Source organism: Oliverpabstia intestinalis (assembly GCF_009696065.1).
Taxonomy (GTDB): Bacteria; Bacillota; Clostridia; order Lachnospirales; family Lachnospiraceae; genus Oliverpabstia; species Oliverpabstia intestinalis.
This window is the reverse complement of sequence record NZ_VUMS01000022.1, coordinates 1-46,211: the sequence shown is the minus strand read 5'-3', so window position 1 is coordinate 46,211 and position 46,211 is coordinate 1. Positions and strand designations below refer to the sequence as shown.

The window sequence follows — 46,211 nt, the reverse complement described above, 5'->3', positions numbered from 1 at the left end:
ATGTAATGACACGGCAATGTCTTTCAAGACGAATCAGTTCCATTGAACATCTTCAAAGAGAACTATCCGTTTGGGAAAACGAACGCAACAGTAATGAAGATGGCGTAAACTGGCAATTTAAAACAAATGATGCGCGTATAAAGCTCACATCTTTGTATCCTAAGTTGTAATTAGGATACAAAGATTAGTTTAAATATCAACGTGTCATTACACTAGTACATCGTTTTCAAAATAACTGTATTATTCACGAAACGATGTACTAGTGACTTCCTTTTTGTTACCGTACTTCTGAAGTTACCTGTCTGTACACATCTTCCACCTGTTCACGACCGGCCAGATATTCGGAAAATGCACTGGCGCTGCCGGTTGCAATTCCCATATGGAAAGCCTCACGGTAATCCTGACGTTTCAGCCATCCGGTCAGGAATCCGGCCACCATAGAATCTCCGGCTCCCACACCATTGACCAGTTTTCCTTTCGGTGCCGGTGCCAGGTAGACCTTTCCGTCAGCTGCAGCCAGAACCGCTCCTTCTCCTGCCATAGATACCAGAACGTTGGTGGCTCCCATCTCCTGCATCTTCTTCGCATAAGGAATCACAGATTCTCTGTCCTTTAATTCCACACCGAAGATTTCTCCCAGTTCGTGATTGTTCGGTTTTACCAGGAATGGATGATATTCCAGTACGTTCACCAGCAGATTCCCCGTGGCATCCACTGCGATCAGTATTCCTTTTCCATCCAGACGTTTCAGGATATTTCTGTAAATATCATCCGGCATCGATGTCGGGATGCTTCCTGCCAGTACCAGAACATCGCCTTCCTGTAACTGATCCAGCATCTCAAATAACTGCTGTGTCTTTTCCTTGCTGATCGCCGGTCCCTGTCCGTTGATCTCTGTTCCTTCAATGTTCTGCAACTTCAGGTTGATCCGGGAAATCCCTTCGTCCACCGGAATGAATCTTGCGTTCACTCCGATCTCTTCCACCTGTCTTTGAATCTCATCTCCGGTAAATCCTGCCACAAATCCCAGTGCGGTATTTTCCAGTCCCAGATTCTTCAATACGATAGAAACGTTGATTCCCTTTCCTCCCGGAAGCATCATTTCTGTGGCTGTCCGGTTGGTCATACCCAGCTGAAAGTTATTGACGGAAACGATGTAGTCCAGTGACGGATTAAACGTTACTGTATAAATCATGTTCTTCCCTGCCACTCAAAATGTGTTCAAATATACTCAAACACATCGAGAAATTAAAGTCCTTGCGGATACTTCTTACTGCTTCGATGTGTATGCTTTGGCGATTGTAAACAATACGCTACTCACAAGTTCGTGTACACTCCACAGTCGTAAATTCCTGCGATAGCCCGCAGTACATACTTACGTTTGCGTTTATTATGCAACTTCGTAAGTTAAAGCATCTCTTAGATTAAGAGCAGCATTGAAATCCCTATCCTCGACATAGCCACAATTACAACGGTATATTCTATCTGAAAGCTTCAAATCTTTCTTGATAGCACCACAGCAATGACATATTTTAGATGATGGATACCATCTGTCTACGACTCTTAATTCAATACCGTTTTCATCACATTTTGCTTTAAGCTTGGTTCTAAATTCATAAAACTTCTGTGACGCAACAGCTTTTGAAAGATGTCTGTTCTTCATCATTCCTGATACATTCAAATTTTCAATAGTTATATAAGATGGTTTGGTTTTCACTATCTCGGCTATTGATTTATTGATATAATCAGTACGAATATTATCTATTTTATGATGAAGTCTTTGTACTTTGAGCTTTTGCTTTTGTATATTCTTTTGAGTGGACTCTCCTTTCTTTAAGTTCTCATATTTTCGTGAGAGGCATCTTTGTTCTCTACGCAGTTTCTTTTCCAATTTTTTAATTCTTGCTGACTTATTGATATTTTTATAAGTTTTACCATTGGAAACAATCGCCAAGTCTTTTAAGCCCAAGTCAATTCCTATTCCACCATTGCTATTATTGGCAATCTTAGCGTCGGGAATTTCTACAAGAACTGACACATAGTATCTGCCTGCTTTGATGGATACTGTACCGCTTTTGATTTTCCATCCGTCTTTAGTTGTTGGTATATAACCTTTTTCTTTAATGCGTACCCAACCTAAAGTGGGTATGTTCAACCTATGTCTCTCACATCTACAGTCTTTAGTATTGTTCTTTACGAAATACATTTTTACATCAGATTTACCTTTCTTTTTGAAATTAGGAAAAGCACTTTGATGTTTAAAAAATCTTGTAAATGCAGTACATCCATCTTCAATAGACTTTTTTACAGCTTTTGAATATGCTTCTTTAATCCATATTTTATCAGGATTATTAGGAATATACTCATTATTAAGCCATACACTGAAACTCTTGCCAGTCATAAACTTTTCACCGTTATCGTGTAAAGTTTTGTTGTGATCGAGATAGAAGTTGTAGACATACCTACAAGTGCCAATAGTCTTGTTAATCTTGATTTTTTGCTCGACCGTCGGATTTATTTCCGTCTTGAAGCTCTTTAGCAATTTCCGCATCCCTTTCTATCTGTTTTTTATACTTACGAAGTCCATACAGCCTGCAAGAGAACACATGGAGTATTGAAACAATATCCTGTACGAGTTCTTCCTGTGGTGATAGTTCTTCATTATTCACTACCACTATGTTTGTATTAAACTTCATACAGAATTTTTCAAACCAATCGTAACCAAATCTGATAAATCTGTCTTTATGAGTTACTATTATGGTTTTTATTTTCTGTTCCATTACTTCATTTAATAATTCATTCCACTTTTTACGATTGTAATTAAGACCACTTCCATAATCCTCAATACACTGATCTATAATAATACCTTTAGCATCACAAAACTGTCGCAAAAATGCAACTTGATTCTGTAAATCATCTTTTTGATTTCTTGTAGACACTCTGGCATAAATAACTACCTGACGTTTATCATTTTCAATATTTATGCCTTTGAATTGAAGGTACTGGGCATAAGTATAATAACGCCTATCAGTTGGAGTTCGATTTGCCTTTAAAGTTCCTTCTCTGTCCCAGCGTTGCAATGTCTTAACAGACACACCTAACAGTTCAGCAAAATCTTTTGGCTTATAATTTGTGATATTTGATGTATTCATAATAATTTACTCCTTTGAGTATATTTAAACACATTTAATCACATTTGACAATATATTCAATTACTTATTTTTTCCTCCTGCTTTTCTCAGTTCTTTTCTATGTATGTATTATATAATCATATTCATTCAAATCCAAACAAAAAAGATGCCCGCTGTGGATTCTCTTCCACAGTTAGCATCTTTTATTTTTCTTATCTTATACTCGCTTTTGCGATTTTATCACCTTCGTCTACCGAATTCCACGCATGGACAGACCGATCCGTTTTTTGTTCAGATCCACGCTGATGACTTTTACATCCACAACATCTCCTACGCTGACAACTTCCAGCGGATGTTTGATATATTTGTCACTGATCTGGGAAATGTGTACCAGACCATCCTGGTGTACGCCGATATCTACAAATGCACCAAAATCGATCACATTTCTTACAGTTCCTTTTAAGATCATACCTTCTTTCAGATCTTTCATATCCAGTACATCGGAGCGAAGGATCGGTTTTGGCATATCTTCACGGGGGTCACGTCCCGGACGGCCGAGTTCTTTGATGATATCATGAAGGGTGATCTCGCCGATTCCCAGTTCTTCTGCCAGTTTCTTGTAATCTTTGATATAGATGGCAGTCGGTCCGTCACCGAAGTACTGTTCTTTCGTAAATCCCTGTTTGGCAAAGAGTTTTTCCACTGCTTCGTAGCTTTCCGGATGTACACTGGTCGCATCCAGCGGATTCTTTCCGCCCTGGATACGCATGAAACCGGCACACTGTTCAAAGGCTTTCGGCCCCAGTTTTGCCACTTTTAACAGTTCTCTTCGGTCGGTGAAACGGCCGTTTTCCTCACGGTAAGCCACGATATTTTTTGCAATCGCTTTGCTGATACCGGAAATATACTCAAGCAGAGACGCGGAAGCGGTATTCAGATCCACGCCGACTTTATTGACACAGTCTTCTACCACACCGTTCAGCGCTTCGCCCAGTTTCTTCTGGTTCATATCGTGCTGATACTGTCCGACACCGATGGCTTTCGGGTCAATCTTTACCAGTTCTGCCAGCGGATCCTGCAGACGTCTGGCGATGGAAGCGGCACTTCTTTGTCCCACATCGAAGTTCGGGAACTCTTCGGTCGCCAGTTTACTTGCAGAATATACAGATGCTCCTGCCTCGTTGGTGATCACATACTGTACCTTTGTCGGTACTTCTTTTAACATATCCACGATTACCTGCTCAGATTCCCGGCATGCAGTACCATTTCCTACAGAGATCAGATCGATATGATACTTTTCAATCATTTTCTTAACTGTTTCTTTGGCTGCTTTGATCTTGGCTTCTGTGGTCGGTGCGGTCGGATATACAACCGTTGTATCGAGCACTTTACCGGTCTCGTCAACAACTGCCAGCTTACAGCCGGTGCGGAATGCAGGATCCCATCCGAGAACAACTTTTCCCACGATTGGCGGCTGCATCAGCAGCTGTTCCAGGTTCTTTCCGAACACTTTAATAGAACCGTCTTCGGCTTTCTCTGTCAGATCGTTTCGAATCTCCCGCTCGATGGCCGGTGCGATCAGACGTTTATAGCTGTCCTCCACAACGGCTTCCAGAATCGGGGTGGTATTCGGATTGTCGGTACGGATCACCTGCCGTTTTAACCAGGAGAGTATCTCTTCTTCCGGTGCATTGATCTTGACAGTCAGAATCTTTTCTTTTTCCCCTCGGTTCAGTGCCAGTACACGGTGTCCTGCCAGTTTGGAAATCGGCTCCTCAAAATCATAATACATTTCATATACAGATTTCTCGTTTTCTTTCTTGGCACTCGATACGACAGAACCGGATTTTACAGTCAGGTTACGGATCCGGATACGGTAGTCTGCTTCATCGGCAACAGACTCTGCCAGAATGTCCGATGCACCTGCGATCGCTTCTTTTACATTTTTTACTTCTTTTTCCTCGGATACATAACTTTCCGCTTCCTCTTCGATGGACTTGTCTGTCATCTGAAGCAGGATCAGATTCGCCAGCGGTTCCAGACCTTTTTCTTTGGCGATCGTTGCTCTGGTTCTTCTCTTCGGACGATACGGGCGGTACAGATCTTCTACGACTACCAATGTCTGCGCTTCCAGAATCGATTTTTTCAGTTCTTCCGTCAATTTGCCCTGTTCTTCGATGCTTGAGAGTACCTGTTTTTTCTTATCTTCGAGGTTTCTCAGATACAGCAGTCTCTCATGCAGGTTACGCAGCACCTCATCGTTCAGGGAACCGGTTGCTTCTTTTCTATATCGGGAAATAAAAGGAATCGTGTTTCCCTCATCTATCAGTTTGACAGCGGCTTCCACCTGCCACTTTTCCACCTGTAATTCCTGTGTTAATGCCTGAATAATATCCATGTATAGTCTCCTTTTGTAACTGCCCACTACTTCACAGTTACGTTTTTCTTTCATTGTGTCCTGTACTACCTTACCAAAAGGCAGGTTTCCTTGTCAATGCCGATTTTTCCTGTGCCCCTGCGATCACTGCTATATTCCGTCAAATTCTGATTTTCCTGCTTTCGACTGCAGTACTTCTGTGGTATACTGAAAGATAACTGAAAAATTGAAACAAATCTGTTTTTCATAAATATTACCTATTTTAAAACAGGAGGTTATCATCATGTACAACGATCAACAGCCAAATCCCGGCTCCTGGCAGGAGGAGGAACAGCGGATGACTCCGCCGCCGAAACGTGGAAATGCTTTCAGTTCCGCTTCCATGACCGCCGGAACGCTTTCCCTGTTCTTTCTGGTCAGCGGACTTTCTTTTCCGGTAGGGGCACTCGGTATTTTATTTGCTCTCCTTTCCCGCAAAGGAGATAAGATGGATTCCCAGGCAAGACTGGGATGTATTCTTTCCAGTATCGGTCTTTGCCTTGGTATCGCCATCTTTATTTATGCAGCAGTCACCGTCTATCAGAATTTCCCGGAATTCATCCAGCAGTATCAGCAGTTTTATGAGATGTACCAGGGCGGTATGTGATTGTTTATGGAGGGTATTTAACTTATGAATATTTCATCAAAGGAACTGAAAAAAATGACCCGAAACCAGCTTTCGGGAAAATACGGAACATTTATCGGGATCAATGTGCTCTATATCCTGATCACACTGGTCGCTTCTAATCTGATGGACCTGGTGCTTGGAACCTCATCCATCCTGAACCCGCTGACTGCTACTTCAGCCACCGTAGAAACTCTTGGCATCAGCCATACTGTGGTTTATTATCTGTCGACCTTTATTCTCTCGCTGATCCTGTCGGTACTGAATATCGGTCTGTTAAAGACCGCTCTTGATACCGCCAGAGGCTATGACATCCGCTTTCAGGATCTTTTCTTCGGTTTCAAACACCATCCGGACCGTGCGATCCTGGCGCAGGGTGTGATCCTTCTTCTGACCTACCTGTGTATCCTCCCGGGAAGCACACTTTGTATCTGCGGCTACCGTCAGAAGTCCGTAACTCTTCTCCTTGCCGGCGCCGCTGTCCTGTGCGTGGGGCTTGTGATCTACCTGATCCTCTCCCTGATGTTCAGTCAGACCATGTTCTTCCTGACAGACTACATCGACATCGAAGCCATACAGGCACTCAAAGAAAGTGTGCGGATCATGAGAGGAAAGAAGGGAAAACTCTTTTATCTACAGCTTAGCTTCATCGGAATCTACCTGCTGGGCGCAATCGCATGCGGGATCGGACTTTTGTGGGTGATCCCTTATATGCAGGTTACGATGGCAAACTTCTACCGGAAGATCACCGGGGAGGTATAATCGTTCCCCGGACGCAAGAAGGCGGGTATCCATTACCTCTAAGTAAAAAAATCGCATGTTTTTTACATTCTATTCTCTCTTCTGATTTTCCCAAAATATACTACCAAAGACAGCAACTTTCACCACATTAGTTCCTGCCAAAACCAGTGGCGAGCCCCGGAGGGATCCAGGGTGAGACAACACTTTGTGGGCGCTTAGGGCAAGCTTTGAAATCCGACACTTACGGAGACTTTCGCTTGGGTCAGCTGACCCAAGTGAATATAGTCGTAGTTAGTGGCTAGTTCAAAGTTGCCCTGCCCACGTTGTCTCACCCTGGATCCCTCCGGGGCTCGCCACGTCCTCTTTAGCAACAAACCTATATCAAACTAATTATTTTACGCCTCAGCCAGCCCAAACGCATCATGCACCGCATTCATCGCCCGAACCGCATCCTCACTGTTCACCAGTACCGTGATCCGGATCTCGGAGGTCGCGATCATATTGATATTCACGTTCTCATTATACAGGCACTCAAACATCTTCGCAGCCACACCCGGGTTGGACATCATGCCCGCACCTACGATTGACAGCTTTGCAACCTCACAGTTATAGTCCACTCTCTCAAACCCAAGCACTTCCTGATACTCTTCGAGCAGTTCAATCGCCTCTTTCAGATTATCATGGGCAACCGTAAAGGAAATATCCTTCGTTCCCTCACGTCCCACAGACTGGATGATAATATCCACATTAATATTCTTCTTTGCCAGTGTATTAAATAATTTAAACGCACTACCCGGTGCATCCTTGATTCCGATTACGGAGATACGGTCTGCATCTTTGTCCAGGGCAACGCCGCTGATCAACATTCTTTCCATTTTCTTTACAACCTCCTTGACAACAGTACCTTCAGATTCATTCAGACTGGAACGTACCACCAGCGGTACGCCGTATTTTTTCGCCATCTCCACCGATCGGTTATGTAACACACCTGCTCCGAGAGTCGCCAGATCCAGCATCTCATCATAGGTGATCGCATTTAACTTTCTCGCTGTCGGCACCAGTCTCGGGTCAGCGGTGTAGACACCATCTACGTCCGTATAGATCTCGCAGGCATCCGCATGAAGCGCTGCTGCCAGAGCTACTGCCGTCGTGTCGGAACCACCCCTTCCAAGGGTTGTGTAATCGTTGTACTTGTTGATCCCCTGGAAACCTGTGACGATCACGATCTTACGGTCATCAAGCTCCCGGCGGATCCGCTCGGTATCGATCTTTTTAAGTCTTGCATTGCTGTAATTGCTTGTCGTGTGCATGGCTACCTGGAATGCATTCAGGGAAATGGCACGTACACCCAGTGCATCCATCGCCATGGCCATCAGAGACACCGACATCTGTTCCCCGATGGTAAACAGCATGTCCATCTCTCTCTTAGATGGATTTGGATTAATTTCTTTTGCTTTGGCAATCAGCTCGTCCGTGTATTTTCCCATGGCAGATAAAACCACTACCACATCGTTTCCGTTCTGATAATCACGGATGCATCGCTTTGCCACATTGAAAATGCGTTCTTTGTCCGCCACCGAAGTGCCGCCGAACTTTTTCACGATTAACATGTTTCTCCTCCTGTGTTTCTACGCAAACAGAAGCGGATCAGCCTGCTGTGGCGTAATCCGCTTCCTGCCTCTGCTGTATTTCCATTCGTGATACCCCCGTTTTCAGGCGCTCTCACATGGATATGCACTAAATGATAAACCCTTTTTTTCCATGCGTCAACCGCTTCCACAACGATTGTTTTCAAAGTTTTTATCCATTCTTTCCTGCACGGTCACATGTTTTTTCCACACGAATTTTCCCTGAAATCTTTGACTCGTTGTCCGCGTAAAAAATGACATGCCCGCAGTCCTTTTTCAGAACTGCACAGACATGTCATTTTCTCATTTTTCTTTCTTAGAAGCGAACCCGGATCATGCCGATAATGTTATCGAACTGTGCTGCTTTCGCTCTGTATTCTTCCTCTTTCATCTTAGAGGTAATAAATCCAAATTCTTTACCAACCTCTGCGACAACCTTCGCATCGATGGTTCCGAACACTTCTTCCACTTTTGCAAGGCTCTCTGTGTAGCTGCCTTTCATGCGGACGAAGAATCTGCTCTCTACCTGACTAACATCGATCATTTCCAGTTTCTCACTGCTCCATCCCGTCATGATAAAACGGTTCAGGTGTTTGGCTGCATCTACCACATCAGCTACAACCGCGCTGGCTGTCGGCAGTTTTCCTGCGCCGCTTCCGTAGAACATCGCATCCCCCAGCATATTGCCATGGATCACGATCGCATTAAATACATCGTTGACGCTGAACAGCGGGCTGTCACCGTTGATCATAACCGGGCATACCATCGCATAGTACTTGTCCCCGATCCGCTTGCTGCTGGCCAGAAGCTTGATGGTTGCGCCAAATGCCTTTGCATAACGGATATCCGCGGAAGTGATCTTCGTGATTCCCTCGGTATAGATCTCCTCAAAATCCACATGATGACCGTATGCCAGAGAAGAAAGAATCGCGATCTTTCTGCAGGCATCCCAGCCCTCGATATCAGCTGCCGGGTTGCGCTCCGCATAGCCGAGTTCCTGTGCATTCTTCAGCACATCCTCAAACTCGGAACCATCGCTTGTCATCTTGCTTAAAATATAGTTTGTTGTTCCGTTTAAGATACCGCTGATCTCGTCGACCTCATCTGCGGTCAGAGAACAGTTCAGCGGCCGGATGATCGGAATACCGCCACCGCAGCTTGCTTCAAATAAGAAGTTGCAGTTTTTCTCCTTTGCGATCCGGATCAGTTCCACACCGTGTTTCGCAACCAGTTCTTTATTGGAAGTACATACGGATTTGCCGCTCTCCAGCGCTCTCTTAACGAATGTGTACGCCGGATTGGTTCCGCCCATTACTTCCACTACGATCTTGATCTCCGGATCGTTGGCGATCACTTCGTAATCATGAACAATCTTTTCCTGTACCGGATCTCCCGGGAAATCTCTCAGGTCAAGTACATACTTGATGTTGATCTCTTCTCCTGCTTTTTTATTGATGCTTTCCTGGTTCCGGTTGATCACTTCCACCACACCGGATCCCACTGTGCCGTAGCCTAATACTGCAATCTGTATCATCTGTTTTTACTCCCTGCCTAATATTTTCAAATAATGTACACCTGTCTGCTGTTCCATCTGGCCGATCATATCTTCCGCGTCTCCGGCTTCCGGCAAAATCTCCACACTCAGCGTCAGCGTTGCGATTCCGTTAATTGGAATACTCTGATGAATGGTCAGGATATTTCCTCGAAATTCAGCAACGGTGCGCAGAATATCCGAAAGTATCCCCGGTTTATCATCCATCTGCAAAATAAAGGTAACTGTTCTTCCTTTTGCCTGATCATGAAAAGGAAAAATATCGTCTTTGTATTTGTAAAAAGAACTGCGGCTGATGCCTACCTGCTCGGTTGCCTCCTGCACCGTGGTTGCCCGCTCGGAATCCAGAATCCTCTTGGCTTCAACCACTTTTAAGAGTACCTCCGGCACTGCTTTCTCTCTTACCACATAATATTTTGTCTTTTTTTCCATGTCTTCTCTTTCTTTCCTGTGGCTCTGCATGTTCGTATCAGAAACACATTTGTAGTCACCCAAAAGATATTACCATACATTGTCATCCGGTGCAAGAATTTTTTCACAAATGAAACAAAACATCTTTAGCAAGTCTGAATCGTATAAAATATTACAGGCTCCGACCGCCACCACCGTGTGAGGTGCCACTGCCGGAAGTATGTACGGAACTCTGTCCGCCGCCACCTCCGCCACCTCCGGACGGTGGTTCCCGCGGGATTCTCCGCTGTGTAATGCTTCGATGGCGGAACTGATCATCCCTTCTCGTAAAATGCACCTTTGCCCGGCTCTCATACGGATACCGATACGTTTTTCTTTTTAACCGGTAAGATCCCAGAACAGCCGCTGCAAATCCTCCACCGCACAAAAGTGCGATCACAGCCGCTCCGATTGCTTCATAGACCGTAATACTGCGGTATCTTGATATCTTTCCCGTCTCTGTATCATAATTATACTGATCCGAAGGAATGCCGTCTTCCAGATAGCTCTCTGTCTCATTCAGCATCTCCAGAATACCATCTGCATAATTCTTTGCTTTCAGACTATCGTATCCGGCATCGATCACCACATCAATTCTCTCATCCGTCAGATACCGGATCATCTTTCCCGCCGTGGAGATCCACACCGAACCGTTGTCCAGGTCGATCAGATACAGGGCTCCGTCCTCCGCATATCCGTTATAGTCATAGTAATCATCCGCATACTCCTCGGAGGTCTTGCCTTCCGCATCTTCTGTCGTCACTACCACAAAATCCATGTTCCAGTCTGTCGTAAGTTCCACGATTCGATCGGTAAGTTCCTGTTCTTCCTCCTGTGAAAAAAGTCCTGCCTGATCGTCTACCGTGGTTTTATCCGCCCACACAGCCACCGGGACCAGCAACAACAGCAGAAGCATCAACAGAAGGTATCCCGTCTTTTTTCTCATTCTCATAACAACAATCCTCCTGCCAGTCCTAAAAGAAATACCACACCGGTGATCAATGTCGATACCAGACTCAGTTTCTTATAATCCACCGGAAGTTCTCCACACACCTTGCCGTTTTGTCCGTTAATGGTATAATAATAGATTTTTCCGTTTTTGCCCTTGTAGGTCATCACCCACACAGGAACCAGCGCATAACGCCACCGCTCCTGTCGGTTGCCCACCTGCTGATGAACCGGTCGTACCGTCGTGTAACCGCGCATATCATTTTCGAGTACTCTTTTTGCATATTGTTCCGTATCCCGTGCGATCTCCGCTCCGAACGCTTCTTTTTCAAGATCCCGGCGCTCCGCCTGAAAACCGGAGAGATAACCCATAGAAAATTGTTTTGCCGCCTTCCGGTCATACGGCTGCACACCTTCTACTAACTTCCGATTGGCTTTTTGCAGGGCGATCTTCGGCATATCGTCAAATTCCACATTTCCTTCCCGGTACACCCGGTAGAACTGTGTTTCCGTATATTCCGTATCACCGGTTCTCCAGGTGCGGACTTTGGTGGCTTCCGCCTCCATTGCGGCATCTCCCCGCCAGTCCACCATCCAGTATGGAAAGTACACACCGCTCATTTTTTCAATCTGTTTTGCGCTGAAGAATCCACGGGGAACAAATTTCTTCTTTTTCATATTCTGTAAAAAGATTTCCTCCGCTTTTTTCCGGTCTATCGCAAAGGGAATGATCTCCTGGGGCAGATACTCTCCGGAAACTCTTTCCGATAATACCACCGGGCTCTGACAATAATAACATTCTGTGGCCGCTGTTGTCGGATCTGTCACAATCTCGGCTCCACAGTTCGGGCACACATACACTGCCGCTTCTTCCTGTTCCTGCCCTTTTGCAGAATCAGCCGCCTCAGATTCCTGAGACGGCTGTTTTCCTTTCTGCATCGTATCGATCTGTTCCTGAGAAAACTCAGAATTACAATAAGGACAGGAGTAGTTTTGAGTATTTGGATCAAATACCAGTTCGCCCCCGCAATTGGGGCATTTGAAACTGACTACCTCCATGATTTTCTCCTCATCTTTCTGTACGGATATACTTTCTTTATCTTTTCTGCATCTCTTTCTGCAAAAGTCTTATGGTCTTGATTTTCCACATTCACTGCAGAACTTTCCTGTATTCTTCTGTCCGCAGCTGCAGATCCATGCTCCGGTCTGGCGGGGACGTCCACACTCACTGCAGAACTTTCCTGTATTCTTCTGTCCACAGCTGCAGATCCAGATATCCGGCTCATTCTGTGCATGATGTGCTGTCGCTGCCTCCTGCTGCATCTGCTGGTTCCGGATCATCTGCTGCTGATTGGCTGCTGACATGGAAGCTGCCATATTGCCGCCCATCTGTGCGCCCATCTGCATTCCCATGAAGCCCATGGTACTGCCGTTTGCATTGCTTCCTGCGGCTTCCATCCCTCTTGCAAAAGCTCCCTGCATATAACCTTCCCGAATGGACGGATCCTGGAGCATAGCTCCCTGATTTCTCATATTCAGAAGTTCCTGAGATTTGTCATCATAGGACAGGCTCGCGATAGCTACCGCCTGGATCTCCATACCTCTGGTCTGTTTCCAGTCTTCATCCAGTGTTTCCGCCATATATTTTGACAGTTCCCGGCTCTTTGACTGCACATAGGAGATCCGCATACCATCTGCTGACATCTGATTGATGGAAGACTGCAGTGCATCCAGAAATTCATACAGATACTGTTCGTTGATATCTGTGATCTCTACCTGATCTTTATTTTTCGGAATGGCTTCCACATAGAACTTGATCGGATCCGTGATTCGGATCGAATAAGTTCCGTGGGCTCTCAAAAATAATTCTGCATTATAAAAATTATCAAAATAGCTGATGGGGTTTCTGGTTCCGAAACGAATTCCTTTAATCTCCTGCAGGTTCAGATACAGCACTTTCTGTGAAGTGGGTGCTGTACCGCCAAAACGAAACCGGTCAAAAGAATTCTTCACCACATCGTCCAGGCTTCCACTGAACATGGATGGCATAGAAGAATTATCCACGGTAAAATATCCCGGTTCCGCACTGTAATCCACGATCCGTCCGCCGTCTAACAGCATCATGAACTGTCCCTCATATACATGAATCACTGATCCGTTAGAGATGCTGTCTTTTCCACCCTTTCGGTTCGCTCCTTTTCCGGTGCGGATACCTGCAGTCAGTACTGTCTGATCTCCCATATTTTCCGGCTCTATGACTTCCAGCCACTGATCAGCGAGTGTTCCGCCAATCGTCTGTCTGATAGCTCTGATAATACCCATACGCCATTCTCCTTTTTTGTGTACTCCCATCTTTCCGTTTTCTCAACAGTCATGGAAAGTGGAATCGTTATTCCATTTCTTCGGTTGCGTTCTCCGGCTGTTTTCCGCCAAGGGCAATCCACTTGAGATAGCCGTTGATAAACGGATCCAGATTACCATCCAGAATGCTGTCCACATTACCACTCTCCACGCCGGTTCTGTGATCTTTCACCATCGTATACGGCTGCAGTACATAAGAACGAATCTGATTTCCCCAGCCAATCTCTGTCACTTCGCCACGGATGCCGGAGAGTTTTTCCATATTTTCCTGCTGTTTTAACAGATATAGTTTGGCTTTCAGCATCTGCATAGCCTTGTCTTTATTCTGAAACTGAGAACGTTCATTCTGACACTGTACCACGATTCCGGTTGGAATATGTGTAATACGGATGGCAGAAGAGGTCTTGTTGATATGCTGACCACCGGCACCGCTGGATCGATACGTATCGATACGCAGATCATCTTCCTTAATATCCACATCCAGATCTTCATCAATATCCGGCATAACATCGCAGGATACAAACGAAGTCTGTCTCTTTCCTGCCGCATTAAACGGTGAGATGCGTACCAGACGATGTACCCCTTTTTCTGATTTCAGGTAGCCGTAGGCATTTTCTCCGTGTACCTCAAATGTTACAGATTTGATGCCTGCCTCATCGCCGTCCAGATAATCCAGAACTTCCAGGGTAAATCCTTTCTTTTCCGCCCATCTGGTGTACATACGGTAGAGCATTCCTGCCCAGTCACAGGACTCGGTTCCGCCGGCTCCGGCATTCAGCTTGATGATGGCATCTTTTTTATCGTATTCTCCGGATAACAGGGTTTTCATACGAATATTTTCAAAATCTGCCTCAAACTGATCCAGAATCTCCTGAATCTCCGGGATGACCGAAGCATCGTCTTCTTCATATCCCATCTCGATCAGAGTCTCCATATCGTCTCTCTGGCTTTCCAGATTTTCATAAATCTCCTTATCATCTTTCAGGCTTTTGAGTTCTTTCATCATTTCCTGGGAGCGTTCCGGATTATCCCAGAAATCCGGCTCTTCCATCTTTCTTTCCAGCTCTTCAATCCGCTTTTCCTTATTGGCCAGGTCAAGGGAATCCCTCACTTCCACTAAAGGTTTCGCATAGGAATTCAATATTGCTTTAAACTGATCTAATTCTACCAAAGGGGGCACCCTCTTTCTTCATACAATTTTTATATTCAGCAGCCGTTTTCCCTCTGCCGTATCGGTTCTGCACGCTTCCTTCTATACAGGCTTACGTCCACAGCACTGTTTGTATTTCTTACCGCTTCCGCATGGACACGGATCATTCGGGTATACTTTCTGCTGGGCACGGCGAACCGGACCTTTGACTTCTTCATCTTTGTTGGTTCCGGTTACTTCCGCTACCTGCTCACGTTCTACTTTCTGCTCGATTCTAACATGATACAACAGGCGAACAGTATCCTGCTGGATGCCTGCGATCATCTCGTCAAACATCTCGAATGCACTCATCTTGTACTCAACCTTCGGATCCCTCTGTCCGTAAGCCTGCAGGCCGATACCCTGACGCAACTGTTCCATATCATCGATATGATCCATCCATTTTCTGTCAATGACCTTCAGAAGTACCACACGTTCCAGTTCACGGATCTGCTCCGGCTCTGCAAACTCAGCTTCTTTTACTTCGTACAGTTTAATAGCTTCTTCTTTCAGGTTCTGTTTTAACTGATTCTTACGGATCTCTTTGACATCCTCTTTGGTGATTGTCTTCACCGGAATGATCGGCTGCAGAATCGTATTCAGTTCGATCAGATCCCATTCATCAGAATCCACCTCGTCACTGATACACATATCTACCGTATTTTCCACGGTATCGGTGATCATCTTACAGATTGCATCACGCATATTGTCTCCGTCGAGTACGCGACGTCTCTCTTTATAAATGATCTCTCTCTGTTCGTTGTTTACCTGGTCATACTCAAGCAGATTTTTACGGATACCGTAGTTATTACTTTCAATCTTCCTCTGTGCTTTCTCAATAGCGCTGGAAAGCATCTTATGCTCGATCTGTTCGTTTTCCGCAACACCGAGACTGCTGAATACGGACATCAGTTTTTCAGAACCGAACAGACGCATCAGATCATCTTCCAGTGAAATATAAAAGCGGGATTCTCCCGGATCTCCCTGACGACCGGAACGGCCACGCAACTGATTATCGATACGGCGGGACTCATGACGCTCCGTACCGATGATCTTCAGACCACCGGCTGCTCTCGCTTCCTCGTCCAGTTTGATATCGGTACCACGACCTGCCATATTGGTCGCGATGGTAACTGCACCTGCCACACCGGCCTGTGCAACGATCTCAGCTTCCAGCTCATGGAACTTCGCATTCAGTACCTGATGTGCGATTCCCTCTCTCCGAAGCATGTTGCTCAGCAGTTCGGAGGTCTCGATCGTGATCGTACCTACCAGTACCGGCTGATTCTTCGCATGTGCTTTTTTGATCTCTTCCACGACCGCACGGAATTTTTCTTTCTTGGTCATATATACCGCGTCATCCAGGTCGACACGCTGAACCGGACGGTTTGTCGGAATCTCGATAACGTCCATACCATAGATCTCACGGAACTCCTGTTCCTCTGTCAGAGCCGTACCGGTCATACCTGCTTTTTTCGCATATTTGTTAAAGAAGTTCTGGAATGTAATGGTGGCCAGTGTTTTGCTCTCACGGCGTACCTTTACATGCTCTTTCGCCTCAATCGCCTGATGCAGACCGTCGGAATATCTTCTTCCCGGCATGATACGTCCGGTAAATTCATCAACGATCAGTACCTGATCGTCCTTTACGACATAATCCTGGTCACGGAACATCAGGTTATGGGCACGCAGTGCAAGGATTATATTGTGCTGGATCTCCAGATTCTCCGGATCTGCCAGGTTTTCAATATGGAAGAACTTCTCTACTTTCTTCACACCTTCCTCGGTCAGGTTTACTACTTTATCTTTTTCATTGACGATAAAATCACCGGTCTCGATAATTTCCTCGCCCATGATAGCTGTCATCTTGGTCATCTCACCACTGGCTTCACCACGCTGCAGCTGTCTTGCCAGAATATCACAGACTTCATACAGCTTGGTGGACTTTCCGCTCTGTCCGGAAATGATCAGAGGCGTTCTCGCCTCATCGATCAATACAGAGTCAACCTCATCGATGATTGCATAATGCAACTCTCTTTGTACCAGCTGCTCTTTATAAATAACCATGTTGTCTCGCAGATAGTCAAAACCATCCTCATTATTGGTAACATACGTAATATCACATGCATACTGTTCCCGTCTCTCGTCATTTTTCATAGAGTTCAGGATCACACCGACTTTCAGTCCCAGAAACTCATGGACTTTACCCATCCACTCCGCATCTCGTTTGGCCAGGTAATCGTTGACGGTTACGATATGCACGCCTTTACCTTCCAGCGCGTTCAGATAAGCCGGACAGGTAGAAACCAAAGTCTTACCTTCACCTGTTCTCATCTCCGCGATACGTCCCTGATGCAGAATAATACCACCGATCAGCTGTACCCGGTAATGCTCCATATTCAGCACACGCTTGGAAGCCTCACGCACCGTAGCGAATGCCTCCGGAAGCAGATCATCCAGCGTCTCTCCCTCTGCCAGTCTCTCCTTGAACTTTCTGGTCTGATCCTTCAGCTCCTCGTCCGTCATCGCCTGCATAGTCGGCCGCAGCTCCTCAATCTTATCCACCAATGGCATAATTCTTTTCAACTCTCTGGAACTGTGCGTTCCAAAGATCTTTTCAGATAATTTCATCAATCTACTCCTATAAAATACAATTTATTTTTTTGGTAACTGTTCAACACCTTCACAGTTACATTTCTTGTTACTATTTTCACTCTCCATAAAATTTCCCGGTGCATCCACCCTGGCCTCTTTCCAGTCTAATGCACCATGCTATATTCTAACACTTTACCGAAGAATGCACAAGTAAATTGTGCATCCTCACCCCGCATCCCTCACTCACATATCCCCTGTGGGCAAATTTCCCAAATATCTCCCAAATATCGCACCTATTCCACTTACCTTCCCTTTCCGGGTCAGTTTTTTCCACCGTCAGCCCGTGGGAGTTGGATCGTGGGGCAGAGGCATTTTGCGGACGCTTAGGGTAAGCTTTGAAATCCGACGCTTACGGAGACTTTCGCGAGGGTCCGCTGACCCTCGTGAACTGTAGTCGGAGTTAGCGGCTAGTTCAAAGTTGCCCTGTCCGCTGCCTCCGCCCCACGATCCAACTCCCACGGGCGTCCGTCTTAACCCAACCCAAAAAGAGAGAGCCACCACCCAGTGACTCTCTCCCGTTTACGCTCTCAACAATTTTAACACTCCGGCTCAATCAACCCGTAAGTGTTCCCCTTTCTCTTATAAACCACATTCACCTCATCTGTCTCCGCATTCCGGAACACATAAAAATTATGTCCCAGCAATTCCATCTGCACGCATGCATCTTCCGGATACATCGGTTTAATACCAAACTTCTTGGTACGAATGATATTAACCTCTTCGTCCTCCAGGAACTCATCCTCCACAAACTCTTTCTGGAAGTTTCCTCCTGCCTGCTGCTGATTAACAATCTTGGTTTTATATTTGCGAAGCTGACGCTCAATAACTTCTTCCACCAGATCAATGGATACGTACATATCACTGCTCACCTGTTCGGAACGAATGATGTTTCCTTTTACCGGAATAGTAACTTCAATCTTCTGTCTGTCTTTTTCCACACTCAAGGTTACATGAATCTCTGTCTCCGGAGTAAAATACCGTTCCAGCTTGCCAAGCTTTTCCTGTACGGCTGATTTCAGTCCCTCTGTAATGTCAATATTTCTTCCAATGATAATAAATTTCATGCTGTCCAACCCCTTCGCACTTTATTTTACAAGTAACTGTTTCTGCTTTCACAGTTACGGAGTCAGAATCGATAAATACCACGGTCAGCGATCCTTTCCGGCTCCCTTGTAAGTGTTTTTATTATACCAATAATGCTTGAATTTTGCAACTATTTCGTGAAAATTCATATTTTTTACACATCTTTTTCTGTCAAATCCGGGGGCAATTTTCCAACTGTTCAGAATCTGTTATTTTTCGAAATAATTTTCACTCTTCTGACAAATATCCAGTACATCCTCCCACTTCATACTGCCACCGAAAAGATCCAGTGCGCTTCCCACTGTTACGTCCACACGATTTTTTCCCGCCATACGCAACGTCTCCAGATCCTGAAAACTGCCTACGCCGCCTGCATAGGTCACCGGGAGCTGATGATTCTTTGCCAGGAGCTTCACCAACTCCACTTCTATCCCGGAAGCCTTTCCCTCCACATCCACCGCATGAACCAGAAATTCATCACAGTGGGAAGAAAATTCTTCAATCGTCTGTTCCGATACGGGTACCTGTGTAAATTTCTGCCAGCGGTCTGTCACGATATAATATTGTCCGTCTTTTTTCCGACAGCTCAGATCCAGAACCAGATGTTTCCTTCCTACTGCACGCTCCAGTTTTTCCAGATTCTCCCAGTTGATCACTCCATTCTTAAATACATAAGAAGTAACGATCACATGACTGGCACCGGCATCCAGAAAGCTCTCTGCATTGTCCTCCCGGATCCCGCCACCGATCTGCATCCCACCCGGATAGGCTTTCAATGCTTCTACCGCCTGCTGTCTTGTGGCTTCATAATATGGAGAAGTTGCAGGATTTAACAGAATAATATGCCCTCCCCGAATCCCCCGGGACTGATAGAGCCGTGCAAAAAAGGGAGCATCCTGCTCAGCTACATAGTTTTCCTGAGCCTGATCTCCCTGATCCTGCAGGCTGCCGCCTACAATCTGTTTTACTTTTCCGTTGTGAATATCGATACATGGACGAAATCTCATAATCTTCCCCTCTCTTCTCCTGTTCTCTTTGTATGCTGTCACGTTGTAACGTGGTAAATTTCTATTATCATATCATGTTTCCATATACACGGCAACATGTCATCTCAACATCTCATCTTAAAATGTTATCGTTACTATTCACTCCGTTCTCAGTAACACGCTTCGCGATGCACAGAATTTATGCTGATCGCATAAATTCGCGCGATATGTCTCGGGTTTTCTGTGACCTCCGCTCACAAAAAACACCTCGCGGGATATTACCAATGAATAGTAACATATTATCTACCCTGACATACTATCTCAACATACATTTTCATGAACATAGGTGTAAAAAAGAGGGGAATTCCGTTTTTGCTCTCACCGGACAAACTGTGGTGAAACAACAATTGTCCATGTTTTTTCTATTTCTGCGATCTACCGTGCATTCTGTTGGTTCGCATCGCTGCTTCCGCCACCGGTCAGATCCTCCACGCCTTCTCCGATGCCATCCCCCACATCTTTGATTCCCTCACCGACATCCTCTCCGAGATCTTCGATAATATTTCCGTTCTCATCCACCGTACCTTCCCCGGAAGTGGCGCCGTTCATATTGTTGTTCGTGCCGTTGGTTCCGTCATTGTTCATATCCGTGCTGGTATCCGGTGAGGTTTCGTTGTTGTTTTTATTTTCATTGCCATCCAGCGTATTTTCATCCTGTGTGTTATTCTGGTTGTTGTTCGTATCCTCCGCAGCACTGCCACATCCTGCTGACAGTCCGAGTACAACGGTCATTGCGGTTACGATCAGATATCTCTTCCATACATGTTTCATATTCTGCATCTCCTTTTCTGCTGTGGCTGTAGCTTTCCACAGCATCCCTTTCCTTCATTTTTCAGGCATACAAAACATACACCTGTACAGTTGTAGAATGTGTCGGAAAATGCAAAAATATACGGCCGCTTTTTGAAAAAACGACCGTATCCCTGTTTTCTGTATTCTGTTTTCAATATTTAAAACAATGTAACTGTTCAGTACCTTCACAGTTAATATTACCTACTGAATAGTTACAAAACAATTTACATTTTAAACTTATCCGATCACATCGCTCATCTGATACCAGCCCGGTTCTTTTCCTTTCAGGAACTTGGCTGCCTGAATCGCACCTTTTGCAAACAGTTTCTTGGAGTAAGCTGTGTGCTGGAAAGTAATCACTTCGTCATCACCGGCAAAGATCACATCATGTTCTCCGACGATGGTTCCGCCACGGACAGCAGAGATTCCAATCTCTTTGTCATCTCTCTGTTCTCTTCTCTGACTTCTGTCGAAAGTATAATGATAAGCGTTGTCCAGTCCCTCGTTCAGGCTGTCTGCCAGAGCCAGGGCGGTTCCGCTTGGAGCGTCCACTTTCAGACGATGGTGTTTCTCCACGATCTCCATGTCAAATCCGGCCGCTGCCAATGTCTGGGCTGCTTCTTTAACCAGTTTCATCAGCAGATTGATACCCAGGGACATGTTTGCTGATTTTAATACTGCCACATGTTTGCTGGTCTCTTCCACTTTTTTAATCTGTTCATCTGTCAGACCTGTAGTACATAATACAACCGGGATCTGTCTTTTTTCACAGTATTCCAGCAGTGTGTCGGTCGCTTTCGCTGTACAGAAATCGATCACTGCATCTGCCTGCACATCGCAGGTCCAAATATCAGTAAATACCGGATATCCGTTATCTCTGCAGTCATTTAAATCAATACCTGCTACAATTTCAATTTCCGGATCTTTTTCCACTAACTGGGTGATCACCTGACCCATATGGCCGTTACAGCCATGCATAATTACTTTTACCATTTGCGTTCTCTCCTGTTTCTTCCTGCTGCCTTTATGCCAGTTTGATACCGAATTTTTTCATTTCTTCTGCCAGAACTTCCTGGTGTGCTGCTTCCATTTCGGTCAGTGGCAGACGAAGCGGCCCTACTTCTTTACCCATCAGATTCAGGGCTGCTTTTACCGGGATCGGGTTAACTTCACTGAACAGTGCGTGAACCAGCGGCAACGCTTTTAACTGCAGTTCACGGCTTTCTTTTATTTTTCCTTCCAGGAACAGAGCAACGATATCGTGCGTCTCTTTCGGTGCTACATTGGACAGTACAGAGATAACACCTTTTCCGCCCAGGGACAGGATCGGTACGATCTGGTCATCATTTCCGGAATACAGATCAATGGCTCCGTCGCAGGCATACATGATATCTGCCACATGGCTGATATCTCCGGATGCTTCTTTGATAGCGGTTACATATTCTGCATTTTTTGCAAGATAAGCAACCGTAGAAGCTGCCAGAGAACAGCCGGTACGGCTCGGTACGTTGTACAGGATCGCCGGTACTTTTGCTTCCTCTGTGATGGTTGTATAATGTTTGATCAGTCCGTTCTGTGTGCCTTTATTATAGTAAGGAGTTACCAGAAGAATACCATCTGCTCCTGCTTCTGCTGCCTCTTTGGACATCTGTGTTGCAGTTGCGGTGGAATTGGAGCCGGTACCTGCAACAACCGGAATTCGGTGGTTTACCTTGTCAATGGCAAATCTGATCGTTCTCATATGTTCTTCTTCGGTGAGTGTCGCAGATTCGCCTGTTGTTCCGCAGATCACAATGGCATCTGTGCCTCCTGCGATCTGTTCCTCCAGTAATTCTTCCAGCTTGTCATAGTTTACTTCCAGATTTTCGTTCATAGGTGTAACAAGCGCAACACCTGCTCCTTCAAAAATAGCCATATCTATCTTTACTCCTTTCTTTTGTCTGGATCAACTATTGATCCATCGGACCAATTATTGATATGTAATGTAAAACATATAAAGGTGCACCACCGTCCGGAGGTCCACCTTTTAAGAATCCGCTATGAAATCATCACATGTTTTCTTTGGATAGCACTCCATCTTTCGATGACAGTCATGCCGTTCTTCACAGACATGCCCAAGAACCAAGCTTCAGGTTTCTTCGCCCCTTCGGCACTTTTTCCTTTCCTTTGCCTTCTTCTGTTCCTGAAACATCCGACAAATTACTGATAAAAAATGCAACCTCTACCTAAATTTATAAAAAACATTTTAAATAAACATTTTATTTTTTCAATCATATCATTATTCATTTTTATTGTCAATCCGCATATTCCAGTTTGCTTACAGAAATCTCGTATGCGATCCGCTTCTGCGTCTCTTCTTCACTGATTTTTTTCACGTATTCCCGGCTCTGGATCCTGCCCCAGATCAGGACGTGACCGCCCACCTGAAAAGCAGATGCATATCTGGCATTTCTGCCCCAGCAGATACACGGAATGTAGTCCGATTTTCCATACGGCCGGTTGACGGCGATCAGAAGATCTGCGATTTCTCTGCCAAGTGGAGTTTTCCGGTACACCGGCGGTTTGCATATGTATCCGTCCAGGAAAATGGCATTGCTCTTCATATTTTCATCGTCATCTTCCACAAATTCCACCTCTCTGGCAAACACCGAGAGCACCAGCCGGTTTTTCTTTTCCTCATGGCGGTTGTAGGAGCGAAACTGCCCCATCACATGGATATACTCCCCTTCATAATCCTCGTTCACATCCACAAGACGCTCCGAGATCATGACCGGGATCCGGTCCTCGGAATCGCTGAGCCGTTTGACCAGCACATCTACCATATAAAAGCCTTCGCCGAATACCTGATGGCTGAATGTAAACCGGGATGCGATTTTTCCCATGATTTCCACCTGATTGTTTTCAATAATCTTATCTGTCATGATTGTAGTTCCCCTTCCTCTTTTTTGTATTTTGTATAATTTATTTCTATTCCGTTCCTTCCTTATTTAGAACCGGATTTTGAAAAAAAAAATTTTTTCCCTTGTAATCTGAAAAAAATGTGATAGACTTGTATCGTTGGAAATGCCCGTTTTACGGGCTCTTTATATGCATAGAAAGGAAATTGTTTATGAAAATCAAAAGAGAAGATATTCGTAACGTGGCGATCATCGCCCATGTAGACCATGGTAAAACCACTCTGGTAGACCAGTTACTGCGTCAGAGCGGTGTATTCCGTGCGAATCAGGAAGTCCAGGAACGTGTCATGGACTCCAACGATATCGAGCGGGAACGTGGTATCACGATTCTTTCCAAAAATACAGCTGTTTATTACAAAGATACCAAAATCAACATCATTGACACCCCAGGCCATGCGGACTTCGGCGGCGAGGTAGAACGTGTCCTGAAGATGGTAGACGGTGTTATCCTGGTGGTAGATGCGTTCGAGGGTGCTATGCCGCAGACCAAATTCGTTCTGAAAAAAGCACTGGAACTGGATCTGCACGTGATCGTATGTATCAATAAGATCGACCGTCCGGAAGCCCGTCCGGATGAAGTTATTGACGAAGTTCTGGAACTTCTGATGGATCTGGATGCTTCCGACGAACAGTTAGACTGTCCGTTCCTGTATGCTTCCGCAAAAGCAGGCCATGCTGTTCTGGATCTGAACGATACACCGGAAAATATGGAACCTCTGTTTGAGACCATCTTAAAATACATCCCGGCTCCGGAAGGTGATCCGGATGCAGGTACCCAGGTTCTGATCAGTACCATCGACTACAATGAATATGTAGGTCGTATCGGTGTCGGTAAAGTAGACAACGGTAAGATCGCTGTCAACCAGGAAGTGATGCTGATGAACCATCACGATCCTTCCAAGAAGAAAAAAGTAAAGATCAGTAAACTGTATGAATTTGAAGGTCTGAATAAAATAGAAGTACAGGAAGCAGGCATCGGTTCTATCGTTGCTATTTCCGGTATCCCGGAGATTCACATCGGTGATACCCTGTGTGACGTGGAAAATCCGGAACCGATCCCGTTCCAGAAGATCTCCGAGCCGACCATCGCCATGCATTTTATGGTAAATGACAGCCCGCTGGCAGGTCAGGAAGGTAAATTTGTAACTTCCCGTCACTTAAGAGAACGTCTGATGCGTGAGCTGAACACTGATGTCAGCCTGCGCGTGGAAGATACCGATTCTCCGGACTGTTTCAAGGTATCCGGTCGTGGAGAACTGCATCTGTCTGTCCTGATCGAGAATATGCGCCGTGAGGGTTATGAATTTGCAGTAAGTAAAGCGGAAGTTCTTTATAAAGAGGACGAACGCGGAAAACTGTTAGAGCCTATGGAACTGGCTTACGTGGATGTTCCGGAAGAGTTCTCCGGTACAGTCATCCAGAAAATGAGCGAACGTAAAGGTTCCCTGCAGGGTATGAGTACCGGAAGCGACGGTTCCACCCGTCTGGAATTCGAGATTCCGGCCCGTGGTCTGATCGGTTTCCGTGGAGACTTCATGACCTCCACCAAAGGTACCGGTATCCTGAACACCAGTTTTGATGACTACGCTCCGTACAAAGGAGATATCCAGTACAGAAAACAGGGTTCCCTGATCGCTTTCGAAGCCGGGGAGTCCGTTACTTACGGTCTGTTTGCTGCTCAGGAACGTGGTACACTGTTTATCGGACCTGGTGAAAAAGTTTACGCCGGTATGGTTATCGGACAGAACGGTAAAGCTGAAGATATCGAACTGAACGTATGTAAGACCAAGCATCTGACCAACACCCGTTCTTCTTCCGCCGATGATGCTCTGAAGCTGACAACACCGAAGGTTCTGAGCCTTGAAGAAGCACTGGAATTCATCGATAACGACGAACTTCTGGAAATCACTCCTACCAGCCTGCGTATCCGTAAGAAAATTCTGGATTCCAGACTGAGAAAGAGAGCAAATTTGAAGTAATTATAACGATATATACCCAAAAGAGGATGTATCTGTCAGACCGGCAGATACATCCTCTTTTTTCTTCCATTTAAGACAATGTTCAGTCCCTTCACAGTTACGAACCAAAATGCCCTGTCTCAAAACCGCCTCCCGTATTATCTGCTCACTTCTTCCAGAATCAAATCCCAACGGAGTCCTTCTTCTATCTGCTGCTGAACCTCCACCTGACACTCAGCTACGGTTGTCTCCGGATCATATTGCAGCGTGTTCAGGATCTGCATGACCTGTTTTTCATTTTCTTTCCACCATACAATCTCACCACATTGATTGATGATATGGATATCGCTCTTTTCTCCCAGAAAAACAATCTCTTCCCACAGGCCAGACTCAAAACCGTCTCTGGATTCTTCCAGGGCTTTTTCTCCTGCCAGCCGGATCTTCTTTTCTTCCAACCCTGTCCCACATTCTTCACCTGGATAATCCTTTTCGTACTTCACCAGAACTTTATTTTCTTTATCTTCACCCCGATAAAAGCTGATTCCATACACAGTATCCTGTTTTTCTGTCTGAATCTCATATGTCCATTCCTCCGGCAGCTGCAATGTAAGTGTTCCATAAGGACCTTTCAGTGAAACCTCTGTTGCCGGTACAAATGTTCCTGATTTCTTTTGAATTATCCAGATGCCCGCTCCTGCCAGGATCACCACAGCTGCCAGAAAGAATCTCCACCGATACATGCTTTTCTTCATGCTTCCTTCCCCTTCTTTCTGCTCTTTTCCTGCCTACTTTTCCACCGTTTCTATCATTGCCTGTAACTCTTCCAAGCTGATTCCGGTTTGCAGACTGATAGAATACGAATATCCGTCTTTTTTCCAGATTGCCAGTTCGTACGCATCACTTTCACCCTTGCAGGTAATCTCTGTATCCCCCACGGTGATGGTAGTTGTTTGACTGTATGTGTTGTATACGCCACTGTTATCTTCATCCTCCCCCTGTGATTTTCTGAAATACACTTCCTGATCATCCCCGGTATAGCGAATCTCAGCCAGTGTGTCATCATAGGTAAAATACAGGGTTTCTTTCACAGTAAATGGTAGCTCTCCGATCTCTCTGACGGTAAATCCCACTGCATCAGAAAGTTCCTCCGCGGAGCCGTATTCTTTCATCGGATTTGCAATCTGTGCCCCGTCATCAACCATATCCGCAGTGGTCATATCCTCTTCCTCACTGACTGTTTTGTCCGGATGTAACGTATGAATTCCATAAGCTGCTCCCACGACCAGCGCGCAACAGGCTGCAACGGAGATGTATTTTGTCCATTTTTTCATGTTTTGTACCTTTGCCTTTCTTTCTCTTTCCGAGACATGGCACAGGATCTGTTCTTTCGTTTCCGGTGTCAGGTAGATATTTTCCATGATTTCATTATATAATTTACTCAAAATCATACTCCTCTCTCAGGACTTCACGCAGTTTCTCTCTTCCCCTTCGAAGGTCAGACCGCACACTGCTCTCCTTTTTCCCCAGTATCTCTGCAATCTGCGCCGTTGGAAATCCTTCATAATAATGCAGATGAATCGCTTCCCGGTAACTTTCCGGAAGTCTCTTTACTGCATCCCACACAAAAGTCAGATCTTCCCGTTTCTGCACGATCAGCTGATTCTCCAGCTGGTCTGCCTGACGGATCTTATTGTAAGCGATCTTATTTTTACTCAGATTCGCCGCCACTCGAAAGATCCACGCCTTTTCATGATTTTCACCGGCAAATACCGGACGGTGTTCCAGATAACGGATCAGAGTTTCCTGCAGGATATCCTCTGCATCACTCATATTATGTACATACGTATAGGCAAGCCGCAGCACTGCATTCCCATAAGTATCCATGATTCTTTCTGCCAGCACCTCCATCTTCTGTTTCCCGACAATTTTTACCGTTTTCCCAAGATCCGCTTCTTTTCGAAACATGGAGAATTTCTGAAGGATCTGTATTTTCTTCTTTTCCACGAACAGATACCATTCAGTGATCCTGTTCCTGATCCCACTCTCCATCATCCACATTCCGCTACCCGGCAACGCTCTGGTCTGATAACCCATCATTATTTCCCGCTCCTGTCTCTTTTTGTTTTCGTTTTCACTTTCTATACAGTTCAGCCTGCAAAAATGTTGCAACTTTTTTCAATTTTTTCTTTTATATAACAGGAAACAATGATTCCCTTATAACAACCGCTTCTGAATCTCCCGGATTTTTTCCAGTTCTTCCCCTGTCATATCTGCAATTTCTTCCCTTTCGTAACATATTTGTTATAATACTTGCTGCTTTTCGTTGTTCACCTTGCTCTGCTCCAATAGCAATTCCTTCTTTTATTCCTTCTTTTCTTCCCTCTTTTCTTCCCACTTCTTTTAATTCCAGCATCTGTGAGTTATAATCGCGAATTGCTTTCTCCTTCGCTTCGTATTCTAATCTCTTTTTTTCATCCGCGCTCATATGTTTTAACATTTCATACGCTTCGTCTATATAAGTGTCTTCTTTTGCCATTTTCTCGAACTCCTTTCTGCTCTTCGCTCCCAAGAAACGCATCCATCGGATAATTCCGGACTAACGTATCCGTACATGTTTGCATTAACGTTTCAGTGTCAGCTTGCAAATCTTTCTCCATAAGTCTTGAGGTTTATAGATGCCTGGAAATCTCTGTCAATCCTATTCCCACACTCACATCTATAAATTCTGTCAGATAACTTCAGATCTTTTTTTATGTTTCCACAACAGCTGCAAAGCTTTGATGATGGATAAAACCGATCAGCCACTATAAGCTGGATTCCTTTATCACTGCACTTATATTCAAGCTGTTTTCTAAACCTGAAAAATCCCTGTTCCTGAACTGCTTTGGATAAATGTCTGTTTTTCATCATTCCGCTGACATTCAGATCTTCAATACATATAAATCTTGGTTTTCGATTTACGATCTCAGATATGGTCTGATTCAAATAGTTTTTACGGATGTTTGTTAATCTGTGATTTCGTTTTAATAAAAGTTTTTTCTTTTTGATTACATTATTGGTTTTACAGTAACTTTCTCCTCTCTTATTTTTCTCGTAAGAACGAGAGATACTACGCTGTAATCTGCGTTTCTGTTTTCCTAGTTTCTTTACTTTCTGACTCTTATTGATGTTCTTATATTTAACAGCATCAGAGCAGACAGCCAGATCTTTGATTCCTAAGTCTATACCAACTCCATCACCATTAAGCGTTTCCCTGCAGTCAGGAAATTCCACACATACACTGATCCACCAGTTCAATCCGTCAAAGGATATTCTCGGATTCATATATTTAGCATCTGTAGGAATGCGTCCATGTTCTGCAAGTCTTACCCAATTCATTTTTTGTTTATTTGCTTTCCTGCCGGAGGAAAAGCCTTCAAATTTAACGTGGGTATTACTGAATCGTATCTTAACGTTGTCCTGATAGAACTTCAGCATGGATCTCTTTCTGGACTTGAATCTTGGGAATTTTTGCAAACCCTTGAAAAAGTTCTTATACGCAGCACAGGCATCTTTGATTGCCTGTTTGGTCACATTATTTGAAATACTCAGTAACCATGCGTATTCATCAGAATGTCTAAGTTTTGTAAATTCTTTTCTGAGTTCTGCATCTGAAACGAATCTGCCACCTTTTTCATAATTTTCTTTTTCCCTGGCCAAAGCCCAGTTATAAGCAAATCTTGAAGCACCTGCGTACTGAAACATCTTAGTTTTCTGTACATTGTTTGGTATCAGCATTACTTTTATGGCTTTTACCATCTGTTTCCTCCTGTATCAGTTCTCTGATAAGTTTCCTGGCTTTGTTCGCTCGTTTTCCTTGTAATTTACAACTGAATACTGTGATTATTTGAACCAGATCTTCAACAAGTTCCTGCTGTTCGGATTTTTCAGTATGATCAATAATCTCAATCTCACAATTATAAAGTGAAGCGATATATTCTATCAACTCAAAGCCGAATCCCAATAGCCTGTCTTTATATAAGACAACAACCTTTTCAACCTGATTTTGAGATATTCGTCTGAGCAGATCCTGAAGTCCTTTTTTCTTATAATTAATCCCGGAACCGATATCACTTATTATCTCAAATGGTTGTCCTTTTGCCAGAAGGTATGTCTTAACATTATCAATCTGTCGTTCCAGATCATCTTTTTGTTTATGGCTGGAAACACGACAATATCCAATTGTAATGCGCTTTTTAGGCTTTACATTGATTACCTGGTTGAGTTGCTCATCAGAATAATATCTATAGCCACTTACTGTAGTATGATGCGGATGAAGTTTTCCATTGGCATCCCAATTTCGTAATGTCTGGGCAGATACGCCTATGATTTTTGAAAATTCATGTATAGAATAATATTTACTCAAAGTATCATCTCCTTTCAACAATATTCCACTCTAATATCTTATAAAACTCAACATGCACTTATATAATTTTATAATCTATATTTAACTGTTAATACTCTCTCCCATCAAAGAGAACGCATTTTACTGACGACATAACTTTGCTTCAAAATTCCTAAAGAAAATGTCCATATTCTGTTCTATATTCATTTTTGTGTATGCATCGGATATTTTCTCAGGACTCTGAGTATTAGATATGTGATTCCTATATGTTAATTAGATATTTTTATCCGTCAGAAAATACTTACGGATACTATAAATTTCTATCATTGTAACAAACTCCTTCCATCTTTGCAAGATTTTATCCATGTAGCAATCTATATCTTCTCATTTTAATATTTCAGCCAACCACCAGAAACGGATTCCGGAGGCATGGGGGAAGCAGCCTTTTGCTGGTGCTTTTAGCAAATACGAAATCCAGCATTTACGGAGACTTAGGCGCGAAGCCTTTGCTGAGCGTCTTAGTCGCAGTTAATGCTTAGTTCGGATTTGCGTTACCAGCGGTTGCTTTCCCCATGCCTCCGGAATCCGTTTCGTCCCCCTTTGAAAGAAAAAACAGGTACTGCACATAAACTCATGTGCAATACCCGTCTATTCCTCCGGTTCTTACGTCCCGTTATCTATTACTTTTTATTTCTTTTTCTTCTCTTCAGCGCAAATCCGCCAGTTCCCAGAGAGGCAACAGCCAGTCCAAGCATCTCAAGGATGTTGGTAGGGTCGCCGGTCTTGGCTGTCTTGCTGGTGCTTGTGCTTCCTGAAGAAGTTGTTGTTTTATTGCCTGTACCAGAAGTGGTTATGTTGTTCTTAGATGCTGCAGGTGTTGCCGTTGGTGTGGTGGTCGGGGTTGGTGTCGGTGTGGTTCCGTCCGCTTTCACCAGAGCTTCAATAGCTTTGTTCAGAGAAGCTGCTGCATTATCTACACTTGTCTGGTCTTTCTTAGCTTCCAGGGCACTCTTTGCATTCTTCAGTGCTACCTGCAGAACTTTCCAACTGTCTGCTGTGTAATCTGCTTCTTTCAGTGCTTCTGCACTCTGGATTGCTTTTTCCAGAGAAGCTGTGTTGATTTCCTTCGCCGGATCTTCTTTTGCAGCTTTTTTATAAACAAAGCTCAAATCTTTGTATCCGGTTGCTGTTACTACGATTTCAAAGCTGTCACCCTCTGCAAATGGTGCTGCATCTGTGATCAGCGTTCCGTCATCATTAAACAGTTTTACTGCATTACGTCCGCTTACTGCATAAGGTTTTCCATTAACAGATACGGAGGTAATATTCTTGATGTAATCTGCAAATTCTGCGTCAGTAGCGCCTGCTGCTTTTGTCAGACCAGGTTTTTCACTGTTTTCGTTATATGCTGCCGGCATTGTTTCCGCATATACTTCAAATCCAAAACTGATCGGTGCATATTTTCCACTCTTATCAGTAATAGTCAGTGTGTATGCTCCTTTTTTCACATCTTTCAGGATCAGTTTTTCGCCTTTTACGCTGGCAGTAGCACCCTCTACCGTGTACTCTGCGTCAAATTCTTCCGGAAGAGTCAGACCGGAAATAGTAGTTGCCACACTTGTTTCTCCGTCTTTCAGTTCCGCATCTGCTACAGCAACTGCGCTGGTATCAAATTTTACAGGTACATACAGACCTTTTTCGCCGCCTACCAGGATCTCATAGATACCGTTAGCTGTGTAATAAGTCACTTTATCGATATGCTGTCCCATCATTGCTTTGTAATGTTCAGATGATGTCGGGCAGTTATGTACTGCTGTGGTAAATCCGGTAGCCCATGCCAGTTCGGAAACTCTCCAGATATTTTCCAGGTGACGCATACCGTAATCGCTGCCTTCTTTTGTGCTTACAATAACACCGTAGATAGCTGTTCCTGACGGAATGGTATCGGTCAGTCCATCCAGATCCAGCTGATAATCACCGTATTTGGAATCGGTCATCAGTTCCGCTGTCACACCCTCTGTGATGGTTGTAACTGTTCCCTGTGTTGCTCCAAAGGAGAAGGTTCCATCTTCATTTACGGTCAGCTCTTTGTAGTAAGATGGTTTCTCACTCAGTGTATAGTAGGAATGACTTGCGCTCTCAAACAGGGCATCTTTTCCTGTATAATCTGTTGTGCTTTCCTGTCCTCTGTTGGTAACTGTGATACTTACTTTGGAATCATCGGTAATCTGTGTGTATTTGCTCAGATCCGTACCTGCCGGAACTTTTACCGGGAAAGTTACACCGGTGATCTCATCACCGCTTGCATCCACATGGTAAGATCCGCCTGTAAGACTGCCTGTACGGACTTTATTTTTCGTTGCAGAGGTGAATGCATCTACTTTTACACTGTTATTTACATCTGCTGCGTAAAACTGGTCATATGGAATATTCATCAGGACATATGTTCCGGTTGTAACATCCGGTGTCTCCGGTTCTGACGGTTTTATTTCCAGAGCTGCAACCGCTTCATCCAGTGCTTTCTGGGCTGCGTCAACTGCTTCCTGAGATTCTTTTACTTCCAAGGCTGCTTTTGCTGCGGTAAGCTTTTCTGTCATATTTGTCCAGGATGCTTCTGTATAATCTGCCTGATTTTTTCCTTCTGCTGCTGTGATGGAAGCCTGAAGACCATCTGTCTTTACTTCAACCGGAGTTGGATCCTGTTTTTCAGCTGCTGACTGGATAGCTGCAAGGGCTGCCTGTTTTACTGCTGTAGCAGTACGGGTTGCACCCGATACTCCATCTGCTCCAATCTTCCATCCATTAATTGTTGCTTCAGTTGCTGGCTGACCTTCCAGCAAAGCTTTTATTCCTTTGCTTTTGTTATAAGCTTTATTAAAATAGCTATCATTTCCTGAGCTATAAGCTGCATCCGGTGTCACTGTAATATTTTCAAATTTTCCATCTTTTACTGTGAGCTCAACAGAAACACCATAATCTGCCCAATCATCATCCACATCAGCAGCCGGATCTCTGTTTACCTGCGCAGTACTTGTGTACGTTCCATCCGCTGCTACCTGGTCCCCGGTCACTGCAAATGCTGTTACCGGGCAAAGTTCCACTGCCATTGCTGCGGCTACCGCCATGGCCATTGCTTTGGTCCTGACTCTTTTGTTGTTCATAAACTCCTCCTTCTTTTACCATAAAATTTTATAGTAGCTTATTATGTAACTATTCAGTAGCCAATGGGGAGGTACTGAACAGTTACCTTATTATCAAGTTAGTCACTATTTCTACTATTAGTTGATAATATTTATCATTAGTTGTTACTAACCTATAATCAAAAAAAATAGACGTTATCTCTTTTCTCAGGAATGTACCTGACAGCTGCCTCTCTCTCATGGGCTTTTATCAAGAGAGAAGTACCTGTCAGATACATTCCTTTTCGTTTATTTGTAACTGTTCAGCACCTTCCCGGTAGCTACCGAATAGTTACATTTATTTGTTCTTTCTTTCCGCTCCCGCGCCCTGACTGACTGCCGGGAGGATTTTACGGCTCACCACGCCGATCAGAATACCTGTGACCGTTCCCGCGATCATCAGCACCGGCAGGTAATAGATCAGCTTCGTATTTTCCAGCACACACATCGCAACCACGATCTGTCCGATGTTATGGGACACGCCTCCGGCAATGCTTATGCCGATCATGGAAAATCCTTTGATCCGCTTCAATAGCAGCATCACCAGAAAACTTAAAATACCTCCTGCCAGACTGTACAGGATCGACATGCCGTTTCCGAACATAAATCCCACCAGCAGCACCCGGAGGATCACCACCAGTAGCACTTCCATCGGTGCTAGAATATACAGCCCGGTGACCGTCACCAGATTGGCAACTCCTAATTTAATTCCCGGTACTCCAAGGTTGATGGGAATCAGGCTTTCCACATAACTGAAGATCATCGCCAGAGCCACCAGCATCGCACCGCTCGATACTCTCCGGCTGATGCTGGTCAGACTGCGTTCCCTGCATCCTTTTTTCTGCTGTTCCTGTTTTTTCATCTTCTCGTTTCCTTTCGGAGTATGTCGCTCGTAACTCTTCCACGACTTCACAGTTACCTTCTGAATCATTACGATTTCTCATCTTTCTTTCACTTCGCAATCGTATCCGGCACCAGCTCGTCACCTGCCGTCTTACTGTCCGTATCATTCTGACGGATCACTTCCACCACCAGTTTATGGGGCAGACATACGATGGTCTGTTTCTGACCGCTGATCCTGCCCTGCTCCTTGCAGTAGCCGTCCGGGCAGTCCGCTTCTTTCATATACGCCTGTCCGTTCTCGATGCGGATCACATTGTGAAATTCTCCTTCGGTAACTTCGATCGTCTGGTCTTTTTCCAGCGGATAGGTTCCATAGATTTCCCCGTTCACGGTAATCTGCACCTGATCCCCCTTCGTCTCTCCGGTCACATGCATCACCAGAAGCATTACCAGAGCCACCAGCACGATCCCTCCTGCCAGCAGGATATCTCTTTTTTTCATATCTGCTCCTTATCTGTCATTTTTGAAAAGCGCAGATCTTACAGTCCCAGCCGCAGGCAGATCCCAAGCAGGATCAGTGCACGCAGAATCGTAAACCAGAATTCATTTCCTTTGAGTTTCCGGATTCCACAGTGAATGTGCTTCTGCGGACAGATGTCTATGCATTTCTGACACTGGAAGCAATCCCCGCTGATTTCCCAGGAGCCATCTGTTGGAAGACCGATCTGAGACGGGCAGATCTTTGCACATGCTTTACATCCCTTTCTGCAGTTTTTTCTCGTCCTGTGAAGGGCGAAAAAAGGCAGCACCGGAAGCAGAGAAAATACTGCTCCCATAGGGCAGAAGAACCTGCAAAAGAATCTTTCCTGTACACACATGCCAGCCATCAGAAGAATCAGGACTACAAGACCGATCCCATATCCTCCCAGACGGAAATTGCCCGCATGGATCATGGAAAATACATCCCACGGGCTGGTTCCCTGTGCTTTTCCATATACTCCAGAATAACACAAAAGGACAATCAGCAACAGTACCAAATATTTCATATAACATAAAATCCCGACTGCCTTTTCCGGGATCTTCACCGGTTTCTTTTTCCGTTTTTTGCATACTTTTATATACAGAGCACGCAGTGCGTCTCCAAAAGTACCGAAAGTGCAGGCAAACCCGCAGAAGAATCTGCCGAATACCATCGTGTAGAGGCAAATCACCAGTAATACCGTCACAAAGGATGTCATGCCGACTTTCTCACCTGCCCCGATCCGGGTGAAAATGTATTTGACTCCTGCAAATGCTGCTGTATAGACAGATGGGATAAATACAAAGTACATAAGCTGGATCATAGCCCTCAGCCGGGTATATATTTTTTTTCTGTCTTTCGCTGTTAGATTATGTATATCCATAATTGCTGTCTTAATCCTCCTGGTTTGCTGCTTCTTCCAGTGCCTGTGCCACCGCTTCTTTGATACCGGTGGAACTGAAGGTTGCGCCACTGATGGTATCTACCTCTGCACTCTGTGCTTCAAGGATTGTCGGAATAATATCCTCTGCCCTAGAAAGATAAGCGCCATCCTCTTTTTCCGCCGATGTGATATTAATCTCAGAAATCATTCCATTCTCAACAATCACTTCCACATCCACCGGTCCGCCAAATCCCTGTGCTTCTCCGGTATAGGTTCCGTCTTTATAAGCACCGTCTGTGATTGTGCCTTCCTTTGCTGCATTGGCTGACTGTTCCAGCTCCGCCTGCTGCTTTCTGATCTGTTCTTTTGCCTGTTCTCTTTTGCCGAGTACCGTGTTATATCCGTTCAGGCAGACAACGGCAGCCACCACACTGATCGCTCTGGTCAAAAATTCTCCCATTGTCTGTTCTCTTTTCTTTCCTGTTTCTTACTGCCGCTTTGCATTATTTAATGCCTGCTGACATGCATCGATAATTGCCTGGGACGTACAGGTCGCTCTGGATACTGTATCGATACCATCCAGATTACCTTTTTCCATAATCTGTTTTACCACACCCGTCTTGCTTGATGTTCCGTTGACCGCTTTATTAATGTAGCTGTCGTTACCGGATCCTCCGTCTCCATACACATTATCAATTTTTATAATCTTATCATCTTGAATCGTCACCTGTGCAAACAGATTATATGCTTCAAAATCCATATCTGCATCCGGCAGACAAAGTACAGTTACCGGATATACACCATCTATGTAAGTACTTTCCGGTGGAAGATCCGGTTCCGGATCGTCATTTGTTCCATCCGAAATCTGCAATTCTGTGACTGCCTGATTTAACTGTGCTGCCGCCTCATCAAGCTGCGTCTGTTCTGTCGCATTTTTCAGTACCTTTCTGGCATCCTTCAGACGAACCTTTACTACTGCCCAGCTTGCAGAAGTATAGTCACTGCCGTTCAGTTCGTTGACCGCATCGATTGCTTTTTCTACTTCTTCGGTATTCAGCTGTACTACATTTTTATCATCATCGGTGTCTGTCTCTCCGTTGGTGACACGTTTTGCTTCTTCCAGCGCATTCTTCACCGCCTGGATCAGTCCCTTGGAACTATAAGTAGCACCGGATACGGTATCTACCTCTGTACTCTGTTTTTTCATCATCTGTGTCACCACATCCATGGCACGACCGAAGAAAGCATCGTCATCCTCTTCTCCGATGACCAGAACTGCCTTCAGTGTCTTTTCCCGGATCACGATGGCGATCGTAATATCGCCGTTATATCCTTCTGCGGTTCCGTAGTAGACGCCCTCGTTATACGGGAGTGTTCCTGTAACCGCTGTTGTACTATTTTCTGTATTTTCTTTATTTTCCGTGTTTGTTCCGTCAGAACCGGAGTTGCCTCCTTTTTCCGCAGATGCAGTCTCTGTCACTGCTGCCTGGCTCAGTGCATTCCGCACCGCCTTAATGATTCCGTGGGAACTGAAGGTTGCACCGGATACCGTATCAATACCATTAGTACTCTGTGCACCCAGGATCCGATTGATCACCCCGGAAGCCTTCTGGATATATTCACTTCCATCATTGGTCTCCACGATCTGAATATTACTGATCTTTCCACCGCTGATCACAACTTCTACTTTCAGATTTCCGGCAAATCCTGTTCCGGTTCCATAATAGCTTCCATCTTTATAAGCTGACGGTTCCTGTACGCTTCCTACTGCCTCCGGTGTTGACTGGCTCTGACTTGTGGAAGTTCCTTCCTTTGAAGAACCCGTCGTACCACTGTCTTTTTCTCCGGTCAATGCATTTTTTACCGCACTGATAATTCCTTTGGAACTATAGGTTGCACCGGATACCGTATCTACCTTTGTACTCTGCTTTTTAATAATCTGATCAATCAGACCTTTCGCCCGTCCGAAAAACGGTTCATCATCAGAAGCACTCAAAATCTCGATGGATGTGATCTGTTTGTCTTTGATCGTAACCGCTACCGTGATATTTCCCCGATATCCGGTTCCACTCCCCTGATACACACCATCTTCCAGATCAAAGGAACCCTTTGCCTGTTCCTCTTCTTCTGCCGCTTCATCCTCTTTTGTTTCTTCTTCCGTGCTGGTCTTTACCACCGGTACTTCATCCTCCTGCTCCTGTGTATCCTCCACAGACGCTTTCGTCTCGTAAACCGGCACTTTATATCCATATAAAGATCCTGCCACACATGCCGCCACAACCGCAGCGGAAACAACTGGGGCAAAGGGTTTGCATTTTTCCAGCATTTCTCTGATGTCCATCTGCTTTCTCTCCTTTGTTTTCGAGTATTTTTATGTACTGACTTTGTAACTGTTCAGCGGCTTCCCGGTGGCGAGCCAAAATGCATCTAAACGTCTTCTGTGATCGCATTTGTACTTGAATGTTTAAGGATTTTCGCATAGCTTTTATTTATTAATCACTGTTACTTCCATATCCGTAGTCAGACTGTCGGCGATTCCTTCTGTCACATACAGCTTTCCATCTGCAGTTTCCATGATCGTCTCAAATTTCTCACTGTTTTCCTTCCAGAACTGTGCCGCTTTCTCTTCTCCCATGATAAATAAAGAAGTGGAAAGTCCATCTGCCAGAGTTCCGTCATCGCTGACGATCGTTACAGAGATCAGCCCGCTGTCTGCCGGATATCCTGTTGTCGGATCAATAATATGATGGTAAGTCACACCGTCTTCCTCAAAATAACGTTCGTAACCACCGGATGTGATCACCGCCTGATTTTCAATCTCCAAAATACCGAGATAATCTTCCGTATCATCCGGACTCTGGATCGCTACTTTCCATTTGCTGCCATCTGTTTTACATCCCAGAGCCTGTACATTACCCCCGAGATTTACCAGCCCGCTTGTCACACCACAATCCTGATAGATCTGCATGATCTGAGAAGAGGTATATCCCTTTGCGATCCCACCCAGATCGATCTCCATGCCATCCCGGTCAAAAGAGATTTTTCTTGTGTCTTTGTCGTAATTCACTTTGGACGCATCGGCAAGGATCAGCTTTTCTTTCAGTGTCGCATCATCCGGCACATGATACTCCTGCGTCGGAAATCCCCATGCCTGCATCACCGGGTAAATCGCAATATCAAAGGCTCCTTCTGTCTTGTCATACAACTCCAGCGCCCGTTCCACCAGATATCCGCCATCTTCAGAAAGTGTTGCCTCTCCTTTCTGATTCAGCTGATGGATCTCACTGTTCTCATCTCCGGTGGAGAGAAGGGCATCAAGAGCTTCCACTCTCTCTGCCGCCTTGTCAACTGCTTCCTGAGCATGCTCCCCATATGCAGTCAGTGTCATATAGGTGTCCATAGCAAAGAGATCACGGGACACTTCTGCATCCTGACTCTCGTCGTCACTCGATGCTTCCGTTCCCGAACTCTCTGTTTTCTCTGTATCCTGCCCTGTGCCCTGTCCAGATACCTGGGCAAGGGTTTCCTGATTCGTTGTATTATTCACCTCTTCCTTCGTTGTCTTACCACATCCGCTGATCACAAACGCAGGGATCAGACAGACGATCAATGCCTTTTTAAAGTTCATTCGCCAACCTCTTATTAGTTCTTTCTAACTTTCGATAGTATATACTTTGTTTCGTTTCATTGTCAATTCTTGATTTTCTTATTGCACTTATTTTCTCATTATTTTATAAAATATATAAATTTTCTGCAACCAGAATAGCACACATCCACAGTTCCTGCTCACAACATGATATATCAGAAAAACCTTCGAATCGGACTTCTTTATTTTACATCCATTCGAAGGTTATCTCAATTATTCTTCTTTATTCCTTTTTAATTTTAACAGTTCCTCCGGAATCTTATACTCTTTATAATAATACTCCCGGTCATGGCCGTTGATCTCACGCAGTACCCGGCACGGATTGCCAACTTTCTCCATTTTCGGCCGATAGCATCTATCGTGTTTATTTCGTCACTTTATACAATTTTTTCACAATTTACCAGTGCAATACGCCATAATAACAGTTTATTTTTCTTTATTTTTCCATGGGACCGCTTCATATTTCCTAATTTTTAAACATATTTTTCCTATTATTCTATGCATTATTACTTTCATCTGTTATAATGATATATAGAATAAAATTGATTTTACAGTAACTATTTAACAGCCACTGTGAAGGTGCTGAACAGTTACATTTTACTTACTTTACTTACATTGGGAGGCTTGCAGACATGAATAAAAAAGCGTTGTACCTACACTGGCTATACATCCGGCTCGGTCCGATCCTTCTCCCGCACGACGGAATGCTGAAGTCTCCGCCCAGATCACACTATCGGATTCTATTTTAACCGGAGCGGTTGTAGAATATCGAAAGGCAGGGTATCGTTTTATTCGGCACATGCATAAAGATCGTTCAGTACGATGTGGTCGACTGTTCCATTATCCTTTGCAACGCCGGCAACACCTGTTCTGTCCATTGCATATGCATCGTTGTACACTTTATCTTTCTCGGTATCTGTTGCACTGTTTCTGTCGTTGGTCAGCTCCAGACCTTCAATCTCGATATACTCTGTGTCTTCGATCAGGATACTGGAAGATACGGTACCTTTCCACTTATGATTCTGGTTATCCAGTGGAGTGCCCTAATTCAACTCCCACTGTCCATGACCGTTTGTATTGATCTGTGGTCTGTTTCCCTCCCCATAAACAGATATTCTTACCGGTGCTTCTGCAGTACCACTATCCTCTTTTGCAAACTTAAGAGCCTGATCCTCAAATACAGATCCTTTTTTCAGAAGAACTGTATCTCCCGGCTCAAGGTTCAGTTCATTTACTTTGTCAAGTGTCTGGAACGCCTTGTTTTCCGCTGTTCCATCATTGCTATCTTTTCCCCCATTGGAATCAACATAATATGTTGTTCCAGTTGCGGTATTTCCCTCAGCTTTAACAGACACTGCTGGCATCATTGATGCGACTGTTGTTCCTGCAAGCAGAAGTGCTAACGTACCGCTCATCCATCTTTTCTTCATACCTTTTCTCCTTCCGTTATTGTATATTCTTCAAGGTGTATCGGTTCACATCTTTCATGCTTCCTTCCACCTGAGAACTGTTTTCACGCTGCGTGATCATATCATCGTATTTTTGTTCACGCAGTTCTCTTTCGACTGCTATTCTTGCTGTTTCCAGGTCAGCGTTTTCTTCGCTGTCTCCAAATATCCAGTCGCGACTCTGGTAGTGCTGAAGAACCTCGTCTTCCGTCAGTTGCATTCCCTCCCGGGAGATATCGTTACAGTATTTTTCCTTCAGAGTACTGAGCTCATAGTCCAGATACAGCTGAAACGTATACTCTTTCAGTCCGTAGATCACTTCGCCTTTTTTTACTTTCTCGCTCCGCTCCGCATTACCATCCTTCCAGCGTTTTTCCAGAGCCTCGTAGCAGCTGTCTTCTACATCTCCGTTTTCTTCGGCAAGATCATATACTGCATGGATGTATTTCAACTGTTCTACTGTATTCCGGGTGAGGATCTCATAGCCGTATTGTCCGTCGTATTGTTTTTCCCAGAAATCTGTTCCGTATACGGCATCATAATCTTGTTGGATCTGCATCTTGGTATCGTATTCCACGGAATTCATGCAGTTCACATACTCTTCTTTACTGATTGGATCCCCGGCTACAGTCAGATCGAATCGATTGACAGACTTGTATATGACGACTCCGCCGGCAATTCCTGCAACTGCAATCACCGCTATGACAGCTCCGATCTTCATAAGCTGTTTTTTTCGATTCTTCATTATCTACCTCCTTCCGGCAATGTAACCTGTTCCGTCTGCATACAGACTATCTCAGTCTCTTTTGTTCTAATTATAACGATTCGTTTTTTTATCGGCTCGTTCTTTTGTGTTGATTCCATCATTTATTTTGTCAAATTCGGAACTACAATAAAATGCCACGTTTAAGAGGAATAGATTATTGAACAAAAAAAGAGCCATATCTTTTTCAGATATGACTCTCATAATTGTTACTATTGTTCTGATTACAGTACACGACGAACTGCAACGATCGGTCTGTACGCAGCGTTTCCGCTGATCTTAATACCGTCTTTTGCGTTACTTGCATGTACAATCTGTCCACCGCCCATGTAGATCGCTACATGACCTGCGTAGCAGATAATATCTCCAGGCATTGCCTCAGAGTAAGAAACTGCACGACCACAGCCTGCCATTGCTCCGGAGGAATGCGGAAGGGATACACCAAACTTTGCATATACACTCATGATAAATCCAGAACAGTCAGCACCGTTTGTCAGGCTTGTACCACCCCATACATAAGGATTGCCAACAAACTGACATGCGTAATTAACAACGGACTGTCCTGTCGGGTTATATGATACGCTGCTGCCTGAGCTTCCTGATGAGCCGGAAGAAGAACTTCCGTTGTCCTTGGATGTTGCTGCACTTGAGCTACTGCCTGATGTATTGTTATTTTCTTTACTGCTTGTGGAAGAACCGGAACTTGCAACTGTATTACTGCCGGAAGTAGAGGAAGATTTCTTGCTTGCTTCTGCTGCTGCTTTCTTAGCTGCCTCATCTGCTGCTTTTTTGTTTGCTTCTTCCTGTGCTTTCTTTGCAGCTTCTTCTGCTGCTGCCTTCTTAGCTGCTTCCTCGGCCGCTTTTCTTGCTGCCTCTTCCGCTGCTTTTTTCTCTTCTTCTTCAATTTTCTGGATCTCAGCATTCTGCTGACGAATCAGTTCCGTGTACTGTGCAGCCTGGTTCTGCGCCTGTGCGATCTGTGCATCATAATCACTGGAAGTTGCTTTCTTTTCTTGCAGCTGAGTCTGCATACTCGCCTGACGATTCTGATACTCCTGGTTCATCTCTTCCAGTTCTGCTTTCTCACTGTCCAGCTGATCCCCAAGGTCTTTTACCTGCTGTACAGTCTCTTTGAACTCTTCCAGACTGTTTCTGTCACTGTCATACATCTGCTGTACATATTCTGCATGGTTCAGAAGACTGGTAAAGTCCGATGCCTGGAACAGCATCTGTGCCCATGCATCATCTCCACCCTTTTCATACAGATACTGGATTCTCTTCTTCATGGCTTCATACTGTTTCTGTTTATTTTCTTCTGCCACTGCCAGATCTGCTTTGGTCTGCTCGATCTGCGCTTCTTTATCGGATAACTCACTATCCAGAATCTCAATCTCAACCATAATATTTATCAGATCAGAATCCAGCTGATCGATCTCAGCGGAAAGTGTCTGTTTCTGGTCTTCCAGATTATTGATTTTAGACTCCTGTGCTGCAAGCTGACTCTGTGCTGCTGCCTTATCCTGTTTTAACTGATCTTTTCTGGATGCAGCACCGGCAGGTACTGCCTGTGAAATTGTCAGCATTAATCCTAATGTTAAACAAAGGATTCTTTTTTTCATATATTTCTCCTTTTATTGTTTTGCATTGTGTTATATATTCTTGTAATATTTACGAAACATTCTCTTTACGTTCCTTAACATATTAACACAAAACCATTTTTCCTGCAACCCCTCAATGCTAAACTCATCTCAAATCATAGAAACTAAAGTTAATTTACTGTTTCCCTAATTCAAAAAATGTCGTTAATAATTAGTTGTTAGCAGAGCTACATTATAAACAGAGAGAAAGATGGTTGTCGTCAGTCATCTTTTTTCTTTGTATGATAAAAAGTTTGGGAGGGTGTGCCTCGGTATGAGTCACACCCTCCCAAACTTAGAACTGTCTATTTCCCGACAGCCTTTCTTTGCATTTTTCTTATTGCGGTCCAATCAATTTTTCAAGTACCTGTGCTGCCGTCATATTACGCAGTCCATCCGGATCTCTCATACTGCTGGAGGACCAATGGAAACGGTCTACGTTATTCACATATGCTTTACTTGCGATACACAGATTATATTTGCCGGCTGCATCTGAATAATATTTCTTCATATATGCATTTGCCAGTTTTACAGCCTCACTGTTCGTGCTTCCTGCTGTATTGACCGTACCGCTGATCTGAACTACCGGTGGCGTCGCGTGAACAATCACCAGACTTCCATCCGAACACATGCCAAGAACAACCCACACATGACCGGTCATACTTACCACGTCACCAGGTGTAAATGTTCCACCGGAAACTTTTCCGTGCGATCCAAAACCTTTGTTGGTCAGATAAGCCGGAAATCCGGTAGATGTTGAACTGTATGCCGTTTCTTTCTGGTTTGATTTCGTATTATATGTATTGTAGACAGCCCAGCTGACCAGACCGGAACAGTCCAGACCATTCTGATACTCATATCGATGTTTCGTATAATTATACGAAGCTCCCTGCTGGTTATAGAACTGTTTCCACTTCGGGTTCATACCGATACGCAGTCCGTCTCCGTCTGTCCAGGCGTCATGACCGCCACCCCATACATACAGGGTGTTACCTACCGGCTGAATCATTGTTTTCAAAAACTTGGTCAGAGTCCCAATCGCCTGACTTTCTGTTCTCGATGCTTTTCCATCTGCTCCGATTTCAACACCGCCGATGACTGTACTTACCGCCATGGCGCCACTGCTGTAAAAATAATACTCTGAACCGTCAATATTCTGCCAGTCCGTCAGCATGGCACCGCTACCGTTCATATAATATTTACTTCCACCAACGGTTGTCCAGCCTGTTGCCATCTTACCGGTCGTCGGATTCAGATAATACCAGGTACTTCCGATTTTCTGCCAGCCTGTCAGCATGGCACCGCTGCCGTTCATATAATACCAGTCGCTGCCCAGTTGCAGCCAGCCTACTGCCATGGCTCCACTGCCTGTGTTCAGATAATACTTGGATCCGCCGATGTTCTGGAAACCTGTCAGCATCTTTCCGTCACTCGCCAGATAATACCAGGTTGCACCCAGTTTTAACCATCCGGTCGCGATGTTTCCGCTGCCCGGTTTCAGGTAATACCAGGTTCCATTTTGCTGTGACCAGCCTTCTACCATGGCCCCATCCTGATTCATGTAATATCGGGTTCCTCCAATGGTTGTCCAGCCCGTTGCCATATCGCCATTTCCCGGATTCAGATAATACCAGGTACTTCCGATTTTTCTCCAGCCCGTTGCCATGCCACCATTTCCCGGCTCCAGATAATACCAGACATTCCCAATCTTTTTCCAGCCCTGCGCCATATCGCCATTTCCCGGATTCAGATAATACCAGGTTCCGCCGATTTTTCTCCAGCCCGTTACCATGTTACCGTTGCCCGGTTCCAGATAATACCAGTCGCTTGCGCGTTTTAGCCAGCCGGTTACCATCCAGCCGCTGCCGTCAAAATAATACCAGGAACCATTGATTACTTTCCAGCTGTTTCTCGGATAGGAACCATCGGCTTCCCGATACCACCATCGGCCGCCACCGGACACCCAGCCTGCTGCGGAATCTGTCCGACTGCTTTCTGCTCTGTTCTGGGAAGTCTTTCCTTCCACCCAGACACCATCGCTGTTCACGTAGTAGGCACCATTATCCACCCAGGTATCATGCTGCATCACACCGGAACCGTTCATGAAATAATATTTCCCATTCAGTTTCACCCATCCGGTAGCCATCGCTCCACTGGATGTAAGATAATACCATTCGCCGCCCAGTTTTTTCCAGCCAGTCGCCATCCATCCATCAGATTCAAAGTAATACCATGAACCGTTGATCAGTTTCCAGGTACTCTTCGGATAACTCCCATCTGCATTTCGATACCACCATCGGCCGCCGCTGGACACCCAGCCTGCTGCTGTCGTTGTGGTTTTCACCCGCTGGTTTGTGCTCTGATTATTCTTCGCCGCATAACCCTCTACAGGTACAAGCAAGATACTGAGGCATAGAACCAGAGCCAGATATCTCCTGATTTTCTTATTCAGTTTTACCATTTGTTTCCCCTTTACTCCTTTTTGTGATCCTCTTCCATCTGACGGATCTGCCTGGCCACTTCACAGCTGCCCCGATGGATGCACCGTCTATATCCACAGTCCACTTCGGTCAGTTCGAGTCCTTCTTCCGTCTCTGCGAACTCACAGGTCACTGTCTGTGCCTGATTATACGTCCTGCAGAATCCGGAAAATATCTCCTCCCTGATTGCCTGTTCCACAAATATCACCGGCTTTCTTCTTTATATATAATAGTGATCACGTTTGTTTTTCAAGGTATCTCACCATTACACACTTTGCGATGCACAGAATTCATACTAATCGCATAAATTCGTGAGGTATATCTCGGGTTTTCTGTGACCTTCGCTCACGAAAAACACCTCGCAAGATAGTATCAGTGAACAGTAACAATTATGTTACCGTTTAAGTATAACTTTCTTCCTCAGAAATATCAAGTGAAAATCCACAAAAAGAGATTGTTTTTTCCTCGTAGTTCTTGACTTTTTTGCTAATTTATGCTATTCTTTAAAAGAAGTCTGAAAAAGAAGATCCTGGCTACTGACGGATATGTGGAGGAACCACAGGAAACCAGGATTCATATTGGCCGACCGTCTGGGCAGCAATGTAGAACATGATTACATTTGCTGCGTTTTTTTATTTACGGAACAGATGCATTCTTCACTTTTTGTTCCGTTTCGGGGGCAGACGTCCGGTCAGAAGAAAGGAGAAATAACTATGGGATACAAAACAGACATTGAAATCGCACAGGAATGCGAAATGAAACCGATCATCGAGATCGCAGCAAAAGCAGGTATTGATGACAAATATCTGGAACAGTACGGAAAGTACAAAGCAAAGATCGACTACAATCTGCTGAAAGAATCTGACAAAAAAGATGGTAAACTGATTCTGGTTACC

At 44.7% G+C, this 46,211-nt stretch carries 41 protein-coding genes and 2 riboswitches; of the genes, 4 read left to right on the top strand and 37 right to left on the bottom strand.

The features are described 5' to 3' along the window. Positions 1-277 precede the first annotated feature (277 nt). From pfkB to FYJ57_RS11460, 4 genes are all read right to left on the bottom strand, one after another. On the bottom strand, positions 278-1,195 hold the full coding sequence (gene pfkB, locus FYJ57_RS11475; RefSeq protein WP_154432750.1) for a 1-phosphofructokinase: 918 nt from the start codon (positions 1,193-1,195) through the stop codon (positions 278-280). A gap of 195 nt (positions 1,196-1,390) precedes the next feature. Beyond that, positions 1,391-2,551, bottom strand: coding sequence for an RNA-guided endonuclease InsQ/TnpB family protein (locus FYJ57_RS11470; protein WP_154432749.1), 1,161 nt, complete (start codon positions 2,549-2,551; stop codon positions 1,391-1,393). Continuing rightward, positions 2,484-3,137: an IS607 family transposase gene (locus tag FYJ57_RS11465; protein WP_215636986.1), complete on the bottom strand. Its 654-nt coding sequence runs from the start codon at positions 3,135-3,137 to the stop codon at positions 2,484-2,486. Before FYJ57_RS11465 ends, FYJ57_RS11470 begins: the two co-directional genes overlap by 68 nt. A gap of 244 nt (positions 3,138-3,381) precedes the next feature. Next, complete coding sequence (locus FYJ57_RS11460) at positions 3,382-5,529, bottom strand: Tex family protein (protein ID WP_154432747.1); 2,148 nt, start codon at positions 5,527-5,529, stop codon at positions 3,382-3,384. 262 nt (positions 5,530-5,791) lie between these two features. Between FYJ57_RS11460 and FYJ57_RS11455 the strand changes: the two genes are divergently transcribed. Together FYJ57_RS11455 and FYJ57_RS11450 are read left to right on the top strand one after the other, a co-directional pair. Next, positions 5,792-6,154 (top strand): hypothetical protein, encoded by a 363-nt coding sequence (locus FYJ57_RS11455; protein WP_154432746.1) that lies wholly within the window; start codon positions 5,792-5,794, stop codon positions 6,152-6,154. 24 nt (positions 6,155-6,178) lie between these two features. Continuing rightward, positions 6,179-6,934 (top strand): DUF975 family protein, encoded by a 756-nt coding sequence (locus tag FYJ57_RS11450; protein WP_154432745.1) that lies wholly within the window; start codon positions 6,179-6,181, stop codon positions 6,932-6,934. A gap of 374 nt (positions 6,935-7,308) precedes the next feature. Here the strand turns inward: FYJ57_RS11450 and FYJ57_RS11445 are convergent, their stop codons facing one another. From FYJ57_RS11445 to FYJ57_RS11380, 14 genes are all read right to left on the bottom strand, one after another. After that, positions 7,309-8,523, bottom strand: a complete 1,215-nt coding sequence (locus tag FYJ57_RS11445; RefSeq protein ID WP_117525981.1) for an aspartate kinase — start codon at positions 8,521-8,523, stop codon at positions 7,309-7,311. 334 nt (positions 8,524-8,857) lie between these two features. Further along, entirely contained in the window at positions 8,858-10,075 is a 1,218-nt protein-coding gene (locus FYJ57_RS11440; RefSeq protein WP_022171285.1) for a homoserine dehydrogenase, read from the bottom strand. A 6-nt stretch (positions 10,076-10,081) separates the two neighbouring features. Further along, positions 10,082-10,525 carry an ACT domain-containing protein gene (locus FYJ57_RS11435; protein WP_022171284.1) on the bottom strand — a complete coding sequence of 148 codons (444 nt, stop codon included), beginning with the start codon at positions 10,523-10,525 and terminating at the stop codon, positions 10,082-10,084. Positions 10,526-10,676: 151 nt separating this feature from the next. Continuing rightward, positions 10,677-11,495 (bottom strand): TPM domain-containing protein, encoded by an 819-nt coding sequence (locus FYJ57_RS11430; RefSeq protein ID WP_154432744.1) that lies wholly within the window; start codon positions 11,493-11,495, stop codon positions 10,677-10,679. Beyond that, positions 11,492-12,550, bottom strand: a complete 1,059-nt coding sequence (locus FYJ57_RS11425) for a TFIIB-type zinc ribbon-containing protein (RefSeq protein WP_154432743.1) — start codon at positions 12,548-12,550, stop codon at positions 11,492-11,494. The genes FYJ57_RS11430 and FYJ57_RS11425 overlap by 4 nt, the downstream gene beginning before the upstream one ends. 69 nt (positions 12,551-12,619) lie before the next feature. Further along, positions 12,620-13,813 (bottom strand): SPFH domain-containing protein, encoded by a 1,194-nt coding sequence (locus tag FYJ57_RS11420; RefSeq protein ID WP_154432742.1) that lies wholly within the window; start codon positions 13,811-13,813, stop codon positions 12,620-12,622. Positions 13,814-13,880: 67 nt separating this feature from the next. After that, a complete protein-coding gene (gene prfB / locus FYJ57_RS11415) occupies positions 13,881-15,023 on the bottom strand; it encodes a peptide chain release factor 2 (protein WP_022171280.1) in 1,143 nt (380 codons plus the stop codon). Between the two features lie 81 nt (positions 15,024-15,104). Continuing rightward, positions 15,105-17,672: a preprotein translocase subunit SecA gene (gene secA / locus FYJ57_RS11410; RefSeq protein WP_154432741.1), complete on the bottom strand. Its 2,568-nt coding sequence runs from the start codon at positions 17,670-17,672 to the stop codon at positions 15,105-15,107. 560 nt (positions 17,673-18,232) lie between these two features. Then, complete coding sequence (gene hpf / locus FYJ57_RS11405) at positions 18,233-18,760, bottom strand: ribosome hibernation-promoting factor, HPF/YfiA family (protein WP_022172625.1); 528 nt, start codon at positions 18,758-18,760, stop codon at positions 18,233-18,235. Between the two features lie 228 nt (positions 18,761-18,988). Further along, entirely contained in the window at positions 18,989-19,786 is a 798-nt protein-coding gene (gene hisA, locus FYJ57_RS11400) for a phosphoribosylformimino-5-aminoimidazole carboxamide ribotide isomerase (protein WP_118634495.1), read from the bottom strand. Positions 19,787-20,200: 414 nt separating this feature from the next. After that, complete coding sequence (locus FYJ57_RS11395; protein WP_154432740.1) at positions 20,201-20,596, bottom strand: hypothetical protein; 396 nt, start codon at positions 20,594-20,596, stop codon at positions 20,201-20,203. 258 nt (positions 20,597-20,854) lie between these two features. Beyond that, complete coding sequence (dapB, locus tag FYJ57_RS11390) at positions 20,855-21,610, bottom strand: 4-hydroxy-tetrahydrodipicolinate reductase (RefSeq protein ID WP_022172622.1); 756 nt, start codon at positions 21,608-21,610, stop codon at positions 20,855-20,857. 31 nt (positions 21,611-21,641) lie between these two features. Continuing rightward, positions 21,642-22,532 carry a 4-hydroxy-tetrahydrodipicolinate synthase gene (gene dapA, locus FYJ57_RS11385; protein WP_154432739.1) on the bottom strand — a complete coding sequence of 297 codons (891 nt, stop codon included), beginning with the start codon at positions 22,530-22,532 and terminating at the stop codon, positions 21,642-21,644. Positions 22,533-22,675: 143 nt separating this feature from the next. Beyond that, positions 22,676-22,849: riboswitch (Lysine riboswitch) on the bottom strand. 62 nt (positions 22,850-22,911) lie between these two features. Next, entirely contained in the window at positions 22,912-23,538 is a 627-nt protein-coding gene (locus FYJ57_RS11380; protein ID WP_022172620.1) for a single-stranded DNA-binding protein, read from the bottom strand. Between the two features lie 188 nt (positions 23,539-23,726). Here FYJ57_RS11380 and typA point away from each other — a divergent pair, with 188 nt between their 5' ends. Continuing rightward, positions 23,727-25,553: a translational GTPase TypA gene (gene typA / locus FYJ57_RS11375; protein ID WP_154432738.1), complete on the top strand. Its 1,827-nt coding sequence runs from the start codon at positions 23,727-23,729 to the stop codon at positions 25,551-25,553. Positions 25,554-25,690: 137 nt separating this feature from the next. Here typA and FYJ57_RS11370 read toward each other — a convergent pair whose 3' ends face one another. The 19 genes from FYJ57_RS11370 to FYJ57_RS11285 all read right to left on the bottom strand — a co-directional run bounded on the left by FYJ57_RS11370 (position 25,691) and on the right by FYJ57_RS11285 (position 45,523). Then, complete coding sequence (locus tag FYJ57_RS11370) at positions 25,691-26,284, bottom strand: hypothetical protein (RefSeq protein WP_154432737.1); 594 nt, start codon at positions 26,282-26,284, stop codon at positions 25,691-25,693. A gap of 33 nt (positions 26,285-26,317) precedes the next feature. Next, positions 26,318-26,974 carry a DUF4367 domain-containing protein gene (locus FYJ57_RS11365; RefSeq protein WP_205839964.1) on the bottom strand — a complete coding sequence of 219 codons (657 nt, stop codon included), beginning with the start codon at positions 26,972-26,974 and terminating at the stop codon, positions 26,318-26,320. Beyond that, the gene (locus FYJ57_RS11360) at positions 26,967-27,629 is read right to left on the bottom strand and encodes an RNA polymerase sigma factor (RefSeq protein ID WP_235904568.1); all 663 of its coding nucleotides are present in this window, start codon (positions 27,627-27,629) and stop codon (positions 26,967-26,969) included. The genes FYJ57_RS11365 and FYJ57_RS11360 overlap by 8 nt, the downstream gene beginning before the upstream one ends. Before the next feature lie 91 nt (positions 27,630-27,720). Further along, a complete protein-coding gene (locus tag FYJ57_RS11355) occupies positions 27,721-28,110 on the bottom strand; it encodes a hypothetical protein (protein WP_154432735.1) in 390 nt (129 codons plus the stop codon). A 56-nt stretch (positions 28,111-28,166) separates the two neighbouring features. Then, entirely contained in the window at positions 28,167-29,330 is a 1,164-nt protein-coding gene (locus tag FYJ57_RS11350) for an RNA-guided endonuclease InsQ/TnpB family protein (RefSeq protein WP_154432734.1), read from the bottom strand. After that, positions 29,278-29,937, bottom strand: a complete 660-nt coding sequence (locus FYJ57_RS11345; protein WP_154432733.1) for an IS607 family transposase — start codon at positions 29,935-29,937, stop codon at positions 29,278-29,280. The genes FYJ57_RS11350 and FYJ57_RS11345 overlap by 53 nt, the downstream gene beginning before the upstream one ends. Before the next feature lie 659 nt (positions 29,938-30,596). Continuing rightward, positions 30,597-33,077 carry a hemoblobin-interacting domain-containing protein gene (locus tag FYJ57_RS11340; protein ID WP_154432732.1) on the bottom strand — a complete coding sequence of 827 codons (2,481 nt, stop codon included), beginning with the start codon at positions 33,075-33,077 and terminating at the stop codon, positions 30,597-30,599. 316 nt (positions 33,078-33,393) lie between these two features. Next, positions 33,394-33,957 (bottom strand): Gx transporter family protein, encoded by a 564-nt coding sequence (locus tag FYJ57_RS11335; RefSeq protein ID WP_154432731.1) that lies wholly within the window; start codon positions 33,955-33,957, stop codon positions 33,394-33,396. Positions 33,958-34,046: 89 nt separating this feature from the next. Beyond that, complete coding sequence (locus FYJ57_RS11330) at positions 34,047-34,439, bottom strand: NusG domain II-containing protein (RefSeq protein ID WP_154432730.1); 393 nt, start codon at positions 34,437-34,439, stop codon at positions 34,047-34,049. 38 nt (positions 34,440-34,477) lie between these two features. Then, positions 34,478-35,281: a 4Fe-4S binding protein gene (locus FYJ57_RS11325; protein WP_235904566.1), complete on the bottom strand. Its 804-nt coding sequence runs from the start codon at positions 35,279-35,281 to the stop codon at positions 34,478-34,480. 70 nt (positions 35,282-35,351) lie between these two features. After that, a complete protein-coding gene (locus FYJ57_RS11320; protein WP_154432728.1) occupies positions 35,352-35,801 on the bottom strand; it encodes an FMN-binding protein in 450 nt (149 codons plus the stop codon). 27 nt (positions 35,802-35,828) lie between these two features. Continuing rightward, complete coding sequence (locus tag FYJ57_RS11315) at positions 35,829-37,682, bottom strand: FMN-binding protein (RefSeq protein WP_154432727.1); 1,854 nt, start codon at positions 37,680-37,682, stop codon at positions 35,829-35,831. A gap of 144 nt (positions 37,683-37,826) precedes the next feature. Beyond that, entirely contained in the window at positions 37,827-38,969 is a 1,143-nt protein-coding gene (locus FYJ57_RS11310) for an FAD:protein FMN transferase (protein WP_154432726.1), read from the bottom strand. A gap of 231 nt (positions 38,970-39,200) precedes the next feature. Then, a complete protein-coding gene (locus FYJ57_RS15645) occupies positions 39,201-39,326 on the bottom strand; it encodes a hypothetical protein (RefSeq protein WP_268878823.1) in 126 nt (41 codons plus the stop codon). Between the two features lie 704 nt (positions 39,327-40,030). Next, entirely contained in the window at positions 40,031-40,417 is a 387-nt protein-coding gene (locus FYJ57_RS15515; RefSeq protein WP_235904565.1) for a hypothetical protein, read from the bottom strand. Positions 40,418-40,433: 16 nt separating this feature from the next. Further along, entirely contained in the window at positions 40,434-41,180 is a 747-nt protein-coding gene (locus FYJ57_RS11300) for a hypothetical protein (protein ID WP_154432725.1), read from the bottom strand. A 242-nt stretch (positions 41,181-41,422) separates the two neighbouring features. Next, positions 41,423-42,817 carry a C40 family peptidase gene (locus FYJ57_RS11295; protein WP_154432724.1) on the bottom strand — a complete coding sequence of 465 codons (1,395 nt, stop codon included), beginning with the start codon at positions 42,815-42,817 and terminating at the stop codon, positions 41,423-41,425. 355 nt (positions 42,818-43,172) lie between these two features. Then, the gene (locus FYJ57_RS11290) at positions 43,173-45,296 is read right to left on the bottom strand and encodes an N-acetylmuramoyl-L-alanine amidase family protein (RefSeq protein ID WP_154432723.1); all 2,124 of its coding nucleotides are present in this window, start codon (positions 45,294-45,296) and stop codon (positions 43,173-43,175) included. A gap of 11 nt (positions 45,297-45,307) precedes the next feature. Beyond that, entirely contained in the window at positions 45,308-45,523 is a 216-nt protein-coding gene (locus tag FYJ57_RS11285; protein WP_154432722.1) for a hypothetical protein, read from the bottom strand. Positions 45,524-45,837: 314 nt separating this feature from the next. After that, positions 45,838-45,918, top strand: a riboswitch (ZMP/ZTP riboswitch). Positions 45,919-46,028: 110 nt separating this feature from the next. Between FYJ57_RS11285 and FYJ57_RS11280 the strand changes: the two genes are divergently transcribed. Beyond that, positions 46,029-46,211: formate--tetrahydrofolate ligase (locus FYJ57_RS11280; protein ID WP_154432721.1), on the top strand; the 183-nt coding region annotated here is incomplete at its 3' end.

What these genes read in the sequence shown, in the direction of transcription:
- FYJ57_RS11460 (WP_154432747.1), bottom strand. Translation starts at nt 5,529, where the DNA reads ATGGATATTATTCAGGCATTAACACAGGAATTACAGGTGGAAAAGTGG.
- FYJ57_RS11435 (WP_022171284.1), bottom strand. Translation starts at nt 10,525, where the DNA reads ATGGAAAAAAAGACAAAATATTATGTGGTAAGAGAGAAAGCAGTGCCG.
- hisA (WP_118634495.1), bottom strand. Translation starts at nt 19,786, where the DNA reads ATGAGATTTCGTCCATGTATCGATATTCACAACGGAAAAGTAAAACAG.
- FYJ57_RS11290 (WP_154432723.1), bottom strand. Translation starts at nt 45,296, where the DNA reads ATGGTAAAACTGAATAAGAAAATCAGGAGATATCTGGCTCTGGTTCTA.
- FYJ57_RS11370 (WP_154432737.1), bottom strand. Translation starts at nt 26,284, where the DNA reads ATGAAGAAAAGCATGTATCGGTGGAGATTCTTTCTGGCAGCTGTGGTG.
- FYJ57_RS11455 (WP_154432746.1), top strand. Translation starts at nt 5,792, where the DNA reads ATGTACAACGATCAACAGCCAAATCCCGGCTCCTGGCAGGAGGAGGAA.
- pfkB (WP_154432750.1), bottom strand. Translation starts at nt 1,195, where the DNA reads ATGATTTATACAGTAACGTTTAATCCGTCACTGGACTACATCGTTTCC.
- FYJ57_RS11380 (WP_022172620.1), bottom strand. Translation starts at nt 23,538, where the DNA reads ATGACAGATAAGATTATTGAAAACAATCAGGTGGAAATCATGGGAAAA.
- FYJ57_RS11395 (WP_154432740.1), bottom strand. Translation starts at nt 20,596, where the DNA reads ATGAAACATGTATGGAAGAGATATCTGATCGTAACCGCAATGACCGTT.
- dapB (WP_022172622.1), bottom strand. Translation starts at nt 21,610, where the DNA reads ATGGTAAAAGTAATTATGCATGGCTGTAACGGCCATATGGGTCAGGTG.
- FYJ57_RS11450 (WP_154432745.1), top strand. Translation starts at nt 6,179, where the DNA reads ATGAATATTTCATCAAAGGAACTGAAAAAAATGACCCGAAACCAGCTT.
- FYJ57_RS11420 (WP_154432742.1), bottom strand. Translation starts at nt 13,813, where the DNA reads ATGGGTATTATCAGAGCTATCAGACAGACGATTGGCGGAACACTCGCT.
- FYJ57_RS11310 (WP_154432726.1), bottom strand. Translation starts at nt 38,969, where the DNA reads ATGAACTTTAAAAAGGCATTGATCGTCTGTCTGATCCCTGCGTTTGTG.
- secA (WP_154432741.1), bottom strand. Translation starts at nt 17,672, where the DNA reads ATGAAATTATCTGAAAAGATCTTTGGAACGCACAGTTCCAGAGAGTTG.
- FYJ57_RS11295 (WP_154432724.1), bottom strand. Translation starts at nt 42,817, where the DNA reads ATGAAAAAAAGAATCCTTTGTTTAACATTAGGATTAATGCTGACAATT.
- FYJ57_RS11340 (WP_154432732.1), bottom strand. Translation starts at nt 33,077, where the DNA reads ATGAACAACAAAAGAGTCAGGACCAAAGCAATGGCCATGGCGGTAGCC.
- FYJ57_RS11440 (WP_022171285.1), bottom strand. Translation starts at nt 10,075, where the DNA reads ATGATACAGATTGCAGTATTAGGCTACGGCACAGTGGGATCCGGTGTG.
- FYJ57_RS11335 (WP_154432731.1), bottom strand. Translation starts at nt 33,957, where the DNA reads ATGAAAAAACAGGAACAGCAGAAAAAAGGATGCAGGGAACGCAGTCTG.
- FYJ57_RS15645 (WP_268878823.1), bottom strand. Translation starts at nt 39,326, where the DNA reads ATGGAGAAAGTTGGCAATCCGTGCCGGGTACTGCGTGAGATCAACGGC.
- FYJ57_RS11430 (WP_154432744.1), bottom strand. Translation starts at nt 11,495, where the DNA reads ATGAGAATGAGAAAAAAGACGGGATACCTTCTGTTGATGCTTCTGCTG.
- FYJ57_RS11325 (WP_235904566.1), bottom strand. Translation starts at nt 35,281, where the DNA reads ATGATCCAGCTTATGTACTTTGTATTTATCCCATCTGTCTATACAGCA.
- FYJ57_RS11350 (WP_154432734.1), bottom strand. Translation starts at nt 29,330, where the DNA reads ATGGTAAAAGCCATAAAAGTAATGCTGATACCAAACAATGTACAGAAA.
- FYJ57_RS11330 (WP_154432730.1), bottom strand. Translation starts at nt 34,439, where the DNA reads ATGAAAAAAAGAGATATCCTGCTGGCAGGAGGGATCGTGCTGGTGGCT.
- hpf (WP_022172625.1), bottom strand. Translation starts at nt 18,760, where the DNA reads ATGAAATTTATTATCATTGGAAGAAATATTGACATTACAGAGGGACTG.
- FYJ57_RS11320 (WP_154432728.1), bottom strand. Translation starts at nt 35,801, where the DNA reads ATGGGAGAATTTTTGACCAGAGCGATCAGTGTGGTGGCTGCCGTTGTC.
- FYJ57_RS11360 (WP_235904568.1), bottom strand. Translation starts at nt 27,629, where the DNA reads ATGATGGGTTATCAGACCAGAGCGTTGCCGGGTAGCGGAATGTGGATG.
- FYJ57_RS11445 (WP_117525981.1), bottom strand. Translation starts at nt 8,523, where the DNA reads ATGTTAATCGTGAAAAAGTTCGGCGGCACTTCGGTGGCGGACAAAGAA.
- FYJ57_RS11315 (WP_154432727.1), bottom strand. Translation starts at nt 37,682, where the DNA reads ATGGACATCAGAGAAATGCTGGAAAAATGCAAACCCTTTGCCCCAGTT.
- FYJ57_RS11300 (WP_154432725.1), bottom strand. Translation starts at nt 41,180, where the DNA reads ATGAAGAATCGAAAAAAACAGCTTATGAAGATCGGAGCTGTCATAGCG.
- FYJ57_RS15515 (WP_235904565.1), bottom strand. Translation starts at nt 40,417, where the DNA reads ATGAAGAAAAGATGGATGAGCGGTACGTTAGCACTTCTGCTTGCAGGA.
- FYJ57_RS11355 (WP_154432735.1), bottom strand. Translation starts at nt 28,110, where the DNA reads ATGCGTTTCTTGGGAGCGAAGAGCAGAAAGGAGTTCGAGAAAATGGCA.
- FYJ57_RS11470 (WP_154432749.1), bottom strand. Translation starts at nt 2,551, where the DNA reads ATGCGGAAATTGCTAAAGAGCTTCAAGACGGAAATAAATCCGACGGTC.
- FYJ57_RS11425 (WP_154432743.1), bottom strand. Translation starts at nt 12,550, where the DNA reads ATGGAGGTAGTCAGTTTCAAATGCCCCAATTGCGGGGGCGAACTGGTA.
- dapA (WP_154432739.1), bottom strand. Translation starts at nt 22,532, where the DNA reads ATGGCTATTTTTGAAGGAGCAGGTGTTGCGCTTGTTACACCTATGAAC.
- typA (WP_154432738.1), top strand. Translation starts at nt 23,727, where the DNA reads ATGAAAATCAAAAGAGAAGATATTCGTAACGTGGCGATCATCGCCCAT.